The organism is Streptococcus varani (assembly GCF_001375655.1).
In the GTDB taxonomy this organism is placed as follows: domain Bacteria; phylum Bacillota; class Bacilli; order Lactobacillales; family Streptococcaceae; genus Streptococcus; species Streptococcus varani.
This window is the reverse complement of the sequence record NZ_CTEN01000002.1, coordinates 230687-288357: the sequence shown is the minus strand read 5'-3', so window position 1 is coordinate 288357 and position 57671 is coordinate 230687. Positions and strand designations below refer to the sequence as shown.

The 57671-nt window shown below is 39.6% G+C and carries 48 protein-coding genes, 2 pseudogenes and 1 CRISPR repeat array (2 of these 51 running past the window's edge); of the genes and pseudogenes, 42 read left to right on the top strand and 8 right to left on the bottom strand.

The window, feature by feature from the left end:
* Both pheT and ltrA read left to right on the top strand, forming a co-directional pair.
* Positions 1-379, top strand: the final stretch of a protein-coding gene (pheT, locus tag BN1356_RS05020; RefSeq protein ID WP_093650309.1) for a phenylalanine--tRNA ligase subunit beta. 2027 nt of this gene lie to the left of the window's left edge; the window shows 379 of its 2406 coding nt (coding positions 2028-2406); the start codon falls outside the window, past its left edge; it ends in the stop codon at positions 377-379.
* 552 nt (positions 380-931) lie between these two features.
* A pseudogene (ltrA, locus tag BN1356_RS05015) lies at positions 932-2209 on the top strand (group II intron reverse transcriptase/maturase).
* A gap of 274 nt (positions 2210-2483) precedes the next feature.
* On the opposite strand, the gene BN1356_RS05010 reads toward ltrA, so the two are convergent.
* Positions 2484-2780, bottom strand: coding sequence for a hypothetical protein (locus BN1356_RS05010; RefSeq protein ID WP_093650308.1), 297 nt, complete (start codon positions 2778-2780; stop codon positions 2484-2486).
* 127 nt (positions 2781-2907) lie between these two features.
* Positions 2908-4062 carry a cobalamin-independent methionine synthase II family protein gene (locus BN1356_RS05005; RefSeq protein WP_093650307.1) on the bottom strand — a complete coding sequence of 385 codons (1155 nt, stop codon included), beginning with the start codon at positions 4060-4062 and terminating at the stop codon, positions 2908-2910.
* Between the two features lie 190 nt (positions 4063-4252).
* Between BN1356_RS05005 and BN1356_RS05000 the strand changes: the two genes are divergently transcribed.
* From BN1356_RS05000 to BN1356_RS04990, 3 genes are all read left to right on the top strand, one after another.
* Positions 4253-4987, top strand: coding sequence for a PHP domain-containing protein (locus BN1356_RS05000; RefSeq protein ID WP_093650306.1), 735 nt, complete (start codon positions 4253-4255; stop codon positions 4985-4987).
* A 130-nt stretch (positions 4988-5117) separates the two neighbouring features.
* Complete coding sequence (locus BN1356_RS04995) at positions 5118-6299, top strand: MFS transporter (protein WP_093650305.1); 1182 nt, start codon at positions 5118-5120, stop codon at positions 6297-6299.
* A 109-nt stretch (positions 6300-6408) separates the two neighbouring features.
* The gene (locus tag BN1356_RS04990; protein WP_093650304.1) at positions 6409-6753 is read left to right on the top strand and encodes a hypothetical protein; all 345 of its coding nucleotides are present in this window, start codon (positions 6409-6411) and stop codon (positions 6751-6753) included.
* A gap of 66 nt (positions 6754-6819) precedes the next feature.
* On the opposite strand, the gene BN1356_RS04985 is transcribed toward BN1356_RS04990, so the two are convergent.
* Entirely contained in the window at positions 6820-6990 is a 171-nt protein-coding gene (locus BN1356_RS04985) for a DUF3042 family protein (RefSeq protein ID WP_093650303.1), read from the bottom strand.
* A gap of 146 nt (positions 6991-7136) precedes the next feature.
* Here BN1356_RS04985 and miaA point away from each other — a divergent pair, with 146 nt between their 5' ends.
* From miaA to BN1356_RS04935, 10 genes are all read left to right on the top strand, one after another.
* Positions 7137-8021 carry a tRNA (adenosine(37)-N6)-dimethylallyltransferase MiaA gene (gene miaA, locus BN1356_RS04980; RefSeq protein ID WP_093650302.1) on the top strand — a complete coding sequence of 295 codons (885 nt, stop codon included), beginning with the start codon at positions 7137-7139 and terminating at the stop codon, positions 8019-8021.
* Entirely contained in the window at positions 8014-9252 is a 1239-nt protein-coding gene (gene hflX, locus BN1356_RS04975) for a GTPase HflX (RefSeq protein WP_093650301.1), read from the top strand. Before miaA ends, hflX begins: the two co-directional genes overlap by 8 nt.
* Positions 9249-9878: a cystathionine beta-lyase gene (locus BN1356_RS04970; RefSeq protein ID WP_093650300.1), complete on the top strand. Its 630-nt coding sequence runs from the start codon at positions 9249-9251 to the stop codon at positions 9876-9878. The genes hflX and BN1356_RS04970 overlap by 4 nt, the downstream gene beginning before the upstream one ends.
* 20 nt (positions 9879-9898) lie before the next feature.
* Positions 9899-10828, top strand: coding sequence for a ribonuclease Z (gene rnz / locus BN1356_RS04965; protein ID WP_093650299.1), 930 nt, complete (start codon positions 9899-9901; stop codon positions 10826-10828).
* On the top strand, positions 10825-11580 hold the full coding sequence (locus BN1356_RS04960) for an SDR family NAD(P)-dependent oxidoreductase (RefSeq protein ID WP_093650298.1): 756 nt from the start codon (positions 10825-10827) through the stop codon (positions 11578-11580). The genes rnz and BN1356_RS04960 overlap by 4 nt, the downstream gene beginning before the upstream one ends.
* Positions 11581-11686: 106 nt before the next feature.
* On the top strand, positions 11687-12358 hold the full coding sequence (rpiA, locus tag BN1356_RS04955) for a ribose-5-phosphate isomerase RpiA (protein WP_093650297.1): 672 nt from the start codon (positions 11687-11689) through the stop codon (positions 12356-12358).
* 96 nt (positions 12359-12454) lie between these two features.
* Complete coding sequence (locus BN1356_RS04950) at positions 12455-12859, top strand: PaaI family thioesterase (RefSeq protein WP_093650296.1); 405 nt, start codon at positions 12455-12457, stop codon at positions 12857-12859.
* 59 nt (positions 12860-12918) lie between these two features.
* Positions 12919-13359, top strand: coding sequence for a VOC family protein (locus BN1356_RS04945; RefSeq protein WP_093650295.1), 441 nt, complete (start codon positions 12919-12921; stop codon positions 13357-13359).
* Between the two features lie 9 nt (positions 13360-13368).
* Entirely contained in the window at positions 13369-13737 is a 369-nt protein-coding gene (locus BN1356_RS04940) for a VOC family protein (RefSeq protein WP_093650294.1), read from the top strand.
* The gene (locus BN1356_RS04935) at positions 13718-14386 is read left to right on the top strand and encodes a DNA alkylation repair protein (RefSeq protein WP_093650293.1); all 669 of its coding nucleotides are present in this window, start codon (positions 13718-13720) and stop codon (positions 14384-14386) included. Before BN1356_RS04940 ends, BN1356_RS04935 begins: the two co-directional genes overlap by 20 nt.
* A 189-nt stretch (positions 14387-14575) precedes the next feature.
* On the opposite strand, the gene BN1356_RS04930 is transcribed toward BN1356_RS04935, so the two are convergent.
* The 3 genes from BN1356_RS04930 to BN1356_RS04920 form a co-directional block, all read right to left on the bottom strand.
* Entirely contained in the window at positions 14576-16060 is a 1485-nt protein-coding gene (locus BN1356_RS04930) for a DUF1846 domain-containing protein (RefSeq protein WP_093650292.1), read from the bottom strand.
* A gap of 129 nt (positions 16061-16189) precedes the next feature.
* Complete coding sequence (locus tag BN1356_RS04925; protein ID WP_093650291.1) at positions 16190-17053, bottom strand: IS982 family transposase; 864 nt, start codon at positions 17051-17053, stop codon at positions 16190-16192.
* A 276-nt stretch (positions 17054-17329) separates the two neighbouring features.
* Positions 17330-17875 (bottom strand): Gx transporter family protein, encoded by a 546-nt coding sequence (locus BN1356_RS04920; RefSeq protein ID WP_093650290.1) that lies wholly within the window; start codon positions 17873-17875, stop codon positions 17330-17332.
* Between the two features lie 158 nt (positions 17876-18033).
* Here BN1356_RS04920 and BN1356_RS04915 point away from each other — a divergent pair, with 158 nt between their 5' ends.
* The 6 genes from BN1356_RS04915 to BN1356_RS04890 all read left to right on the top strand — a co-directional run bounded on the left by BN1356_RS04915 (position 18034) and on the right by BN1356_RS04890 (position 24553).
* Positions 18034-19881, top strand: coding sequence for an NAD(P)/FAD-dependent oxidoreductase (locus BN1356_RS04915; RefSeq protein WP_093650289.1), 1848 nt, complete (start codon positions 18034-18036; stop codon positions 19879-19881).
* Positions 19882-20026: 145 nt separating this feature from the next.
* Positions 20027-21022, top strand: a complete 996-nt coding sequence (locus BN1356_RS04910; RefSeq protein WP_093650288.1) for a polyprenyl synthetase family protein — start codon at positions 20027-20029, stop codon at positions 21020-21022.
* A gap of 96 nt (positions 21023-21118) precedes the next feature.
* Positions 21119-21643, top strand: a complete 525-nt coding sequence (locus tag BN1356_RS04905; RefSeq protein WP_093650287.1) for an FMN-binding protein — start codon at positions 21119-21121, stop codon at positions 21641-21643.
* 282 nt (positions 21644-21925) lie between these two features.
* On the top strand, positions 21926-22426 hold the full coding sequence (locus BN1356_RS04900) for an FMN-binding protein (protein ID WP_093650286.1): 501 nt from the start codon (positions 21926-21928) through the stop codon (positions 22424-22426).
* A gap of 128 nt (positions 22427-22554) precedes the next feature.
* Entirely contained in the window at positions 22555-23604 is a 1050-nt protein-coding gene (locus BN1356_RS04895) for an FAD:protein FMN transferase (protein ID WP_093650285.1), read from the top strand.
* Entirely contained in the window at positions 23594-24553 is a 960-nt protein-coding gene (locus BN1356_RS04890; protein WP_093650284.1) for a 1,4-dihydroxy-2-naphthoate polyprenyltransferase, read from the top strand. The genes BN1356_RS04895 and BN1356_RS04890 overlap by 11 nt, the downstream gene beginning before the upstream one ends.
* Positions 24554-24806: 253 nt before the next feature.
* On the opposite strand, the gene BN1356_RS04885 is transcribed toward BN1356_RS04890, so the two are convergent.
* Positions 24807-25232 carry a NusG domain II-containing protein gene (locus BN1356_RS04885; protein WP_093650283.1) on the bottom strand — a complete coding sequence of 142 codons (426 nt, stop codon included), beginning with the start codon at positions 25230-25232 and terminating at the stop codon, positions 24807-24809.
* A 210-nt stretch (positions 25233-25442) separates the two neighbouring features.
* On the opposite strand from BN1356_RS04885, the gene nox reads away from it, so the two are divergent.
* The 6 genes from nox to BN1356_RS04855 all read left to right on the top strand — a co-directional run bounded on the left by nox (position 25443) and on the right by BN1356_RS04855 (position 33082).
* Complete coding sequence (nox, locus tag BN1356_RS04880; RefSeq protein WP_093650282.1) at positions 25443-26813, top strand: H2O-forming NADH oxidase; 1371 nt, start codon at positions 25443-25445, stop codon at positions 26811-26813.
* A 647-nt stretch (positions 26814-27460) separates the two neighbouring features.
* Positions 27461-28423, top strand: a complete 963-nt coding sequence (locus BN1356_RS04875) for a LacI family DNA-binding transcriptional regulator (protein ID WP_245620303.1) — start codon at positions 27461-27463, stop codon at positions 28421-28423.
* Positions 28424-28604: 181 nt separating this feature from the next.
* Positions 28605-29924 carry an ABC transporter substrate-binding protein gene (locus BN1356_RS04870; RefSeq protein WP_093650512.1) on the top strand — a complete coding sequence of 440 codons (1320 nt, stop codon included), beginning with the start codon at positions 28605-28607 and terminating at the stop codon, positions 29922-29924.
* Positions 29925-29991: 67 nt separating this feature from the next.
* The gene (locus BN1356_RS04865) at positions 29992-30870 is read left to right on the top strand and encodes a carbohydrate ABC transporter permease (RefSeq protein ID WP_093650280.1); all 879 of its coding nucleotides are present in this window, start codon (positions 29992-29994) and stop codon (positions 30868-30870) included.
* A gap of 1 nt (position 30871) precedes the next feature.
* Entirely contained in the window at positions 30872-31717 is an 846-nt protein-coding gene (locus tag BN1356_RS04860; protein ID WP_176694231.1) for a carbohydrate ABC transporter permease, read from the top strand.
* Between the two features lie 9 nt (positions 31718-31726).
* Positions 31727-33082 carry a glycoside hydrolase family 32 protein gene (locus BN1356_RS04855; RefSeq protein ID WP_093650278.1) on the top strand — a complete coding sequence of 452 codons (1356 nt, stop codon included), beginning with the start codon at positions 31727-31729 and terminating at the stop codon, positions 33080-33082.
* Positions 33083-33238: 156 nt separating this feature from the next.
* Here the strand turns inward: BN1356_RS04855 and BN1356_RS04850 are convergent, their stop codons facing one another.
* Positions 33239-34042, bottom strand: a complete 804-nt coding sequence (locus BN1356_RS04850; protein WP_245620302.1) for a MerR family DNA-binding transcriptional regulator — start codon at positions 34040-34042, stop codon at positions 33239-33241.
* Positions 34043-34124: 82 nt separating this feature from the next.
* Here BN1356_RS04850 and BN1356_RS04845 point away from each other — a divergent pair, with 82 nt between their 5' ends.
* The 15 genes and pseudogenes from BN1356_RS04845 to BN1356_RS04775 all read left to right on the top strand — a co-directional run.
* The gene (locus tag BN1356_RS04845; RefSeq protein WP_093650276.1) at positions 34125-36257 is read left to right on the top strand and encodes a heavy metal translocating P-type ATPase; all 2133 of its coding nucleotides are present in this window, start codon (positions 34125-34127) and stop codon (positions 36255-36257) included.
* A gap of 206 nt (positions 36258-36463) precedes the next feature.
* The gene (gene pcrA / locus BN1356_RS04840; protein WP_093650275.1) at positions 36464-38740 is read left to right on the top strand and encodes a DNA helicase PcrA; all 2277 of its coding nucleotides are present in this window, start codon (positions 36464-36466) and stop codon (positions 38738-38740) included.
* A gap of 210 nt (positions 38741-38950) precedes the next feature.
* Positions 38951-39175, top strand: a pseudogene (locus BN1356_RS04835) (transposase); the annotation flags it as partial.
* 185 nt (positions 39176-39360) lie between these two features.
* The gene (gene rexB, locus BN1356_RS04830) at positions 39361-42585 is read left to right on the top strand and encodes an ATP-dependent nuclease subunit B (protein WP_093650274.1); all 3225 of its coding nucleotides are present in this window, start codon (positions 39361-39363) and stop codon (positions 42583-42585) included.
* 16 nt (positions 42586-42601) lie between these two features.
* Positions 42602-46252: a helicase-exonuclease AddAB subunit AddA gene (addA, locus tag BN1356_RS04825; protein ID WP_093650273.1), complete on the top strand. Its 3651-nt coding sequence runs from the start codon at positions 42602-42604 to the stop codon at positions 46250-46252.
* A gap of 270 nt (positions 46253-46522) precedes the next feature.
* Positions 46523-50608: a type II CRISPR RNA-guided endonuclease Cas9 gene (cas9, locus tag BN1356_RS04820; RefSeq protein ID WP_093650272.1), complete on the top strand. Its 4086-nt coding sequence runs from the start codon at positions 46523-46525 to the stop codon at positions 50606-50608.
* A complete protein-coding gene (gene cas1, locus BN1356_RS04815; protein WP_093650271.1) occupies positions 50608-51474 on the top strand; it encodes a type II CRISPR-associated endonuclease Cas1 in 867 nt (288 codons plus the stop codon). Before cas9 ends, cas1 begins: the two co-directional genes overlap by 1 nt.
* Positions 51471-51815, top strand: a complete 345-nt coding sequence (gene cas2 / locus BN1356_RS04810; protein ID WP_093650270.1) for a CRISPR-associated endonuclease Cas2 — start codon at positions 51471-51473, stop codon at positions 51813-51815. The genes cas1 and cas2 overlap by 4 nt, the downstream gene beginning before the upstream one ends.
* Complete coding sequence (gene csn2 / locus BN1356_RS04805) at positions 51802-52467, top strand: type II-A CRISPR-associated protein Csn2 (RefSeq protein ID WP_176694238.1); 666 nt, start codon at positions 51802-51804, stop codon at positions 52465-52467. The genes cas2 and csn2 overlap by 14 nt, the downstream gene beginning before the upstream one ends.
* Positions 52468-52558: 91 nt before the next feature.
* Complete coding sequence (locus tag BN1356_RS04800) at positions 52559-52747, top strand: type II toxin-antitoxin system HicA family toxin (protein ID WP_093650269.1); 189 nt, start codon at positions 52559-52561, stop codon at positions 52745-52747.
* A gap of 11 nt (positions 52748-52758) precedes the next feature.
* Positions 52759-53139 carry a type II toxin-antitoxin system HicB family antitoxin gene (locus BN1356_RS04795; RefSeq protein WP_093650268.1) on the top strand — a complete coding sequence of 127 codons (381 nt, stop codon included), beginning with the start codon at positions 52759-52761 and terminating at the stop codon, positions 53137-53139.
* A 152-nt stretch (positions 53140-53291) separates the two neighbouring features.
* A CRISPR array of direct repeats spans positions 53292-54053; the repeat unit is 36 nt; unit sequence GTTTTAGAGCTGTGTTGTTTCGAATGGTTCCAAAAC.
* A gap of 129 nt (positions 54054-54182) precedes the next feature.
* A complete protein-coding gene (gene ndk / locus BN1356_RS04790) occupies positions 54183-54608 on the top strand; it encodes a nucleoside-diphosphate kinase (protein ID WP_093650267.1) in 426 nt (141 codons plus the stop codon).
* Between the two features lie 191 nt (positions 54609-54799).
* Positions 54800-56632, top strand: coding sequence for a translation elongation factor 4 (gene lepA / locus BN1356_RS04785; protein ID WP_093650266.1), 1833 nt, complete (start codon positions 54800-54802; stop codon positions 56630-56632).
* A gap of 18 nt (positions 56633-56650) precedes the next feature.
* The gene (locus tag BN1356_RS04780) at positions 56651-57022 is read left to right on the top strand and encodes a DUF6054 family protein (RefSeq protein ID WP_093650265.1); all 372 of its coding nucleotides are present in this window, start codon (positions 56651-56653) and stop codon (positions 57020-57022) included.
* A gap of 168 nt (positions 57023-57190) precedes the next feature.
* Positions 57191-57671: the 5' portion of a GNAT family N-acetyltransferase gene (locus BN1356_RS04775; RefSeq protein ID WP_093650264.1), read on the top strand. Its footprint extends 173 nt past the window's final position; only the first 481 of its 654 coding nucleotides appear in the window; the start codon lies at positions 57191-57193; the stop codon falls past the right edge of the window.

Below are 57671 nucleotides of genomic sequence, written 5' to 3'. Positions count from 1 at the left end.
TAAGAATTATGGCATTCCAGAAACCTATGTGGCAGAAATTAATCTCCAAGCTCTGGCATCTGGCCTCAAAGCAGATCAAACCTTCCGAGAAATCAACAAGTTCCCAGCTGTTTCTCGTGATATGGCTCTCCTTTTACCAGCCGACACCACTCATAATCAAGTAGTGACTGCCATCGAGTCGGCTAAGGTTAAACGCCTGACCGCCATCAAACTTTTTGATGTCTATGCCGGTGCCAATATCGAATCTGGCAAGAAATCCATGGCCTACAGCCTAACTTTCCAAAATCCAGAAGCCAGTCTGACGGATGAAGAAGTAGCCAAATTCATGGAAAAAATCACCAAAGCTTTGGTAGAGCAAGTGTCTGCTGAAGTTAGATAATACGAAAATCCACCGAGTTTAACTGGGTGGATTTTTAGTACGACGGGCATGTCGTACATCTGAGGTGCAAGTCCTCCGTGGGCACCCGCTACCGGTGAACCCAATAGCGACTCCCAAGCCTGACTATCGCGAGGTAGCGGGGAGAGGAAGGGATAGCGAAATCGTGGCTCTACGAACAGAAACGTGATATTAAGGCGTATATAGCGGATGAGGGGGCTGAAAACTCTAAAGTCCAAATAGGTAGTCGTAACCTATATGCGTAAATCACGAGAGTAAACGAGGAAAGATGTACGACTTATCCCGTGAGGTCTCATGAGCGTCCTAGACGTAGTAACAACGAATCATGAGAAGTCAGCCGAAGCCATAGTAGTCACGAAGCTTCTGTAATGGAAGTGGAGCGAAGGGCTTAACAATTAACCGAAGTAATCCTACTTCACTTGTGTCTGTAAAACTAGCGGTCTGATAGAACTGGATGCGGTCATGTATTGACTAGAGGAAGGTTCACCAATATAAGATGTCCCTCAGACACCGAAACAAGAAAGGAATACGCACATGTCACAGTTACTAGATACTATTCTATCTCGCTCCAACATGGTGGAAGCCTACAATCAAGTGAAAGTCAACAAGGGTTCAGCTGGAATTGATGGCATTACCATTGACCAAATGGATGAATATCTCCGCCAATATTGGCGACCAACCAAAGAGTTGATAAAACAGAGAAAATACAAACCTCAACCAGTCCTACGCGTTGAAATCCCAAAGCCCAATGGAGGAGTCCGCCAGCTTGGCATCCCAACAGTAATGGACAGAATGATTCAACAGGCCATCGTCCAAGTTATCAGCCCTCTGTGTGAACCTCATTTCTCCGAAACGAGCTATGGGTTTAGACCGAAACGGTCATGCGAAAAAGCCATCATCAAGTTACTAGAATACCTTAATGATGGCTATGAGTGGATTGTGGACATTGACCTTGAGAAATTCTTCGACACAGTTCCCCAAGATAGATTGATGTCTCTTGTCCATAACATTATCCAAGATGGAGATACAGAGTCTCTGATTCGTAGGTATCTTCATTCGGGTGTAGTTATCAATGGACAGCGCCATAAAACGCTGGTGGGAACACCACAAGGTGGGAATCTATCTCCCCTCCTGTCCAATATCACGCTCAATGAGCTGGACAAGGAATTGGAAAATCGAGGGCTTCGTTTCGTCCGGTACGCAGATGACTGTGTCATCACAGTTGGGAGCGAAGCATCTGCCAAACGTATCATGTATTAAGTTAGCCGATTCATTAAGAAGCGACTGGGATTGAAAGTCAATATGACCAAGACTAAGATTACCAGACCGAGTCAACTGAAGTACCTTGGATTCGGATTCTGGAAATCAGCTGAAGGGTGGAAAAGTCGTCCACATCAAGAGAGTATCCAGAGTTTCAAGAGGAAACTTAGGAAGCTCACAACACGCAAATGGAGCACTGACTTGGGTAGCCGTATTGAGAAACTCAACTGGCTTATTCGCGGATGGATAAACTACTTCGCATTGACTAACATGAAGTCAGTCATGGGAGAAATTGATAAACGATTGAGGACACGAATTAGAGTTATTATTTGGAAACAATGGAAGAAGAAGTCAAGGCGACTTTGGGGACTACTTAAACTAGGGACTCCCAAATGGATAGCTGATAAGGTATCTGGCTGGGGTGACCACTATCAATTAGTGGCACAAAAGTCAATTCTAAAACGAGCTATATCAAAACCAGTCCTCGCTAAACGTGGACTAGTTTCATGCCTAGATTATTATCTTGAACGACATGCGTTAAAAGTTAGTTGAACCGCCGTGTGCCGAACGGCACGCACGGTGGTGTGAGAGGGGCTAGGAATTAGTCTCTACTCGATTATAGGGAAAATACAGCTGCTTGGATAAAATGTATGAGCTAGCTAACGTCCATTACCAGCATAAATAAGTTTCTACCATGGTTGATATCAACCATGTCAGGCTACAAAGTCATTCTTTAGGAGAGCTATTGGCTTTTTGGTGTATAGCAGAGAGAAGCAAATCGTAAAATCATCTGAAAATACTTGCCAGTTTGCAAGCATTTTTTACACTATTCTAAATAAAAAGATTCAATTCGTACATGGTCATATTTATCTTTAAAAGTTAAAGCTACTTCATCAAAGAGACTACGTAAGGACTCAATCTTTTCAGGGCTTTCGCGGCCGATATAATCTAAGTTTCCTTCAATTTCAATAAATAGGCTGTGGAAGAGCTTATTCATTTTATGTAGTTTATTGATTAATTCGGTTTCTCCGATCAGAAATTCCGGAATAGCCTGTAAATCTGTCGCATCATCTGAAGTCAGGCTTACTGGAAAAGTCCCATATTCTAAACACAATTCATACATATCTTGTACCCGCTTTCATTTTTTCTTTATTATAGCAGATTTCCTAAAATATTGAAAGAAAAGTTTTAGTAGATTAAAGTACATATTTAAAAAGAGGAGTCGATTAATTTCAACTTCTCTTTCTGTATTATTTTTTAAAGAAGGTTTCTGCAATCTCTCGACCTTGCTTGATTTTTGCCCATTGTTGTGATGTTGCCAATTCATTTCCTGAGTCACAAGATGCAAAACCACACTGGTGCGAGAGAAAGAGACGGTCTTTAGGTAAGATTTTACTGGCTTGCTCGAGGAGTTCAAGGGCGCGATTCTCATCATCTAAGTCTGTTGTTTTTGATGAGAGTAGCCCCAAAACAACTTCAGCATTTTTGTCCTTAAGAGCTTCTAGTGCTTTGATATCGCCTGCTATATCGCTATCCCACTCCAAGAAGAAACGATCATAGTGTTGGTCCGCCAAGAATTTAGTGGCGATAGCTTCATAAGTTCCGCCTGTCGCTGAGCGACTTTCGTAATTCCCACGACAGTTGTGAGTCCATACAGTTAAGCCAATTTCATGAGCATAATCCGTAACTTGGTTATTAATGGCGATAAATTCATCTGCTAAGCCAGACAAATCTGTACTGCTTAAATTGCTAAATGGGGTCAGTGGATTGCTCTCGTCAAAAAGTTCCCAAAGGCAGTCGTCAAACTGAATGATTTTACCTCCAGCTTCCTTGTACTCTAAGAGAAATTCTTTGTAAGCATTAATAAGGCCTGCTTTAAGTTCTTCATTTGTCTTGTATACTTGATCTGGTCCAGCTAGGCCATCAAAGATTGCCAATTCAGTATAGGCATGGGCAGGTCCCCAAATCGTTTGTTTCGTATCTTCATTACCAGCCTCAGCCTGAACCAACTTGAAAATTTCCAAGAAGTGATGGTTTTTTCCTGAAAGAGGCTCAGTAATACGAATGCCAATATCTTTACGAGTTTCAAAAGCACCTGCACCTTCATGATCTTGGAAAATATAGCCGTGTTCTGCGATATAGCGCTCGATACCTTTCAGGCCCCAAACGAAGTCAAGGTGCCACATAGAACGACCAAATTCACCATCCGTCAAGATGTCAATGCCATTTTCTTTCTGATCCGCTACAATTTGCTTGATATCCGCAGTCTCAGTTTCCTGGTAACCTGGAAGAGCATCGTAAAAAGGATAGTGAATATCATCTCGGCCTTCAATTTCTTCTTTGTATTTGCGAAGATCCGCTGGACGAAGAAGGGAGCCTACTAATTGGAATTTAGATTTTGTCATGTGTCATACCTCGCTTTTCTTGATATACCCATTGTAGCCCAATCTTTTACATTTGGAAAATAGTTATTTTTAAGCAAGAGGTATAGTTTAAAACTATATGATTTGCTTCTGAGGATGATGTGCAAGCACTTTCCTTTTATGAGTGGTTTTGATAGAATAATAGAAAATATAGAAAGAGACTGGTAAAACCATGCGTGACAATCATTTACACACTCATTTTTCTTATGATTCAGATGCAGATTTTCAAGAATACTTAGATTCTTTTGATGGGGAAATTGTAACAACAGAACATTACGACGTGTCTAATCCCTACAGTCAACAGGATGATGTGCCAGATTATGAAGCTTATTCTGCTGAAATAGCCAAGTTAAATGAAAAATATGGCAACCGCGTCAAAAAAGGTATTGAAATAGGCTATTACCAACCGCGAGAAGCAGATATCATCAGCTACTTGGCAGATAAAGATTATGACCTCAAACTCTTGTCTGTGCACCACAACGGCATCAATGATTATTTAGATGAAGAAGTAGCGGATATGGATAAGCAGGCTATTATGCAGGAATACTTGGACAAGTTGGAATATGCGATTGGCCGTGTAGATGCAGATGTTTTAGCTCATTTTGATTATGGTTTCAGACTTTTTGAGGTGTCGGTTGAGGAACTGAAGACCTACGAAGACCAATTACGTCGTATTTTCCAAAAAATGATTGACCATGATTTAGCCTTTGAACTCAATAGCAAGTCCATGTACCTCTATCATCATGAACATCTCTACCTCTATGCCATTGATTTGGTCAAAGAATTGGGTTGCCACAAGTATTCCATTGGCTCGGATGGTCACAAACTGGAACACTTTCGCCTTAAATTTGACCGCATCCAGGAGATTTTGGAGGAAAAGGGAATAAGGGAAGAGGAGATAATATAGGAGAAATGAAAAGTAACTACCAGACGATAACTTTAGGATATTAATTAAGAAATAAGAGGAAATGAAAAGATAGCCTAACTAATTCGTAAAATCTCTATCTGATTCTCAAACTTTGTGCTATACTATTCCTATGCAAAACAAGAAAAATAAGAAAAAATCACTCATTTTATTGATTGGAATTATGATGATGGGAGCCGTTATGCGGGTCCCTTTTACGGCTATTCCGGCTGTTTTGACGGATGTTGCAGCAGGTTTGGATGTTCCGGTTAGTGACTTAGGTATTCTAACATCTTTACCACTCATTATGTTTGCCATTTTTTCTAATCTAGCTCCGCGATGGGCAGCTCGATTTGGATTAGAAAGGTTCCTTGGCTTAGCTTTGATTATCATGGCCCTTGGTTCTTTTATACGGATTACCAATCTGGCCGGACTATATCTAGGGACCTTATTGATAGGAGTGGCTATTGCAGCTATCAATGTCCTCCTACCCAGTCTAGTTTCTGTTCATTTTCCCTTGAAAGTTGGAACTTATACGACTATCTATATCACTATGATGGGGATTGCAAGTACAGTCGGTTCCATGATTGCTGTTCCTATTGTGGTAGCAACTTCTTGGCAGAGTCTCATCATTTTCTTGAGTATATTGGTGACAGTGACAGCCCTTGTGTGGTTGCCAAATTGGTCTTATCATCATCCTATCCAAGAAAAGGTAAAAGAGAATCAGCAAACGTCACTTTGGAAAAATAAAGCAGCCCTTGCCTTTCTACTTTTTAGTGGTTTGCAATCCACTCTTTTTTATACGGTTATGACTTGGTTACCAACGATTGCTCAGACTGCTGGACTCTCAAAAGCAGAAGGGGGGCTGATAGCCGGAACCTTTAGTATGCTTAGTATTCCCATTTCTCTGTTTATACCGACTATTATATCTCGTCTGAATAATAAACAGAGAGCTTCCTTTATGTCTGCCCTCTCCTTGCTTCTTATTACTGGCTTTATCTGGATGCTTTTTCAACCCTCTTCTTTTGTAACTTGGGTGCTTATCAGTGCCATGCTTGGCTTACCAATCAGCGCCCTCTTCCCTTATATGATGCTTAGTTTTACCCTCAAAACCAGCGATGGTCAAGCTACAGCTCGCCTTTCTGGAATGGTGCAGTCCGGTGGTTATCTTCTTGCCTCAGTAGGTCCAGTTTTACTGGGCTATAGTTTCTCCCTTACTGGCAGTTGGGAGCTCTTCATCTTTTCTTTGATCGCTGTCACTCTACTTATGATTCTAACAATTTTTGCTATTGAAAAAGAAGATATTATTATTTAGGACCAAGAAAAAAATCTTGGTTTTTCTTTTTGTATAAAGGAGAAAAAGTAGTAAAATATAGGTAAAAGAAGTCCTGCTTGCACATTTTTCTAAAGAAGGGAGAAATACTATGCAATTTTCTAGGTTTGAGAAATGGGTCATTGCTAGTCCAATTGCGATTCATTTCATTCTGCCACTTGCTCTTATTCAAGTGGATGTTTTTTTAGATACTACTACAAAATCCATTCTCTTTGCCTTGTTTGCCCTGGTATTCTATCCTATTTTCCAAGGAAGTAGTCTCAAATCGAGAAGCAGTCTAATTTCTTATCTAATCGTTCATCTGGTCACTGCATTGATTGCTATCTATGTCATCTATAACGATAGCGCCCTTATTTATCTTTATGCTTCGTTGATAGTCTTTGCACTAACCGTGTCTTTTTCCATGATTTTTAGGAAAATTAGCTCTAGAAGATGAAGGAGCTTATGAAATTCGATACAAAAACTCCCTGAAGCAGTTTAGCCTCAGGGAGTTTTTATGGGATTAGCGTGTTACACGACGACGTGCAGCTTTCTTGCGATTTTCTTCGATGAAAGCTTCTTTCTTTTCTTCTGGTTCAATGATAACTTTTTTTACTGCAAAGAGTGCACCTGCAGTAGCAGCTACTGTTGAAACAACGCCAGCCAAGAAACCTTTTCCAAATTGTTTAGCCATAGTAATATCCTTTCTTTCAAATAGGGGCATATGCCAAGTATACGGTCAATGAATCAAATCTCCAATAACTAGTCTAAAGGTCCAATTCATTTTTCTTATGTTATAATAATACTATCGAAAAAATGAGAAATTTTCAAGGAAAAAAGATGAAAAGAAAAATTATTGTAGTGCTTGGTCCAACTGCAGTGGGAAAATCTGCATTGGGTATTGAACTAGTCCAGAGATTTCAAGGGGAAATTATTTCAGGTGACAGCCAACAAGTTTACCAAGAACTCAATATTGGAACCGCAAAAGTCAATCAGGAAGAACAAGAACAAGCAGTTCATCATCTGATTGATGTTTGTTCTGTCCAAGACGGGTATTCAGCCTTTGATTTTGTTCAGGAAGCTAGAAAAAAAATAGAAGACATTACTGAACGGGGGTATCTTCCTATCATTGTGGGAGGGACAGGACTCTATCTGCAAAGTTTGCTTGAGGGTTATCATCTTGGTGGTAATGTAGATCAGGAAGCTCTCTTAGCCTATCGTAGCCAATTGGAAACGTGGTCTCAAGAAAAACTCTATCAAGCGGTAGAAGAAAATGGAATTGCTATTCCACAAATCAATCGTAGACGAGCCATTCGTGCCTTGGAGTTGCACCAGTTTGGACAAGACTTAACCAATCAGGATCAGGATTACGATGTCTTTATCATTGGCTTAACGGATGAGCGGGAGCAGCTCTATGACCGCATCAACAAGCGGGTCGATTTGATGATGGAGGCAGGTCTCTTGGTTGAAGTGGAATGGCTTTACCAAACCTATCCCCAATCGCAGGCTAGTATGGGCATTGGCTACAAGGAGTTTTACCCCTACTTCGCTGGAGAAATCAGCTTGGACGAGGCTGTCGACAAGGTCAAACAAAATTCACGGCGTTTTGCTAAGCGGCAATTGACCTGGTTCCGAAACCGCATGAATGTTGAATTTTACACAGTTTCTGAGTCAGATTTCAAAGAGAAAATTTTCGCACAAGTGGAAGGATTTTTACATGATTGAAACAAAAAAAACAGAAGAAAAAGTTCTCTTGGTTGGTGTGGAATTGCAAAATATGGACAATTTTGATATGTCCATGGAGGAGCTAGCTAGCCTTGCAAAAACCGCCGGTGCTTTGGTCAAGGGAATCTACACACAGAAAAGGGAAAAATATGATTCCAAGACCTTTATCGGGTCTGGCAAGCTGGATGAAATTGCCCTTATGGTAGAAGCCGATGAAATTGATTCGGTTATCGTTAACAATCGCTTAACAGCTCGTCAAAATGCCAACTTGGAATCTATTTTGGGCGTTAAGGTCATCGACCGTATGCAGTTGATTTTGGATATCTTTGCCATGCGAGCTCGCAGTCATGAAGGGAAACTCCAGGTTCATCTTGCCCAGCTCAAATACATGTTGCCCCGCTTGGTAGGGCAAGGAATCATGCTCAGCCGTCAGGCAGGTGGTATCGGTTCTCGTGGTCCGGGTGAAAGTCAGTTGGAGTTGAATCGACGGGCGGTCCGCAATCAAATTCATGAAATCGAGCGTCAGTTGAAAATCGTTGAGAAAAATCGGGCGACGGTCCGCGAACGTCGTATCCAATCAGGCGTCTTTAAGATTGGCTTGATTGGTTATACCAATGCGGGCAAATCGACCATCATGAACGCCATGACCGACAAAGAACAGTATGAAGCAGATGAACTCTTTGCAACACTTGATGCCACGACCAAGCAGATTCATTTGGCGGATAAGTTTCAAGTGACCTTAACGGATACAGTCGGTTTTATTCAAGACCTACCTACTGAGCTCATTTCAGCCTTTAAATCAACCTTAGAAGAATCGATGAATGTGGATCTCTTGCTCCATGTTATCGATGCATCGGATCCCAATCACGCTGAGCAAGAAGAGGTTGTCTTGGACATTTTATCAGACCTCAAGATGCTGGACATTCCCCGTCTGGCTATCTACAATAAACTGGACATGGTTGGAGAAGATTTCCACCCGACGCAATTTCCTCATGTCATGATTTCAGCCAAAGATGAAAAGGCGCGTGCCCATATTCAGATGATGGTCTTAGCCAAAATCAAAACCATGTTTAAACCTTTTGAAATCAAAGTCCCTATCTCTCAATCCTATAAGCTACATGATTTGGCTAGCATTTGCCTAGTTGAAAAAAGAGAATATGAGGAGGACATGGAAATTTTATCTGGTTATATCGCTGAAAATAACAAGTGGAAGTTGGAAGAATTTTTATGATGGACTTCTTGGACTTAGCTCTTAAATATGGTGGTTTTACAAGTTTGGATAAGGTTTATTTAGAGAATATCCTATCGCCGATGACAGCGCAACAACAATTTGATTTTATTACGCCACCACCATCCGTTATCAATGCGTATTTTGCAGAAATCTATCAAAAACAAGGCCCTCAAGCTGCGACGGATTATTATTTTCAACTCTCAAAGGAATTGCACCTCTTTAAAGAAGAACCTTCCTTCGTGGAAGAAAAACCTTTCGTTCGTCTCAATCTCTCTGGCAAGTCCTTTGGTTTTGCCTATCTGGATGAGACTGGTTTGGCACAAGTCTTTTCACAGTATCCTGAGCAAATGACAGCCAGTTTGTTCTTTGAAATTGCCCAAGTCTTTCCCCATTATATGGTATTTCTGGATAAGGGAAAGATCTTTATGAAGGAAATAGCCTTGTCTCAGCAAGTCTGGCAAGAGCAAGAGTCGGATTATCTCTTGACGCAAGTCGCTCAATCCAAAGAGTGGATGAAAATTTCTGGTCTAAATCAGGAGGAAGTGCTGGAAGCTGCTGCAAACTACTCAGATCAAACCTATTATAGTTGGTCTGGTAGAGAAGCTGTAATCTATATTTCTATGTAAGAGAATAGGATAGGAGAATTATGTTTATTCAATTTTTAGGGACTGGGGCAGGTCAGCCATCCAAGTCCCGCAATGTTTCTTCATTGGCGCTCAAGTTGCTAGATGAACTCAATGAAATCTGGCTTTTTGATTGTGGAGAAGGGACGCAAAATCAAATTTTAGAGACGGCCATCCGCCCTCGTAAGATTTCTAAAATCTTCATTACCCATCTGCATGGTGACCACATTTTTGGCTTGCCTGGTTTTCTTTCTAGTCGTTCTTTTCAGTCTAGCGAGGAACAAACGGATATTGATATATATGGGCCAGTTGGGATTAAGGCTTTTGTCTTGACCAGCCTCAAGGTTTCTGGAACGCGTCTGCCCTATCGCATCCATTTTTATGAGTTTGATGAAAAATCCTTGGGCACTATCTTTGAAAATGACAAGTTTACGGTCTACGCAGAGAAACTAGACCATACCACTTTCTGTGTGGGTTTCCGGGTGATGCAAAAAGATTTGGAAGGCAGCTTGGATGCTGACAAGTTGAAGGCGGCAGGTTTGCCTTTTGGACCTCTCTTTGGAAAAATCAAAAACGGAGAAAATGTAACCCTGGATGATGGGACAGAAATCATTGCCGATGATTACCTGTCACCACCTCGTCCAGGGAAGGTAGTGACGATTTTAGGGGACACCCGAAAATGCCACGCTAGTGTGCGCTTGGCAGTTAATGCAGATGTTCTCATTCACGAATCGACCTATGGAAAAGGTGACGAAGCAATGGCCCGCAAACACGGGCATTCTACCAATATGGAGGCAGCTCAAGTGGCCAAAGATGCCGGAGCTAAACGCTTGCTTTTGAATCATATTAGCCCTCGCTTCCTAGCGAAAGATGTCAGTCAGCTACGCCGTGATGCAGCGAATCTTTTTGAAATGGTCTATCTCGTTAACGATTTAGAAGAGGTAGAGGTATGAGAAATATCCTAATTACTGGTGCATCAGGTGGTATCGCTCAAGCCATGCTTCCTTTGCTTAAGGATGATTTCTTGATTTTGCTCGGAAGAAATGCTTCCAAGATGGAAGCTCTCTATGTACATCATTCTAATAAGGCTATTTTTGAAGTGGATATGACTGATGAAAAAGAGCTTGCTACTCTGATTGCCAAGATCTATCAAGAACTGGGCAAGATTGATGTATTGGTCAACAATGCTGGCTATGCCATTTATGATGATTTTGAGAATTTCTCAGACCAACAAGTGCGAGATATGTTTGACATTAATCTCTTTGCTCTTATGACTCTTTGTCGCTTGGTTGGGAAAGAGATGAAAAAAGTCAAGTCAGGTCACATCATCAACATCGTCAGCATGTCCGGTAAAATCGCGTCAGCTAAATCGTCCGTATATTCAGCCACTAAGTTTGCGGCCCTAGGCTTCTCTGATACCATTCGTTTGGAACTGATGCCCTACAATATTGGAGTGACTACGGTCAATCCAGGTCCGGTAGCGACTGGTTTCTTTGAATTGGCTGATCCAGATGGCAGCTACCAGAAGAGTGTCAAGGCCTTCATGATTTCGCCTGATAAAGTGGCTAGGAAGATAGTGGCTGCCATGGGAACTAAGAAACGGGAAATCAATCTACCCTTTGCTCTACAGGTGGCTAGTAAGTGTTATATCCTATTTCCCCATATTGCTGATTTTTTAGCAGGAAAAGTCTTTAATTTTAAATAGGTCAAGTCTAGATTTTCTAGGCTTTTTTGGCTTTTTCTGGGAAGATGATGAAATTTTTGATATAATCAAACTTGTAACTATGTTAGCATCTTGTGGAGGGAAAATCATGACAAATTTGAAGCAACAAGTTGGGATTAAGGCTGCTGAATTCGTAAAAGATGGGATGATTGTTGGTCTAGGAACGGGCTCAACAGCCTATTATTTTGTCCAAGAAATCGGTCGTCGTATCCAGGAAGAAGGCTTAAACATCACTGGAGTGACGACTTCTAGCGGAACAACTGCTCAGGCTCGGGAACTTGGTATTCCTCTTAAGTCCATCGATGAAGTAGACTATGTTGATGTGACGGTCGATGGTGCCGATGAAGTGGATCCTAGCTTCAATGGGATCAAGGGTGGTGGCGGTGCCCTCCTCATGGAAAAAGTCGTTGCTTCAAATAGTAAAGACTGCATTTGGATTGTGGATGAGTCCAAACTTGTAGACTGTTTAGGCTCCTTCAAATTACCAGTTGAAGTAGTGCAGTATGGTGCCCAAAATCTCTTCCGTAAGTTTCAGACCAAAGGGTACAATCCAAGTTTTCGTATGAAAGATGGAGAAATCTTTGTCACTGACCAGGTCAACTACATTATTGATTTGGACTTGAAAAAGATTCAAGATGCAGAAAAACTAGCTGATGAGCTAGACCGTACGGTTGGCGTGGTTGAGCACGGACTCTTTATTGGACTCATTTCCAAGGTTATTGTCGGTCGTCCAGAAGGACCAGAAATCATTGAAAAATAAGCAAAATGGACACGACTCTCTGTGAGTGGTGTTTTTTTCATACTTTAACCTCTTAAAAGTGCTATAATCATACTTGTTTAAAAAAAGGAGAAGAGTATGTCAGAAGAGTATTTGCATGAAATAAGGGTCTTTGAAAACTATGAGACCAAAGTTTTTGAAAAAGGTCATGTGGTGGTGACCTCTAAAGTGGTGGCTTCCTCCCTGAATTATTACGGAAACGCCCACGGTGGTTATCTCTTTACCATGTGTGATCAGATTGCTGGAGTAACCTCCATTTCAACTGGTTACGATGCGGTTACCATGCAATCCAGTATCAATTACATGCGGGCTGGTCGCTTGGATGATTGTTTGACCATCGAAGGAGTCTGTGTCCATGATGGTCGGACCACTAAAATTATTGAAGTAACCATTACCAATCAGCATGATGAAGCGGTAGCAAAGGCTATTTTTACCATGTTTGTAACAGGTCAGCATAAGGAAACTGAAAATAATATGTCATAATTGACGAATGAGTCACTATATAGTACTATATAGAAATCAAAAGAAAAGAGGATTGATATATGGTCAAAGCAATTGAGCTTTATTTAGTAACAGACAACAATGGACTGGAAGCAGTAAACTTTTATAAGAATGTATTTCAAGCAGAGGTACTGGCTTGTACAACTTATGGTCAAGCTATCCCAAATACACCAGAAGAAAAGAAGGATTTACTTTTAAATGCTTGTCTCTCTATTGACGGCATTCGCCTGCAAATCTCTGACAATGGACCTGATTTTCCATATGTAGCTGGGACTAATATGACGGCTTGTCTACAGTTGGATTCTGCCCAAGAAGCAAAAGAACTTTATGAAAAATTGACAGTTGATGCTGAAAATATTGGTTTGGAACTGCAAGAAACACCTTGGAGCCCAGCCTATGCCAACTTTACGGATAAATTTGGCATGAACTGGCAAATCAATGCGGACATTCCAGGATTTGTTTCTGAATCAGTGAACTTCTAAGGAGAAAGTATGTTTTCAAAAAATATGAACATCATGCTCTATGTGGAGGATGTTGCAGCTGAGAAGAGATTTTGGCAGGCTATTGGTTTTGTCATTACGGCTGAATCAGAAATGATGGGCTTTGAGACTTTTGACATGAAGTCACATGCAGATAGCACAACGACAATTACAGTTTTTACTAAAGAATTCATCCGTCAAGTGTCCCCAGAAGTGATGGATAACCAGCCAAGTATCCTCTTTGAAACGGATGATATTGAGGCACTCCATGCTAAGGTTGTAGAACAGACGAAGACAGCTAGTGCTATCAATGACGTGCCTTTCAAGAACTTTAATTTTGCATCTCCGAGTGGGAACTATTATGCTGTCAAGGGAACTTAAAGACCGGACATTAGCTGGGTTTTATGAAGCAAGGAATCCTGAGCAAGCTGTTCAAATGGAAGCCTATATGCGCCATCAATTTCCATTCTTAGGCATTCAAACTAGCAAACGGCGCCAACTGTCCAAGGATTTTATCAGCTTGTCTAAGGCGGATAAAGCGATTGACTGGGAGTTTGTTTCTGAACTTTGGAATTTAGAGGAGCGAGAATTTCAGTATTTTGCTACGGATTATTTGCGTGACTTGCAGCAATTCTTAACGGTAGATGATATTCCCAATCTCCGTCAACTGGTCATTAGTAAATCTTGGTGGGATACGGTGGATAGTTTGGATCGCACCATTGGTAATATCAACTTCCCCAGTTCTGAAATTGACCAAATCATGCTGGACTGGTCAACAGATGATAATTTCTGGCTTCGTCGCATTGCAATCGACCATCAACTCCTGCGTAAAGATAGGATGAAAACGGCATTGCTGGAAAAAATTCTAGTCAATAATCTCGATCAATCTGAATTTTTTATCAATAAGGCCATGGGATGGATATTAAGGGATTACTCCAAGACGAATCCAGAATGGGTTGAAGATTTTCTCAATCGAAATCGAAATGGCTTGTCGAATCTGACAATCCGTGAGGCCTCAAAATATATTTAAACACGAGTAGACTACTTGTGTTTTTTTGTTCACGGAAAAAAAGGTTGCAGAAAATTATCCAAAACGGACTTTTTCTGCAACCTGAAACTCCCCAGTAGCTTCATCTTATACTCAAGGGAAATTAAGCTAAAAATACAACTAGAACTTCCCATCATGATGAGAAGTTCTAGTTGTGCGATTTACAGACGATTATTTATGATAGAGTTTTTTGTGTTGGTAAATGGGGTCAACAGTTACATTAATCCCCAACTTACGGAAGACGTTCTTATCCTCTTCAGGCAAAATCACCGTTGAATGAACTTCGCTGCCCTTGAGATTACCCAATTGTTTCATGGCGATATCTGCTTGTTGATTATTCATGGCAGTGATGGCTAAAGCAATCAAAAGTTCATTGGAATGAAGTCGCGGATTGCGGTTGCCCAGATGATTGATTTTCAAACTTTGAATAGGTTTGACATACTCTGGTTCAATCAAGAGTGTTTCCTTATCAATACCAGCCAGCGCTTTAATGGCATTGACAATCACGGCAGCAGATGGACCAAAGAGTTCAGAAGTCTTACCCGTAACGATTTGACCAGTGGGCAATTCTAAAGCTAAGGCAGGATCTCCTGTGCTTTCTGCCTTTTGGCGAGCAGCTACTGTGACCTGACGATCTAACGGGGAAATCCCCAGATCATTCATGAGGAAGTCAATTTTTTTAATAGCAGATTGGCCGACCCGCTCCGCTTTGAATTCAACTAAAGTTTGATAGTAGCGGCGAATAATTTCTTGCTTAGAAGCCTCCACCGCAGCATCGTTATCTACGATGGCAAAACCAACCATATTGACTCCCATATCCGTTGGCGATTCATAAGGTGATTGACCTAGGATACGCTCCAGCATGCGTTTGAGAACAGGGAAAATCTCGATGTCTCGGTTGTAGTTGACGGTTGTCTTTCCGTATGCTTCTAGGTGGAAAGGATCAATCATATTAACATCATCCAAATCAGCAGTAGCTGCTTCATAAGCCAGGTTTACAGGATGATGAAGGGGAAGATTCCATACTGGGAAAGTTTCAAATTTGGCATAACCAGATGTGACCCCATTGACTTGGTCATGATAGAGGTTAGACATGCAAGTAGCTAGTTTTCCAGAACCCGGTCCAGGTGCAGTAACAACCACTAAATTTCGACTTGTCTTAATGTAGTCATTTTTGCCCATCCCTTCAGGGGAGATGATATGGTCGATAGCAGTAGGGTATCCCTCGATGGGATAGTGGAGATAAGATTCTATCCCCTTTTTGGTTAATTCCTTACGGAAAGCATTGGCAGCAGGTTGGCCAGCATACTGTGTAATGACAACGGATCCGACGAAGAGATCCAAATCATTGAATTTATCCATAAGACGGAAAACTTCTTGGTCATAGGAAATGCCTAAATCGCCACGAGCTTTAGAATGTTCAATGTTATTAGCATTGATAGCGATAACGATTTCCACTTGTTCTCGCAATTCATGTAGGAGTTTAATTTTATTGTCCGGCTCATAACCCGGTAAGACACGAGCTGCATGAAAATCTTCCAGCATCTTGCCACCAAACTCCATATAGAGCTTCCCATCAAACTGACTGATGCGCTCCAAAATATGATCACGCTGCAAGTTTAAGTATTTTTCAGAATCAAAAGCAATGTTATTCATTTTTTCACCTCTGTTTAAAGATTATATCAGAAAATTGGACAGATGTAAAAGGTTTATTAAATTGTCAGAAAATTATTTTGTATATCAAAAAAGAAGCAGATGTCATAAAATAAATTAGTACCCGTGGTGCTAGTTAAATTTAAAATAACTTAAATTATAGGCAAGCACGATTTGTTCCAGTCTTAACTGTAATCCAGTTAGCCCTCTTGCCAATGTGTGTTCTATATCGAATAGTCTGGCCAGCTCAGAAAATCGTGTTTCAATGGTTCGTCTCATCGCCATCAATTTCCAATGATTATGTCGCCTAGCTCCAACCATGTTTTGACGTAAGGGCGTCCATAAGACATACCCTTCTTGCGCCAAATTGGCTTTAAGCTCATGGCTTAAGTAGCCTAAGTCAGCTAGAATAACAGACTGTTGGCACCCTGATATCAAGTCACGAACAGCTCTGATATCATGAACAGAGGCAGCTGTCACAACATAGTTTAGAATGTAGCCGGATAAGGTTACTAACATATGGACCTTAAAGCCATAAAACCATAGATGTTTAGAGGCATTGTAGCCGATATCTGCCTTACCTTTAAAAATACTTGCTCTCTGATTGCGGACAGGTTGGCAAAGTGGCAATGGGAAGCTATCTATGATAGCAATGTCATCGGGATTAATCCTATCATTCATGGCTTTTCGGACAAGTTGAACTAACCAAACTAACTGTCTCGACCGTCTATTAAATCGACTTCTTTCTAGTAATCTACCACAAGGAAAGAGGCGACAAATTTTGTAAAAATGTCTTTGCGAGGTGATACCTAGCTCAGCTTGCAGTAAGAGCAAAACTAAGAGCGATACATCTGAAATCTTGGCCAATCCAACATTGCGCCGATGTTTAAAGGAGTCTGGACAATAGTTTTGATAAAAGTGATGGCAAATTTGTGATAATTGGTGTAAACTCCATTGCAAATGATGAGATTTAGCGGTATACTTTAAGTGGCTCATTTGGATTACCTCCTGTATGTTTCGTCACTTACAGTTTAGACCAAATGAGCTTTTTTGCATACTATAAAATTAACTAGCACCACGGGTATTAGTATATCTTGCAGAGATCTTTAAATATAACAATAATGTCATAAGCAGAAAAAATAGTTATTTCCAGAGGCTTGCAAATAGGATTTCAAATCAAAGATTATTTTCATTGCTAAAGTGAGGTATAGTGAGCTCAATGTTGGAAAAATAAAAACTAGAGGATAAATAACTATCTTCTAGTTTTCAAACTTATTCCATCCCCCAATCGGTTAAGACTTCTTCGTGATAGATGTGGAGAACACGAATTTTTTTCAAAAGGAAGTTTCCTGTTAATCCCACTAAGAATCCTGATAAGATACCACTAAAGGCAAGGATGGGAAGGTAGTTGAGAACGCCCCATGAACGAGCAATCAGAGAAAAGACTATGAGTTGTCCGATGTTGTGGCAGATTCCTCCCAAGGTGGAAATGCCAATAATACTAACCCTCTGTGGCCCTAATTGTTTAGCAGAAATCATAACAAGGTAAGAAATGACGGTCCCTGCGAAACTATAGAGGAAAGTTGAGAAAGTACCGCTGAGAAAGGTCGATACTAGTAATCGGAGTCCGATAACCTTAAGATTATCCTTGGGCGCTAAGGTAAAGATTGCAATGATGGTAATGAGATTTCCTAGTCCTAACTTGGCACCTGGTGCAAAGGTAAAAGGTGAGGGTATCCAGCGTTCCATGACGGATATTACGATGGCCTGAGCAGCCAACATGGTAATATAAGTCATCTTTTGGTAGCGTGTGTTCATGAATTGTCCTTGATATGCTTGTTTTTTCTATTCAGACTTCTATACTAGCGGTTTTTCTCAATTAATGCAAATTTTTATTAAATGAGAAGAAAAATTCTTGATATTCTTTTCACAATAAGATATACTAGTAACTAGTGACATTAAAAAGGAGATTAATTGTGACAAAAGAAATTGTTATCGTTGGTGCTGGTTATGCTGGTGTATCAGCTGCTAGAACCTTAGCCAAAAAATTTAAGAAAGATCAAGATATCAATATTACCTTGATTGACAAAAATTCTTTCCATACCTACATGACGGAATTGCATGAAGTTGCGGGTGGTCGTATTGAAGCGGATGCCATCAAATATGATTTGCAGCGTATCTTCAAGAAATATCCAAAAGTTCAATTGGTAACGGACAAGGTACTTGAAGTTGACTACGATAAGAAAGAAGTGATTGCTGAGCATCAAACCCTCAAATTTGACTACTTGCTCTTGGCCATGGGTGGTGAAGCCAATGACTTTGGAACACCAGGTGTTAAAGAGCACGGATTCACTCTCTGGTCTATCGAAGCAGCAGAAGCCCTCCATGCTCATATTTTAGATGCATGTAAACGTGCCATGGTCGAGCATGATGAAGAAAAACGTCGGGCCCTCCTAACTTTCACTGTTATCGGTGCTGGCTTTACAGGTATCGAGATGATTGGTGAGCTCATTGATTGGGTTCCAATCTTGGCAAAAGAGCACAAATTGGATGAGAATGAATTCTCACTTAAGGTTGTTGAAGCAATGCCAACTATTCTCAACATGGTAACAGAAAAAGAGCAGACAAAAGCCCTTCGTTACTTGGAGAAAAAAGGTGTTGAATTAGTACTTGGCGATGGCGTAGCTAGCGTTGAAGAAAATAGATTGAATCTTTCTTCTGGCAAGTCAATCCCGACCTATACATCTGTATGGACAGCTGGTGTTAAAGCTAACACAGATACAGCTGATTTTGAAATTGAACAAGCGCGTGCCGGTCGTCTGGTTGCCAACGAATACATGGAAGCTAAAGGCAAGGAAAATGTCTATGTTGCTGGTGACTTGGTTTATTATGAAGAAGACGGCAAACCAACTCCACAAATCGTTCAGGCTGCTGAGCAAACAGGACACACTGCTGCTCATAATATTATTGCTGCCATCACGGGCGGTCAAAAAGAAGCCTTTAAAGGGAAATATGATGGCTTCATGGTTTCTATCGGTTCTAAATATGGCGTAGCCTTCTTGAACGATAAATTCCATATGTCTGGCTTTGTAGCTATGGCTGTTAAGCACCTCATTAACCTTGTTTACTTCTTCTCTATCAGTAGCTTCTACAATGTTGGCGCTTATGTTAAACATGAGTTCTTTGATATTAAGAATAAACGAAATATCTTTGGTGGCATGACCTCAAGCAAAGGGAATAACCTTTGGATGATTCCGCTTCGTGTTTACTTTGGTTCGATGTGGCTCTTTGAAGGCTTGAAAAAAGCTTTCGGTTGGTTTGGTACAACTTCATGGCTTGGAAATGAGATTGTTTTCCCATTTGAATGGTTGAAAGATCCAGTTTCAGGTGCCTCTGAAGCGACTCAAGAAGTGGTTCATCAAGTCTTCTCCCTCAACTTTACTTACGGAGAAGAACCGATGCAAGTCCTCGGCCATATGCCAGGTTGGTTTGAAGCAATCATGAAAATTATGATGCCGAACCAAGAAGTTGCCCTCTTTATGCAAAAAATGATGACTTTCCTTGAGATTGCTATCGGTCTTGCTTTGATTGCTGGTCTCTTCGTGTGGTTGGTATCTGCCTTGACAGTTGCTCTTGTAGCTATGTTTAGTCTTTCAGGTATGTTCTACTGGGTCAACATGTGGTTCGTTCCAGTTGCCATCGCCCTCATGAATGGTGCGGGTCGTGCATTTGGTTTGGATTACTTTGTAATGCCTTGGATTGGAAACAAACTAGACAGATGGATATATGGGAAACCACGACATATCTACCGTAAGAAGAACTAATTCTTCTAAAAAAGATTGAAAATGTAAGTTAGGTTCATCCTTTATGGTAAAATAGAGGGTGAACCTAGCTTTTATTCTTGTTCAAAGAAATAAAGCTTTTAATCAGCTAATAAAAATTAGTAAGATAAGAAATGAGGAAGTAAGATTGGTTCATCCAATTTGGAATGATTATCCAGTAATTCAATCCGCCTTGTCGGATGTTAAAAAGATTATAAAAGAGGATTTACGCATCAGTCATCCTCAAGTAAAAGAAAAGATCAATGAATATTTGGATGCTCCTGGTAAGTATGTCAGAGCTGGATTGACTCTCTTGTTTGCTCAGGCAGTGGATGGCCAGATTAAAGAAGCCAAACTTTACTTTGCTGCGGGAGTGGAAGTTCTTCATCTAGCCACCCTTATTCATGATGATGTCATTGATGAGGCAGATAGTCGACGTGGAATTGCATCTATCCATAAAAGTTTCTCCAATCGTATCGCCATTTACGCAGGTGATTATCTTTTAGCTTATTCCAATCGTTTGATGGCTAAGGGCTTGGAAGCTATGGGAGCCTTGAGAGAAGAGAAAGACAGACCTTTTGATGAACGGATTATTGAGCGTATTTTAGCTGGTGAATTGGCACAACTTCTTAATCAATATGAATATTCCATGACAATGAAATCCTATCTTAAGCAAATTAAGGGAAAGACAGCCTTTTTATTTGCCCTTGCCTGTCAACTTGGTGCAGCAAATCTGCCGGCTAATCAGAAAAATATACGTTATGCTTTTAATATTGGTCAAGCTATCGGAATGGCTTTCCAGTTATCGGATGACCTCCTGGACTATCAGGTCTCAAAAGAAGCTATGGGGAAACCCAGCCTTCAGGATGTACAGAATGGTATCTATACAGCTCCGCTTTTATTGGCCATGAGAGAAGATGCAAGTTTATTAAGTTTATTGAAATCACAAGAAAAAGAATCCTGGACTGAAAGCAAGCTTCAAGAATTACAAAGCAAAGTAGAGGCTTCTAAGGCTTATCGCCGAACACAGGAACTCATTTTAAATTATTTGAAAAAAAGTCAAAAGTTCTTAATTAAAATGGAATTAGTAAAACCAATGGATTTGGACGATTTTTTACACGATTTGATGGAACGAAAATTCTGACTGTAATAAAAATATAAAAATTTATATGGACAAATATCTAAATTGATAGTATAATATTTTACGAGCGGAAAACGCTTTAAAAAAAGGAGGGTTCTTATGAAAATGAAAAAAATGTTTACAGGTCTTGTTTTGTTTGGAGCTACACTTGCCTTGGTAGCATGTGGCAAAGCTGAAGATAAAAAATCAACGGAAGAAGCACCAGCTACAACTGTTGAAACAACTGTTGAAACAACTGTTGAAGCAACCGCAGCTACATGGAAAGATGGCATTTACACAGGTAAAGAGTCTGATTTTGATGACAAGGGTTGGAAAGTAGTACACAGCATCACAATTGAAGGTGGAAAGATTACAGCATCCAAATTTGACTATGAAGACAAAGATGGTAAACTAAAATCTGCTGATGAAAAACTCAACGAGACTATGAAAGAGAAAACAGGTGTTTCTGCTAAAGAAGCAATGGAAAAGCTAAATGCAGACATTCTTACAAGTCAAAGTGCTGATGCAGAAGTTGTATCAGGTGCTACCAGTGCTTCAAGTAAATTTGTAGAATCTACAAAAGCTCTTCTTGCAGCCGCAGAAAAAGGAGATACGAAAGAAGTTACCTTTACTTTTTCTAAATAAATAAGATAAAAATGAGATATGGTTTCAAATAAGGGAATCGTATCTCATTTTATTATAGTCTAACCTGATGAGATAAGTAGAAAGACAAGAAGAGCTCTCTAGAAAAAAATGGTCAATTTAACAGACTTTTTGTAGGTTAAGGCGAATACTTTTAAAATCCCAGATCTTAAATTCCACTAAAATATAGTGAAAAAAATAACAATTTGTATGGACAAGTTTGATAAATCATAGTATAATATTGTTAAAGGCGGAAAACGCTTTACAAAGAAAAGGAGAAATTTCATGAAAATGAAAAAAATGTTTACAGGTCTTGTTTTATTCGGAGCTACACTTGCTTTGGTAGCATGTGGTAAAGCTGAGGACAAAAAAGCGACTGAAGAAACTCCAGCTACTACTGTAGAAGCAACAGCTTCTGCATGGAAAGATGGTACTTACACTGGTCAGTCAGATTTCGATGAGCGTGGTTGGAAAGTAGTTCATACCATCACTATCAAAGATGGCAAAATTGCAGAATCAGACTTCGGTTACGAAGACAAAGATGGCAAGAAAAAATCTGACAACGAAGAGTACAACAAATCAATGAAAGAAAAATCAGGTATTTCTTCTAAAGAAGCAACTGAAAAATTGAACGCAGAATTGCTTGCAACTCAAAATGTTGACGAAGTTGAAGTTGTAACTGGTGCGACTCATTCTTCAGAAAACTTCACTGCAGCAACAAAAGCACTTCTTGCTGCTGCTGAAGAAGGAAAAACTGACCCAGTAACAATTGAACTTGGCAAATAAGAAGCTAAGCTAATCAGCTACCAGTAGAGGAATTGTTTCACTACTGGAAAGTATTTAAGATGGGATAAATTTCCGAACTATCGGAGCTTTGTCTCATCTTTTTCATTAATTTTAGAGGGAATAATCTGATGAAAAAAATAATCGCTGGCTTGCTTTTTACATTTTCCATCTTGTTTTTGGTGGCATGTGGTGGACAGAGTAGGACTAGTGAGTTAGCGGTGGTGAAAACTCCGTTGACTCGAACGGAATCTCTCCTTCATACAGTTGTCCAGCTCAGTATTTATCATGAAAATCAGGAAAAGGTGATGGATCAGGCTGTGGACTATATCAAAGAGATGGAAGGGCTTCTGTCAACAACATTGGAAGGTTCAGACATTGATCGCATCAATAAATCCGCCGGTGAAAAAGCAGTCAAGGTTGATGATCGCACCTTTGAACTGATTGAAACGGCCCTTGAGACTTCAAAAAATAGTCATGGTCGCTTTGATATTACCATTGGTGTTGTCAACAAACTGTGGAATATTGGAGAAGAAAATGCTCGAAAACCAGAACAGTCTGAGATTGAGGCAGCCTTGCCTTTTGTAGATTATCACAAGGTAAAACTAGATAAAAAAGAAAAGACAGTTTACATTGATAAAGGGATGAGTTTGGAATTGGGAGCTATTTCGAAGGGCTATATCGCTGACCAAGTTGAAAAAATCTTTGAGAAGGCAGGCATCACTGCAGCCATCATTAATCTCGGTGGAAATGTAGTCGTAATGGGAACCTCTCCAAATCATGACAATGGGTGGAAGGTTGGTGTACAAGATCCGGATAAGACTAGAGGAGCAACGGTAGGAAATGTTTTCCAGACCAATCGTTCTATTGTCACTTCAGGCATCTATGAACGCTATATTGAAGTGGATGGTAAAATCTATCATCATATTCTAGACCCTAGGACTGGCTACCCAGTCGACAATAACATTTCAGGTGTAACGGTCTTTACGGACACTTCTACACAGGGAGATGCACTTTCGACAACACTTTTTGTCTTGGGTATCCAAGAAGGTATGGATTATATCAACAAACTAGAAGGGGTGGAGGCAGTCTTTATTGATAAGGAACACGGTGTCCACCTATCCAAAGGTCTAAAGAAATCATTTGAATTAACCAACGAGGAGTATCATCTTGTCGATTAAAAATTTATCCCTAGCCGTTTTTTTAGAGTTTGTCGAATTAAAAACCAAGGTAGCTAGTGTTTTTCCAATGATGATTGGTCTTCTCTGGTCACTTTATTACTATGGACAACTGAATTGGCTCAATACTTTTTTGTTTGTAGTTGCTGTTGTCGCTTTTGATATGTGTACAACTGCTATTAATAATACGATGGATTACCATAAAGCAGTGGATAAGGACTATAAGTCTCAAGAAAACGTTTTGGGCAAGCATGAACTAGACTTCAAGGAGATGGTTGGTATCATTTTGGCTCTACTGACCATTTCCATCTTATTTTCTTTGATTTTGGTTTGGCGGACGGATTTTATCTTGTTGCCTCTAGGGACTTTATGCTTCCTTATTGGAATTTTTTATACTTTCGGTCCCATGCCTCTATCCCGCTTACCGCTCGGTGAATTGTTCTCGGGAGTTACCATGGGTTTTGCTATCTTTTTCTTAGCAGTGTATATCCAAGCACCAGCAGGTTTTTTAGCTTCGACCTGGTCACTGAGTTCGGGTCTTGTAAAAATTGATTGGTATTTCTGGGAGACCTTAAAGATTTTCTTTATGTCTATTCCCCTCATTTGCCTTATTGCCAATATCATGTTAGCCAATAATCTCTGTGATTATGAGCAAGATTTACGTAACAATCGTTTTACAATTGTTCACTACATTGGTCCAAAGGGTGGGATTTTTCTCTATACTATTTTGAGCATAGTGCCATGGATAATGTGGATCCTATATGCAGTATTTGGCTTTTTGCCACTTTGGATCCTGCTTGGTTTGATTTTAGTTCTTCCATTTGGCAAAAATTTAGTGCGATTTCGTAAGATTCAAATAAAATCGCAAACCTTTGTGAATTCAATAAAGAATTTTGTTCTCTTCTCAGGAATGTATGTTTTAGCATTATTGATTGCTTTGTTCCTGAAGTAATCTGTAGGAAGACTGACTTGACACTTTATTGTGACTACTATTTTAAAAAATATAATAAAAAGCATAGAACCGATACTCTAAGAAAAAAGGTTCTATGCTTTTATTATTTTATGCTTTTTTTGAATAGTCATTCAATTTGTAAGTACAAGATTTGGAATATCTCTTTTTATTCAGATCAAAACTTGATCTATATCTTATCTTGAAAATTTTGAAGTAAATTGCTATCTATTTGCGTCCTATTTGTTAGTTTCTTTTACAATGGCAAAATCAATTCATCCTCATTTTGTTCAGAGGGATCTCCTCTTTCAACAATCTCAATCAGTAATTGATGGGGGAGACAAACTAAGATTTGACCTCGCTTATTTATCCAACCGGTATTAACTGCAATCTGGTCAGGACTATTATCCTCACGAACTCGGATAGAAGTACCATCAACTTCGACAATATTGTACTGTCCAGGATTTGGACAATAGGTTTTTTCTGTGTGGTCGCCTTCTTGAAGAGGCAACTCATCAACGATTTCACCATTGATAGAAACGATTGCGACTAACTTACTTTCCTCATTTGCAGCCTGATTGTAGACATAAGTGCTTACAATAGCTGGTGTAAAAGAGAGGAGGAGGGCTAGGCCAATCAAAATAAAATCAAATGGTCGAAATTGCTTTAAAATTTCTTTCATTTCGGACTCAATTCTATAATGTCATTAACTTGACTATTATACCATAAAAACTCTGCTATCTGAACTTGATAAAATTGTAATTATTTAGAAATCAATAAAGTGTTTGTGATATATATAATTGTGATTGACTGAGCATATTCATTGAAATCGGTAACATAATCAATTATAATGTAGGAGTAAAAATATATTTTTTGAAAGTGAGATTTTACTATGTCTAAAATCGTTGTTGTTGGTGCAAACCATGCAGGTACTGCATGTATCAAAACTATGTTGTCAACTTATGGAGATGCAAACGAGATTGTTGTTTTCGACCAAAACTCAAACATTTCTTTCTTAGGCTGTGGCATGGCTCTTTGGATCGGTGAACAAATTGCTGGGCCAGAAGGACTTTTCTATTCAGATAAAGAGCAATTGGAATCAATGGGTGCGAAAGTATACATGGAATCTCCAGTTCAACATATCGACTACGATGCAAAAACTGTTACAGCGCTTGTAGATGGGAAAGAGCATGTAGAAAGCTATGACAAATTGATCTTCGCAACTGGTTCCCAACCAATCTTGCCACCAATCAAAGGTGCTGAATTCAAACCAGGTTCATACGAATTTGAATCAACTCTTGAAAACCTTCAATTTGTTAAATTGTACCAAAACTCTGCTGATGTTATTGAGCGTCTTGAAAACAAAGACATCAAACGTGTAGCCGTTGTTGGTGCTGGTTACATTGGTGTTGAGCTTGCTGAAGCCTTCCAACGTAAAGGTAAAGAAGTTGTTTTGATTGATGTTGTTGACACATGTCTTGCAGGATACTATGATAAAGACTTGACAGATATGATGGCTAAAAATATGGAAGATAACGGCATCCAATTGGCATTCGGTCAAACAGTTAAAGAAGTTGCTGGTAATGGAAAAGTTGAAAAAATTATTACTGATAAGGCTGAATATGATGTGGATATGGTTATCTTGGCTGTAGGTTTCCGTCCAAATACTGCTTTTGCAGGTGACAATATCGAGCGTTTCCGTAATGGTGCCTTCCTTGTCAACAAACACCAAGAAACTTCCATCCCAGGTGTTTACGCAATCGGTGACTGTGCGACAATCTACGATAATGCAACTCGCGAAACAGGCTACATCGCCCTTGCATCAAACGCTGTGCGTACTGGTATCGTAGCGGCTCATAATGCTTGTGGAACTGACCTTGAAGGTATCGGTGTGCAAGGTTCAAACGGTATCTCAATCTATGGTCTTCACATGGTATCAACTGGTTTGACACTTGAAAAAGCTACTCGTAACGGTTTCAACGCAGCAGTAACTGAGTACACTGACAACCAAAAACCAGAATTTATCGAACATGGTAACTTCCCAGTAACCATCAAGATCGTTTATGATAAAGACTCACGTCGCATTCTCGGGGCACAAATGGTTGCACGCGAAGATATCTCAATGGGTATCCATATGTTCTCATTGGCTATCCAAGAAGGCGTAACCATTGAGAAATTGGCCTTGACAGATATCTTCTTCTTGCCACACTTTAACAAGCCATACAACTACATCACAATGGCAGCACTTGGTGCGAAGGACTAAAACAATCCAGTGGATTGTTTTAGCTCACTGCCTGGAACTATAAATGCAGTGATAGCTAAGACCTTTTAACCCTCGCCTAGAAATTTGAAAGCGAGGAAGGTCTTTACCTTTTTAGCCACTGCATAGAAACATGAGAGAAGTGAGAATAAGAGCATTTCCAGAGGTGGAAATGCTCTTTTTCAAAAATAAGTCAAATAGGCTTTAATTTTGCAGTTTCAGCTATGGCTTATTAATACGATGCACAAGAATTCTTTCACAGAAACTTGAAAAATGGAAATAGTTTGTTGAAGAAACAGTCCACGTCCGGACTATTTTTTCTTTATATAAAAACTAAAACTAAAACTTAATCATTAGTTGAAGATTTAAAAAATTCCACGTAAAATAATGAGAACATTCTATTCTTTAGTGTCTTGGATGCTTTAAAAATATAAGATGATCTTGAAAGAGAGAAATGGATAATGGATTTTATTAGGTTACCAAGTTCTTGCTAAAGCCATAGAATAAAATGGTGAGGAATGAAGTTTTTATGTTTCTATATGGTTATTTAAAATGCTGTAAAAAAATGTAAGAAACTTGAAAACGATTGCATTTCGTGCTAGAATGGTTAAAAACGAAGGAGTGAGAACATGAAAGACCTAAAAAAATCTATGACAATGAAAGATGTTGCTCACTTGGCAGGGGTGGGGCTAGGCACTGTTTCAAGAGTTGTGAATGGCTACAATGTAAAAGAATCAACTTTAAAAAAAGTTCAAGATGCCATTGAAGAGCTTAATTACCAACCGGATGAATACGCTCGTGGTTTGAAAACGAATCGTAGCAATACCATTGCGATTATTCTACCAACCATCTGGCATCCATTCTTTTCTGAATTTGCTTACCATGTGGAGAAAAACTTAAGCAAAAAAAATTACAAACTCTTTATTTGTAATGTAGAATCTGATGCATCCACTGAGATTGAATATATTGAAATGTTGAAGAACAATAAGGTGGATGGCATCATTGGGATTACCTACTCTGACATTGATAACTATATCTCCTCTAACCTGCCTTTTGTCAGTATTGACCGTCATTTCTCAGAAAAAGTACCTTATGTCACTTCGGATAACTTTGCTGGTGGACAGTTAGCAGCACAAGAATTGATTAAAAGAGGCTGTAAAAATCTTGCTTATATTGGTGGGGAAAATATTTATCGAAATGAAACAGATTTTCGTAAAGATGGATTTTTTCAAGTAGCTGAAGAAAGGGGATGTTCACTTTCTAAACTAATTTTACCGGAACCAATTGATGATTTGGAAGTCAAGATTAAAAATTTCTTGATAGAAAATCCTAGTATTGATGGAATTTTTGCTGTTAATGACTTTATGGCTTTGAGAATTATGAAGATCATGGGAGAACTTAGCAAAGTAGCACCAAAAGATTATCAGATTATTGGTTTTGATGGTCTAAAAACAGCGGTAGATCAAGATTATTTATTATCTTCAATAAAACAACCGACCGACTTGTTAGCCAAAGAAGCGGTTAAGTCATTACTAGACTTGATAAATGGATTAGAACCAAAATCCAGACAGGTTCTACCAGTGGAATTTGTCGAGGGTGGAACGACTCGATAATTTTCTCGATAATTTTTTAAAAAAATTTATAGAAATACTTGACAAGATATTTGAAAGCGCTTATAATGATATCAAACAAATGAAACGTTTCCAAAAAAACAAAAGCCAAATGGCTTTCTGTTTTGAAATAAAATTGAAACGTTTCCAAAAAAAAGAAAAAACTAGGAGGTCCGACATGAAAATGCGGAAAAGTTTGATTCAATTTGCCACCCTTGCAACTATGGGAGCAACGGTTCTTGCGGGATGTGCTGGTTCGGGTTCAGGAGGTTCTTCAGCTTCTGACAAGAATGAAGTCAAAGTTTGGGTTCAATTCTCAGATGAAACTGCAGAAGGGAAAGCTTGGCAAGAAATCGTAGACGGCTTTAACAAAGAGCACGATGGTGACTACAAAGTTGTTACCGAGTATATTCCTCGTAGCGGAAGTGGTGGTGGATATGAAGACAAGGTTAATGCCGCAGTGTCAACCAATAGCCTTCCTGATATCATCACTCTTGACGGACCAAATACAGCTGCTTATGCTCATTCTAAAGTAATTATTCCATTGGATGAATACCTAAAAGATGCGGACATGGATGATGTGTTGGACTCTATCAAGCAACAAGGAACTTATGATGGCAAGATGTATGCTTTTGGTTATTCAGAATCAAATGTCGGAATCTACTATAATAAGAAAATGTTCAAAGATGCTGGTATCGATTTAGCAAGTCTACCAACTATTGAGAAGCCATGGACATGGACAGAATTTAATGCCATTGCTGAAAAATTGAAAAACTTCCACAAGGTAGAAGCGATCGGTTTCAAATTAAATTCTATTGATGAAATGCTTCCGTACGGATATATGCCACTGATCTGGTCCAATGGTGGTTCAGTAGTTAATGATGAGGGAACAAAAGCTGAGGGCTATTTTAACAGTAAAGAATCAGTAGAAGCTGTCGAATTTATCCAAAATATGGTTAAAAAAGGATACACTACTGTCAGTCCGGTTGAAAAAGGTTTTGAAACGGGTATTTACCCAATGCTTCTCAGTGGTTCCTGGACAATCAACGATATGGAAACAAACTATAAAGATGTCGAATACGGTATCCTTCCATATCCAGTATCGGACACAACTAAAAAATTGGTATCTCCTTCAGGAAGTTGGGAATTGGCAGTTACTACAAAATCAGAAAAACCAGAAATTGCTGCTGAATTCGTGAAATATGCTACCAATACGGAATCAAGCAAAATTATGAGCCTTGGAAATTCTGTCTTACCAATCCGTAAATCAACTATTGAATTGATTAAGGATCAAGTATCACCTGAAATGGCTTTCTTGATGGAGCAAAATGCCAAGACTGCTCATGCTCGTCCAGTCGTTGTAGCTTACCCTCAAGTATCTCGTGCCTTCCAACAGGCTATGCAAGATATCAGTTATTATGATCAAAATCCTGATGTACAAAAAGTTCTCGATGCTCGTGCAAAAGAAATGCAAGCGGCCATTGATGAATCTTTAGCTAAATAAGAATAGTGGCAGGTAGTTGGAGAGATCACTCAAGACTATCTGCCATCTCTTTTATAGGAGAATAATGATGAAAAAAAAGAAGAAGTTACAAGAAAATTTAGTAGGACTTGCTTTTTTATCGCCGGCCTTAATCCTGCTAACCATCTTTTTGATTATACCTGTTGGTATGGTTTTCTATTATGCCTTTACAGATTATTACATGCTAACACCAGATGCTCGTAAATTTACTGGTTTAGCAAACTTCTTGAGATTGGCACAAGATCCAACATTCATAAAAAGTATTTGGAATACAGCTCAGTTTGTCTTATGGATTATTCCTGTCCAACTAGGTTTGGCATTGGGGATGGCCTTAATTGTCAATAAACCCCGCAAAGGCAATATGTTCTATAAGATCGCTTTTTTTGCACCAGTTGTGATGTCTTTGGCTGTTATTTCTATCCTTTGGCTTTATTTGCTTAATCCCAACAGTGGTTTGTTAAATGCAATGTTAAACAAGATTGGCATTACTTCTCAACCATTCTTGACCAGTCCAAAACAAGCTATGTATGCCATTATCATGGTTTCAGCCTGGCAGGGAGCTGGTTATCAGATGTTACTCTTCTTAGGTGGTCTACAAAATATCCCGCGCGATGTCTATGAAGCTGCTGAGTTAGATGGTTTCACCAAGTTCCAGCAATTTCGTTATATCACTATGCCACTTTTAAAACCAACTGCCCTCTTTATCTTGTTAACAACTTTGATTTCAGCTTTCAAGTTGATTGTTCAACCGATGGTTATGACACAGGGTGGTCCGATGAATTCGACCATGACTATGGTTTATTATATTTACCAAAAAGGTTTTACAGATCGGATGGTTGGGTATTCAAGTTCCATTGCCTTGGTCTTCACAACCTTTATAGGATTGATTACTCTGGTTCAACGTCGTGTACTTAAGGAGGATGAATAGGATGAAGAAGATAAAACCAATTAAGATTTTAGAGTATATCTTACTGACTTTGCTGGCCTTTCTCTTTCTTTTTCCCATGGTCTGGATGATTGTTTCAGCTATGAAGCCTGAAGCAGAAGTTTACGGAAATCTAACTTCCTGGCAGGCCTTTCTTCCTAGTTTAAATCCAGTAAACTGGTTTAAGCCCTATCAAGAAGTTCTAGCTAGGTTTAGTGTTTTCACTTATCTTGGAAATAGTATTTTCTATTCAACGACCTTTGCTATTGGTTCAATTTTGATCAATTCGTTTGCTGGTTACGCCTTTGCTCGGGTTGATTTTACAGGGAAAAAATTTCTCTTTGGTTTTCTGTTAGCCTTGCTAATTATCCCGGTGGAAACAGTTTTAATTCCACAATTTACTATCGTCAATGCACTTGGATTGGTTAACAACCGCTTAGCTGTTATCATTCCAGGTTTGGCCAGTATTTTTAATATCTATCTTTTTAGAAATTTCTTTATTGCCATTCCAGAAGAGATTGTTGAGTCGGCTCGAATGGACGGGGCTAATATCATTCAAACTTTCTTTAAAATCATGTTGCCTATGTCTAAACCAGCGGTAGCGACTGTCGGGGTATTATCCTTTATCAGTAGTTGGAATGACTACATCTGGCCTCTCATGGTGTTAACGGATAGAAGTAAATTTTCCATGCAGGTTGCCATCACCACAATCAATACCACACAGCCAGTTTATATTAATCAGGTTATGGCTGTCTTAACCATTTCGACCATTCCCCTCATTCTAGTCTATGTAGTAGCACAGAAGTTTATTGTGCAAGGTTTGGGTGGATCTGGAACGGGAATTAAATAGGAGGAATAGATGCGTAAAAAAATTGAAGAAGTACATCAATATATTCAAGAAAATAAAGCAATAGTCAATCAAACATTTAAACCTGAAAAGCATTTTTCGGCAGAGATTGGATGGATTAACGATCCAAATGGCTGTGTCTTTTTCCGGGGCGAATACCATCTCTTTTATCAATTCTATCCTTATGATTCTGTCTGGGGACCGATGCACTGGGGTCATGCTAAAACAAAGGATTTTGTGAACTGGGACCATTTGCCGGTTGCTTTAGCGCCAGACATGCCCTATGATAAGGATGGTTGTTTCTCTGGTAGTGCCATCGTTAAAGATGATACTCTTTGGCTCATGTATACAGGAAATGTTGTCAATGAAGATGGAACAGTGGTACAGATTCAGAATATGGCCTATTCAAAAGACGGCATTCACTTTGAAAAGATTGCAGAAAATCCAGTCGCAACGGGAAGAATCTTACCAAAAGAGTTAGTTGCAGCAGATTTTCGCGATCCAAAGCTCTTTGAAAAAAATGGTCGTTATTATGCAGTGGTGGCCGCCAAGCACCAAGATGAAATTGGAACAGTTGTTCTTCTTGGTTCCGATAACTTGATTGATTGGAATTTTGAGTCGATTTTCCTCAAAGGAGAGGCACACCAAGGTTTTATGTGGGAATGTCCAGATTTCTTTGAACTAGATGGTCAGGCCTTCATCACCGTTTCGCCTATGCGCTACCAGCGGACAGATGAGGATTTTATCAACCTCAATTCGACCGTGACGATTGCTGGTCAAGTTGACTGGGATAAGAAAGTCTTTGTCCAGACAAGTGTTTCTGAACTGGACCACGGTCATGACTTCTATGCGCCCCAAAGTCTCCTAGATGACAAAGGGCAACGGATTACCATCGCCTGGATGCACAACTGGGGACGAACGGTTGTTCCCCATGAGTTAAAACATGGCTGGGCCTGCAATATGACCCTGCCACGGATTCTCCATAAGTCCGGTGAGAAATTGCGCCAGCAGGTTCCAGATGCAGTTCTAGCATCCTTTCCTGAGCTTCATGTTGGAGATGAGTTAGATGCTATCGGTCGCTTGGATTTGGACATCGACCAAGATATTGTTCTCCGCTTGGGCGATGATTCTGATTACATCGAATTTGGTTATCAAGCAGGATCTGTCTTCATTGACCGCAGTCATCAAAAACTAGAAATTACGGGTGAAGAAGAGTGGCCTATCAACCGCCGTTCAGTGACAGTAGATGCTCAGCATTTACAGATTTTCTTTGATAAGAATTCAGTAGAAATCTTCGTCAATCATGGACAAGAAAGCCTAACATCCGCTATTTATCTGCAAGGAAAGAAAATCTTACAGCAAGTGTAATGTAAAAGAGGCTGGGAAAAAAGGATAAAAAATAGGAAATGGCTTAGAATAACGTCGTCAGAAACGTTAATTCTAAGCCATTTTTGGTTATTATAATTTTAATAGAAAGTCTAAATTTTGAATTTTTTCCTAGCTCTTTTAGTTTTATTACTCTGGCTATTCACTTAAACTTGACAAGAAGTATCTCAATTCCAAGTGTGGTTTTGTAAAATTATAGGGTGATTCTAAAGTCTCGAGGATTAAAATTTCTTTTATGCCTAATTCCTTATCCAGTTGCTCTATGCGTAGTGAAACTTTTTCTTCTGCTACATGTTCTGCATGGACATGACTACCTTTCAAGCAAATGGTCTCAAAATGAGAATCTTCCAAATTATGACTCACTTTACATGCCAAGTATTGTCTCCAACGACCATCTATTTTTTTGAAGTAGCAACCAACCCGTTGATTAAAGGAAACTTTTGATAATGATAGGGAGGCTAACAATTTATACATTTGCTTATGATAGGAGTCAGAGAGCATGTGGCCTGAAAATGGCTGAAGTAGGTAGTCTTCATCACCTGTTTCGATATGATGGTGTGAAGTCTGATCTAATTGTTTCGCCAAACCAATTTGAAATTTAAACTCTTCTATGTGAGCTTTGTCATTTTGCAAAGCTTTTTCTTTTTCTTCAATAATATCTTGAGCTATTTGGAGAATCTCATTCATCATAATTTCGCTTTTAGGATTAATAAAGGTATTAAATGTTTTCAGAGGGATGTCATAGTCTGCACAAATTTTGATGACTTTAACATAGGGAATTGTTGAGTGAGTATAGTAACGATAAGAGTTATTGGGATCAACATAAGCTGGTTTTAGTATATGAATACTCTCATAGTAACGAAGAGCTTTGACATGAATACCGGATAGTTTACTAAGTTGACCGATGGTTAAGAATTTCTTCATCATAATTTTTCTTGACATTACTGTGACGGTATAGTTTATGATCTAAGTATATCAAATGTTTCAAATAATTTCAAATCATTTAGTCAAAGGAGAAAACAAGATGGCAATAAAAACATTGGTAGATACGAAGAACAAAAAAATATTTTCCCTTTCAAAGTTAGATTGTGAGAGTTGTGCTGCAAAAATTGAAAAAGCAATCAGTAAGATAGAAAATGTGGAGTCAGTTTCTATCAGTTTTGCTACAAAGAAAGTCTCAATTGAGATTGGAGGAGAAAAATGGGAAGATGTGATTAAAGAAGCTCAAAACACGATTGACCACATTGAACCATCTATCAGTCTTCTTGAAAACTCAAAAGAAAATGTTCATTCAAATCTTGAAGAAGAACTTTCAAGTAGAAATAAATGGATAAGGCTTGGTCTTGGTGCGCTATTATTTCTTATAGGAATAATTTTTCACTTTTCAATCGGGCTAGAATTATTAATCTATCTTATCAGCTATTTTTTAGTGGGAGGAGAAGTCCTTTTAAAGGCTTTTAGAAATGGAATAAGAGGCCAGGTATTTGACGAGAATTTTTTAATGACGATTGCAACAATTGGCGCATTTCTCATCAGTGAATTTCCTGAAGCTGTTGCAGTCATGCTCTTTTACCAAATAGGAGAATTTTTCCAGGAGCTTGCAGTAAACCATTCTAGAAAATCTATCTCTGCTCTAATGGACCTAAAGCCAGATTTTGCAAATAGAATAGTTGGAAATAGCGAGGTAAAAGTTGCTCCAGATCAAATAAAAATTGGTGACATGATTATTGTAAAACCGGGGGAAAAAATTCCACTGGATGGTAGGATAATCGAAGGTAAATCGATGGTCAGTACCTCTGCACTGACAGGTGAGTCTCTACCAAGACAACTTGGACCAGGTAAAGAAGCCTTGGCAGGATTTATAAATACAAGTGGTGTTTTAAGAATTAAAGTAAGCAAAGAATTCGGAGAATCAACTGTCGCAAAGGTTTTAGAACTAGTAGAAAATGCAAGCAGTAGAAAAGCACCGACAGAAAATTTTATCAGTAAATTTGCTCGATATTATACACCTCTAGTTGTTCTTACTGCCTTGATTATTGCCTTTTTCCCGCCTTTATTGATGACTGGGGAAGAGTTTTCTGTTTGGATATATAGAGCGCTTGTATTTTTGGTTATTTCGTGTCCATGTGCTCTAGTTGTATCCATACCACTTGGATTTTTTGGCGGAATAGGTTGTGCCTCAAAAAACGGTATTTTGGTTAAAGGCGGTAACTATTTAGAAGCATTGAACAAGCTGGATACTCTTGTGTTTGATAAAACAGGAACGTTAACAAAAGGTGTCTTTAAGGTTACCAAGATAATCCCCAAAAATGGCTTTGATAAAAATGAACTGCTCAAGTATGCAGCATATGCAGAAACGTATTCAAATCATCCAATAGCCCGTTCGATTTTGTCCGAATTTAATGGAGAAGTCAATAAGGATAAAATCTCTAACTATAAGGAATTACTAGGTTGTGGCATAAGAGTAATAGTAGAAGATAAGCAAGTCCTAATTGGAAATGATCAGTTAATGAATAGCGAAAGGATTCTCTATTCTAGTGTGGAAGAAATTGGCACGATTCTTCATGTGGCAATTGATAAACAGTATGCAGGTTTTATTCTGATATCTGATGAGGAAAAAGAAGATGCAAAGAGAGCTATTTCAGAACTTAAAACATTAGGGATTAGAAAGTTAGTGATGCTCACTGGTGATGGCAAAAAAATCGGTCAAAAGATTGCAGAGGACTTAGGAATTGATGAGGTCTATACAGAACTTCTACCTGATCAAAAAGTAGAAAAATTAGAAATCTTGGAAAAAGGGAAATGGCCTAATGGTAAAATAGCCTTTGTAGGTGATGGAATTAATGATGCCCCAGTCATTGGAAGAGCGGATATTGGTATTGCCATGGGTGGACTCGGATCTGATGTGGCCATCGAAGCTGCAGATATTGTTATTATGACCGATCAGCCGTCAAAAATTGTAAATGCCATAAAAATCGCAAAAAGAACAAGAAAGATTGTGTGGCAGAATATTGGCATTGCATTAATCGTTAAAGGAATGGTACTATTACTGGGAGTTTATGGTATCGCTACAATGTGGGAAGCTGTATTTGCAGATGTCGGTGTCTCTATCATAGCAATTATGAATGCAATGAGACTGATGGGAAACAAAGAGTAAAGGGTATTCCATTCTATACTTGAAAGAAGATTTTTTGTTAAAACCCTACTTTATCAAAAAAATCTAGATGAGCCTGCAGGAAAAGAATATAAGTAAGTAGAGGCAATTTTGTCTCTGCTTTTTATAAAACTATTACTCCACTCAGTCAGCATTTTTCCACAAAAAATGGTAAGATAGAAAGATAGTATTTTACAACGGAGAAGAAAATGAATCCCTTATTAAATGGAATGAATGATAGACAGGCTCAAGCGGTGCGAACAACGGAAGGCCCGCTCTTAATCATGGCCGGAGCTGGGTCGGGTAAGACGCGTGTTTTGACCCACCGCATTGCTTACTTGATTGATGAAAAGATGGTTAATCCTTGGAATATCCTGGCCATTACCTTTACCAATAAGGCAGCGCGTGAGATGAGAGAACGGGCTATGTTGCTCAATCCAGCCACTCAGGACAGCCTCATCGCGACTTTTCACTCCATGTGTGTGCGAATCTTGCGTCGGGATGCCGACCATATCGGCTACAATCGCAATTTTACCATCGTAGATCCAGGTGAGCAACGGACACTGATGAAACGTATCCTGAAAAATCTCAACTTGGACCCGAAAAAATGGAATGAACGCAGTATTTTAGGTACCATTTCCAATGCCAAAAATGATCTCATTGATGATGTGGCATATGAGATGCAGGCAGGGGACCTTTATACGGAAATTGTAGCCAAATGCTACAAACTTTACCAGAAGGAACTGCGTCAGTCGGAAGCCATGGACTTTGATGATTTGATCATGATGACCCTGCGGCTTTTTGACCAAAATCCTGATGTCTTAACCTATTACCAACAGCGTTACCAGTACATCCATGTGGATGAGTACCAGGATACCAACCATGCCCAATATCAGTTGGTGAAGCTCTTAGCATCTCGCTTTAAAAACATCTGTGTAGTCGGGGATGCGGACCAGTCCATCTATGGCTGGCGTGGGGCTGACATGCAGAATATCTTGGATTTTGAAAAAGATTATCCAGATGCCAAGGTTGTTCTGCTGGAAGAAAATTATCGCTCTACTAAGACCATTTTACAAGCAGCTAATGATGTCATTGAACGAAATAAAAACCGCCGTCCGAAAAAGCTTTGGACACAAAATGAAGATGGCGCTAACATCATCTATTATCGTGCCAACGATGAGCAGGATGAGTCTGTTTTCGTAGCGGGTAAGATTGATGAATTGGCGCGTGAGGGTCGCAACTACAAGGATATGGCCGTTCTTTACCGGACCAATGCCCAGTCCCGTACTATTGAGGAAGCCTTGCTCAAGTCTAACATTCCTTATACTATAGTCGGCGGCACCAAGTTCTACAGCCGTAAGGAAATCCGAGATGTCATCTCCTACCTCAATGTCATCGCCAATCCAGCTGACAATATCTCTTTTGAACGCATCGTCAATGAGCCCAAGCGTGGTGTCGGTCCGGGGAGTTTAGAGAAAATCCGAGCTTTTGCCAACCTGCAGGAAATGTCTTTGCTAGAAGCTTCTGATAATATCATGCTGTCTGGTGTCAAAGGAAAGGCTGCCCAGGCCGTTTGGGAGCTGGCACAGGTTCTCTACCGATTGCGCAATTCTTTGGATGACTTGACCGTGACAGAAATGGTGGAGGCTGTATTGGCTGAGACGGGGTATCTGTCAGCCCTAACTCTTCAGGCGACCTTGGAAGCCAATGCCCGTATCGAAAATATTCAGGAATTTCTCTCTGTTACCAAGAGTTTTGATGAAAAGGAAGCAGAAGAAGAGGAAACAGGTCTAGATAGACTGTCTCGTTTCCTCAATGATTTGGCTCTGGTTGCTGATACGGATGACGGGGATAGAGAGTCTTCTGAAGTGACCCTCATGACCCTGCATGCGGCAAAAGGTCTGGAGTTTCCAGTAGTTTTCCTGATTGGGATGGAAGAAAATGTCTTCCCACTCAGCCGAGCTTCTGAGGATGAGAGTGAGTTGGAAGAAGAGCGTCGTTTGGCCTATGTGGGCATTACACGTGCTGAGAAAGACCTTTATCTAACCAATGCCAATTCTCGCCTCCTCTATGGTCGCACCAACTACAATCAACCAAGCCGTTTCATTCGTGAAATTTCTTCTGATTTGCTGGATTACCAAGGTTCGGCAAGACCGGCAAATACCAGCTTCAAAGCCTCTTTTGTCAATGGACAAACCAGCCAGTTCGGCCAAGGGATGAGTCTCAGCCAAGCCCTGCAAAGTCGAAAAGCAGCTGCCCAACCCGTTCGCCACTTAGGTGGTGACTTACCATTTGGAAAATCAGCCGATTCAGCTTCAACAGGTGCAGACTGGTCTATCGGAGACATTGCCATCCATAAAAAATGGGGCCAAGGAACCGTTCTGGAAGTATCCGGTTCCGGCCAGCAGCAAGAACTAAAAATCAACTTTCCAGGAATGGGACTCAAGAAGGTCTTGGCGGCTATCGCACCGATCACGAAAAAATAAAATAATTGCTTACCACTCGGTATGCTTACTTCAAATAGTCAGGAATTGAAGATAATTTGGAGAGCAATTTAAGATTCACTATTTACCGAGGCTGGGCAAAAACCAGCTTCAGAATATAAAAAACGAGCATTTCCGCAGTTGGAGATGCCCGTTTTTATATGCCATGGTTTATAATTATAATAACCACAAAACAACTAGAAAGCCATGACTATGTATAAAGAGTATAACACAAATCAGTTGAGTTTGGAACTAAATCTTGCCTACAATATTCCTATGAATCACGAGGTTAGATTGATCAGTCTTTTTGTGGACAGTATCCCTAATCATGTTTTATTGGAAGATAAATCACACACTGGCCGTCCTGCCTTCCATCCGGCTATGCTCATGAAGATGACGCTCTTCGCCTACGCTCGTCAGGTCTTTTCTGGTCGCAAAAATTGGCTAAGAATCTCGACCCTAAAAATTCAAATACTCAAAAACCACACAGTGATTTTTTCATCTTGATTGTTTTCAAGACTGAAATCTCTGTGTGGTTTTATTTGAAGCTACTTTTTGCCCAGCCTCTTTTTACACCCTCATATATGGTATAATAGTAGCAATAAGGCGTATAAGGAAATGATATGAAATTACTCTACACAGATGTGTCTCAGGACATGACTGATATTTTGGTTCAAGAGGCACAAAATTTTGCGCAGGCTGGTAAGCGGGTTTTTTATATTGCACCCAACTCTCTATCTTTTGAGAAGGAGCGAAAGGTCTTGGAGAAACTGCCCAACCAAGCTTCCTTCCGCATCACAGTCACGCGTTTTGCCCAGATGGCTCGCTATTTTATCCTCAATACTATTCAGAACAAGGAAAGTATCGATGATGTCGGTTTATCCATGCTTCTTTTTCGCGTTTTGTCCAATCTTTCAGACACAGATTTGCGGGTTTATGGTCGCTTGCGCAAGGATCCAGCTTTCATCAAGCAGCTGGTGGACCTCTATAAGGAGCTCAAGACGGCCAATTTAACAGCCCTTGATTTGCAGTATTTGGACGATGAAAAAGCAGCGGATTTGGTCAAGATTTTTGCTGGACTTGCGGATCTACTTAACCAGCACCAGTTTGAAAATCAGTCCAAACTAGCCTTTTTTGCTCATCAAGTGGAGGCGGGCTATTTGGATAAGGACTTGGCAGATACAGTTCTAGTTATCGATGGCTTTACTCGTTTTTCAGCTGAGGAAGACTACCTGATTCATCTTTTGGCGGAAAAATGCCAGGATATTGTCGTTGGGACCTACGCTAGTCAAAATGCTTACCATGCGAATTTTATCCAGGGGAATGTCTACCAGGCCTCTGTTGATGTTCTGCGGTCATTGGCAACGACTTACGGGGTAAAACCTATTTACATCGAAAACCGTGCTGAGGAATCAGATTTTGCCAGTCTCAGTCGCTTCTGGGAAGGCAAGCATAACTTTAAAACATCAGATGGAAAGTGGCAGGCCCGTCAGTCAGACAGTTTAGAAATCTGGCAAACCAATAATCAAAAAGAAGAAGTGGAGCAGGTTGCTAGAAAGATACGGCAATTGTTAGCGGATGGTGTTCGTTATAAGGATATTTTGGTCTTGCTGGGTGATGTAGAGGCTTACACATTACAGATTGGTAAACTCTTTGATAAGTTCGATATTCCCTACTATTTCGGGAAAGCCCAATCGATGGCGGATCACCCTCTGGTTCATTTTGTAGATTCTTTAGAGCGGATAAAACGTTACAATTACCGAGCAGAAGATGTGCTCAATTTGCTCAAATCAGGTCTCTTTGGTGAATTTAAGGAGATGGAAATCGACCGCTTTGCCCATTATGTGGCCTATGCGGATGTGAAGGGTCGTGCTCGCTTCAATCGTGAGTTTACTGCGGATAATGCTGGGAAATATGATCTGAAACAACTCAATGCCATCCGTCTATCTATCATGAATCCGTTAGAAGGCTTACTTTCTGCTCGTCCGCAATCTGGCTCTAGTCTATTGGGAAAACTTTCTCAATTCTTGAAAGCTATCCATTTGCCAGAAAATATGGAAAAGTTGGCTAGTGGAGCAAGCGAAGAAGAAGTCGACCAACATGAACAGGTTTGGACAGTCTTCTCAGAGTTACTGGTTCAGATGGTAACGATTTTTGGTCAGGAAACAGTAGCTGTAGATGATTTTCTAGCCTTGCTACGTTCAGGGATGTTGGCAGCAGAATATCGGACTGTACCAGCAACGGTGGATGTGGTTAATATCAAGTCTTATGATTTGGTAGAACCACATACCAAACCTTATATTTTTGCACTGGGAATGAACAAGTCCAATTTCCCAAAAATCGCTCAAAACAAGAGTCTCTTAACAGATGAGGAACGATTGTGTATCAATGATGCATCTGGTGATTTTTCATCCTTTGAAATTTCTTCTCAGGAGAATATCAAAAAGAATCACTTTGCAGCACTTTCTCTGCTTAATGCAGCTAGTCAGCAACTGATTTTATCCTACCCCAAAATTGCAAATGAGGGAGAAGACGATGTATCCGTCTACCTGAAAGAATGGATGGATTTAGGTGTCAAGCAGGTAGATAAGACGAGAGAAGGTTATGCTGCTTCAGGAGATGGTATCGGAAATTATAAGGATTTGCTATCGACGGTGATTGCGGTCCATCATGGAGAGGTGGACAAGGAATTGACCAAGGAAGAACAGACTTTCTGGTCGGTTGCTGTCCGTTATTTGCGGAAAAAAATGGCTCAAGATGGCATTTCCCTTCCTCACTTGCTAGATGATGTATCAACCAGCAGGGTTTCAGATGAAGTTATGGCCATTCGTTTCCCAGAAGAGGAGCCAATCAACTTATCTGCATCTGCTTTGACTAGTTTTTACAACAACCAATATCTCTATTTCATCAACTACATTCTGCAATTGCAGGAATTAGATAGCATCCATCCTGATCATCGCCATCATGGCATGTACTTGCACAGGATTTTTGAATTGGTCATGCAGGAGGATGGACAGGATTTTGATGCTCGCTTGAAAAAAGCCATTGCCAAAACCAGTCAAGAACAAACTTTTCAGACTCTTTATCAGGCAGATGACGATGGTCGTTTTTCACAGTCTATTTTAGATGATATTGCTCGGTCAACAGCCAGTCTGATCCGTCATAGTCAGGGGATTGAAGTGGCTTCGCAGGAAGAGAGATTTCAGTTGATTTTGGAAAACACTGTGAAAATTGGTGGGATTATTGACCGGGTGGATCGGCTAAGCGATGGTAGTCTGGGCCTTGTGGACTATAAGTCTGGACCAAATCAGTTTGATATGGCTAAATTCTATAATGGCCTTAATTCGCAATTGGTAACTTATCTGGAAGCTCTGCGCAATCAATACGGTGTTGGTGTGGACCAGCTCTTTGGCGCTATGTATTTGCACATGCAAGAACCAAAGGTGGATTTGAAGAACGTCAAAAGTTTTGAAGAATTAGGTGAGAAAGCCAGTGGAGAACTGGTTTACAAGGGAATTTTTGCCGACCAAGAAAAACAATTTTTGGCAGATGGGAACTACCAACTCAATAACGCCACCTATGGTCCAGAAGAAATCCAAACCTTGCTTGATTACAATGCAAAATTATATCTGGATGCTGCGGCAAGCATTCGTAAGGGAGTTTTCCACATTAATCCCTATACGGTTGATGGCAAGAGTGTTCAGGCGGAACAACTGAAAAATATTACGCATTTTGAAGCGGATCGTCATATGGGGGCCGCCCGACGCCTCTTCAAACTGCCAAGCAGAAGTAAGAAATCTGCCTATTTAGACTTGATGAAGGGAGGAGAGGCTGAGTCTAAAGACTAATCAGCTCAGAAATGGTATGAAAAAAATTAATTTTTTAAGAGAAGAAGAGATTCAAGACCGCATTCTAGCAGAAGCTACTTCTGATAAAGCTCAGAAAATGACACCGGAACAGTTGACAGCTATTTATAGCAATGGGACCAACATCCTTGTTTCAGCATCAGCTGGCTCTGGGAAGACCTTTGTCATGGTGCAGCGGATTCTGGATATGATAAGTCGGGGAATCGCCATCGACCAGCTGTTTATCTCCACCTTTACGGTTAAGGCTGCTGGTGAACTCAAGGAACGTTTGGAAAAGGGCTTGATCGAAAAGCTGGGAGCGGCGACGAATGATGAGGAGCGGCAACACTATGCTGCTCAAATTGCAGCCATTCCAACTGCGGATATTGGCACCATGGATGCCTTTACTCAAAAACTGGTCAATCAGTATGGTTATTTATTGGGGATTTCACCAATTTTCCGCATCATGACCGACCAGTCTGAACAGGATATTCTCAAAAAGCAAGTCTATACGGAGCTCTTTTCGGAGTATCTGAATGGCCCGCAGGCAGAAAGTTTTAAAAAACTAGTCCGCAATTTTACGGGCAATCGTAAGGACAATCAAGCCTTCCGCTCAGTTGTTTACCAAATTCACCATTTTAGCCAGTCAACGGCAGCACCGGAGCAATGGCTGCGAGAAGTGTTTCTCATGTCCTATGAAAATCAGGGAGATATTGAGGCTCCGGATCTTGTCAAGACGGTTTTGGCTGGACAGGATTTGACGGATATCATTATCAAGGCGGAAAACTATTTCAAGGACCACTACGAAACAGTAACCAAGGAATTCCAAAAATCGTACAAGTACCTCACTAATGTGGTCGAGTTACTGGAAGAATTAAAGGAATTTGATGTCAAAGCTGATCTCGAAACCTTGCAAGTGGCTTGTGGAAAAATTGACCGCTTGTCATCCGGTCGCAACCTAGTCATGGCTATCGGGTCATCTAAGGATGAAGAGCTAAAAAGCTATGCGGCAGCCTATAATGCCAATCGGAACGCTTATTTAGAGCCTTTCCGAAATTTAGCTCAAGCCAGTTTTACTATCCTAGCCTTACAACCGCATCAGGCAGATATTTTGCCCATGCTGACCTTGCTGCAATCCTTTGTCTTGGATTTTTCAGCCAAGTACTTGCAGGCTAAAATTCAAGAAAATGCCTTTGAATTCAATGATATTGCCCATTTTGCCATCCAGATTTTGGAAGAAAATCCCAGCGTGACTCACATTTTCAAAGACAAGTACCATGAAGTCATGGTGGATGAGTACCAGGATAACAACCACATGCAGGAACGCATGTTGGAGCTTTTGGCTAACGGCCACAATCGCTTTATGGTAGGGGATATCAAGCAATCCATCTACCGTTTCCGTCAGGCAGATCCCCTGATTTTCAATGGTAAGTTCAAGCTCTATCAGAAAAATCCTGATGCTGGAAAACTCATTGTCCTCAAAGAAAATTTCCGTAGTCAGACCGAAGTTTTGGATGCGACAAATGGCGTTTTCAGCCACCTTATGGACGAGCAAGTTGGGGATATCTTTTATGACAAGACCCACCTCCTAGTCGCTGGAAGTGACAAGCAAAAAGAGCGCGTGGCCCAGCATGAAACGGAAGTCCTCATTTACAACACGGAAGAAGTAGAAACATCATCTGATGAGGAAGAATCCAGCTTTAGCCAAGGAGAGATTGACCTAGTAGCCAAGGAAATCATCCGTCTCCACAATGAAGAACAAGTCAAGTTCTCAGACATTACGCTGCTGGTTTCCTCCCGCACTCGCAATGAGCGTTTGATTGCAGCCTTTGAAAACTATGGCATCCCAGTCGAGTCTGATGGTGGCGAGAAGAACTATCTCACGTCTTTGGAAGTCATGATTATGCTGGACACCCTGCGTGTCATTGACAATCCTCTCAATGACTTTGCCCTGACTGCCCTCCTACGTTCGCCTATGTTTGGCTTTGATGAGGATCAGCTGGCCCGTTTGGCAGTTCAAGTAGATAAGATCGAACTGTACGAGAAGCTTCTTTTGGCAAAAGCTGGCCAAGGCCAGCACCAGCAGTTGATTTTGCCTGAATTAGCAGATAAGGTCAAGTTATTCTTGGATTTCCTGTCCAACTGGAGACGTTTTTCCAAGAAAAATAGCCTCTATGATCTCATTTGGAAAATTTATAACGACCGTTTCTACTATGATTATGTGGGTGCACTGCCTCATGCTCAGAGGAGACAAACCAATCTCTACGCCCTAGCCCTTCGGGCAAACAACTTTGAAAAGACGGGATTTAAGGGACTTTCGCGCTTTATTGGCATGATTGATAAGGTCTTAGAGAGTGACAATGATCTCATGGAAGTAGAAGTAGCGGCCCCTAAAAATGCAGTTAGTCTCATGACCATCCACCATTCCAAGGGCTTGGAGTTCAAGTATGTCTTTATCCTCAATATTGACAAACGCTTCAGCATGAAAGATTCTCAGTCGCCCCTGATTCTTAGTCGGGACAATGGTCTGGGTATCAAGTATCTGGCGGACATGAAAAAACAGGTGGATACACCGATGCCTACCCTCAAAGCCTCCATCGAGACCCTGCCCTATCAAGCTAACCGAAGAGAGCTGACTATCGCGACTCTATCGGAGCAAATGCGTCTTCTCTATGTGGCGATGACCCGGGCAGAGAAGAAACTCTACCTTGTTGGTAAAGGACGTAAGGACAAGCTGACTGAGAAGTTTGATGGTGCCAGTGAGAATGGCTTCTTGCCTGCTCGTCAGAGGGAAAATCTCCTGTCCTTCCAAGACTGGCTCCTAGCCATTGAAGCAGCTTTTCCACATCAGGAACTTTTCTACACCATTCGTTATGTGGAAAAAGAAGAATTGACTCCAGCTAGTATCGGTCAACTGCACTATTCTACCCAAGCAGATAACCTGACAGACAATCGCCAGTCAGCAGATATCCAACGTGCTCTTCAAGTGCTTGACAGTGTAGACAAGCTCAATCAGGCCTATGACCCAGCTATTCACCTACCAAGCCTACGAACACCTAGCCAAGTCAAGGCCTTCTATGAGCCAGTTATGGATATGGATGGCATGGAAATTATGGATAAGATTGAGGTTAAAAAGGAAATCAAGCAGACCTTCAAGTTGCCTGATTTTTCAAACCAAACCAAGATTTCAGCTGTAGCCCTCGGTTCAGCCACCCATGAACTCATGCAAAGATTGCAGTTAAGTCAAAAAATCTCTATGGCAGATCTTGAAAAGGCTTTGGACCAGGTTCAGGCTTCAGAACAAGTGAAGCAAAGTATAGATTTGACCAAAATCCTATCCTTCTTTGACAGTGACCTAGGTCAGCTGATTCTAGATAATCTAGATAAACTTTATCGTGAAGCACCGTTTGCCATGCTAGAAGAAGATCCAGAAAGCAAAGAGTCCTATATCATCCGTGGAATTATCGATGGTTACCTACTTTTTGAAGACCGGATCGTCCTCTTTGACTACAAGACCGACAAGTACCAGCATCCTAACCAAATTCGTGACCGATATGCCTTCCAGATGCAGCTCTATGCCAAAGCCCTCCGAAAATCCTATCAAATAAAACAAGTGGATACCTACCTGATTCTGTTAGGGGGAGGACAAGTTGAAGTGGTGGAAGTATAAAAATTAAAAAATTGGAAATTTTTATGAAAAAGATAAAGCAAGTACTTGGAAGCGCTTGCTTTTTTGTGTAAAAATAGTAAAATAGTAAATATAAATTTGTAAACTGAAATGATATGGTAAACTAAAAAGCACCCGAATCGGGTGCCACTTTTTCAAGTTGGTTACGGACTAAGCCTTATTTTAACTTGCTGTGTTGTTTCGAATAGTTCCAACGAATTTATTATACAATTTTTATTTCAGATTTGCAAGATTTTTTTGAAGGAGAATAAAATGAAAAAACCTTATTCCATCGGCCTCGATATCGGAACGAATTCCGTCGGTTGGTCAGTAGTCACAGATGATTATAAAGTACCAGCAAAAAAAATGAAAGTTTTAGGTAATACTGATAAAGAGTATATCAAAAAAAATTTAATCGGTGCTTTGCTATTTGACAGTGGTGAAACAGCAGAAGCTACAAGAATGAAGCGTACTGCTCGACGCCGTTATACACGACGGAGAAACCGAATCCTTTATCTACAGGATATTTTTTCGCCAGAACTAAACCAAGTAGATGAGAGTTTTCTCCATCGACTAGATGATTCTTTTCTAGTAGCTGAAGATAAAAGAGGGGAAAGACATGTCATTTTTGGAAATATTGCAGATGAAGTGAAATATCATAAGGAATTTCCAACTATATATCATTTGAGAAAACACTTGGCAGATAGTTCAGAAAAAGCTGATCTGCGCCTTGTTTATTTGGCTTTAGCTCATATTATTAAATACAGAGGACATTTCTTAATTGATGAACCAATTGATATTCGCAATATGAACTCTCAAAACTTGTTTAAGGAGTTTTTACTAGCCTTTGATGGAATTCAAGTAGATTGTTATTTAGCGAGCAAACATACGGATATTTCAGGGATTATTACTGCTAAAATCAGTAAGTCTCGTAAAGTTGAAGCGGTGTTGGAGCAATTCCCTGATCAAAAGAAAAATTCATTTTTCGGTAACATGGTTTCGCTAGTCTTTGGTTTAATGCCCAATTTTAAATCGAATTTTGAATTAGACGAAGACGCGAAACTACAATTTTCGAGAGACTCTTATGATGAGGATTTAGAAAATCTGCTTGGGATAATTGGTGATGAATATGCAGATGTTTTTGTTGCTGCAAAAAAAGTTTACGACAGTATCCTTCTGTCAGGAATATTAACAACAAATAATCATAGTACGAAAGCGCCGCTATCTGCATCAATGATAGACCGTTATGATGAACATAATAGTGATAAAAAACTATTAAGGGATTTTATTCGAACAAATATTGGTAAGGAAGTTTTTAAGGAAGTTTTTTATGATACAAGTAAAAATGGTTATGCAGGTTATATTGATGGAAAAACAAATCAAGAAGACTTTTACAAGTATCTCAAAAACTTACTTCAAAAAGTAGATGGTGGTGACTATTTCATTGAAAAAATTGAGCGAGAAGATTTTCTTAGAAAGCAACGCACTTTTGATAATGGTTCGATTCCACACCAAGTACATCTGGACGAGATGAAAGCTATTTTAAGACGTCAAGGGGAATTTTATCCGTTTTTAAAAGAAAATGCGGAGAAAATCCAACAGATTTTGACATTTAAAATTCCTTATTATGTTGGACCATTAGCCCGTGGGAATAGCCGATTCGCTTGGGCATCCTATAATTCAAATGAAAAAATGACACCTTGGAATTTTGATAATGTAATTGATAAAACTTCATCAGCGCAAGCTTTTATAGAACGAATGACAAATAATGATTTGTATTTACCAGATCAAAAAGTTCTACCAAAACATAGTTTACTCTATCAGAAATTTGCAGTTTATAATGAGCTAACTAAAATAAAATATGTAACGGAAACTGGCGAGGCCAGATTATTTGATGTTTTTCTGAAAAAAGAAATTTTCGATGGACTATTCAAAAAAGAACGCAAAGTAACTAAGAAAAAGATACTAAATTTCTTAGATAAAAACTTTGATGAATTTAGAATTACTGATATTCAAGGATTAGATAATGAAACTGGTAACTTTAATGCATCCTATGGCACCTATCATGATTTACTGAAGATTATTGGTGATAAAGAATTCATGGATTCTTCAGATAATGTGGATGTGCTTGAAGATATTGTGTTATCTTTAACTCTATTTGAAGATAGGGAAATGATTAAGCAGCGTCTGCTAAAATATGAAGACATATTTTCCAAAAAAGTAATTGCTAACCTAACTCGTCGTCATTATACTGGTTGGGGTCGTTTGTCGGCTAAATTAATCAATGGTATAAAGGACAAGCATTCAAGAAAGACAATCTTGGACTATCTTATTGATGATGGTCATTCTAATCGTAATTTTATGCAACTTATTAATGATGATAATTTAAGCTTTAAGGATGAAATTGCCAATTCTCAAGTAATTGGTGATGGCGATGATTTACATCAAGTTGTTCAAGAATTAGCAGGTAGCCCTGCCATCAAAAAAGGAATTCTACAAAGCTTGAAGATTGTTGACGAGTTGGTTAAGGTCATGGGTTATAATCCTGAACAAATTGTTGTGGAGATGGCACGTGAAAATCAGACTACGGCAAGAGGACGTAACAACTCACAACAGCGTTTAGGAAGTTTGACAAAGGCAATTCAAGATTTTGGCAGTGACATCCTCAAAAGATATCCAGTTGAAAACAACCAGTTACAAAATGACCAACTTTATCTTTATTATCTTCAGAATGGAAAGGATATGTACACTGGAGATACTTTAGACATTCACAATCTTAGTCAATATGATATTGATCATATTATTCCACAATCATTTATCAAAGATAATTCACTTGATAACCGAGTGTTGACAAATTCCAAATCAAATCGTGGGAAGTCTGATAATGTCCCGAGTAACGAGGTTGTGAAACGGATGAAAGGTTTTTGGCTCAAACAATTAGATGCAAAGCTTATTTCTCAACGAAAATTTGATAACTTGACAAAGGCGGAGCGTGGTGGGTTATCTGCTGAAGATAAAGCTGGTTTTATAAAACGCCAATTAGTTGAAACAAGACAGATTACTAAGCATGTGGCTCGAATACTTGATGAGCGATTTAATCGGGATTTTGACAAGAATGATAAGCGCATTCGTAATGTAAAAATTGTGACCTTAAAGTCAAATTTAGTTTCTAATTTTCGTAAGGAGTTTGGGTTCTACAAAGTACGAGAAATCAATAATTTCCATCACGCACATGATGCATACCTCAATGCTGTTGTTGCCAAAGCTTTGTTAATAAGATATCCAAAATTAGAACCAGAATTTGTTTATGGGGAATATCCAAAATACAATAGCTATCGCGAGCGCAAGTCGGCAACAGAGAAGATGTTCTTTTATTCCAATATTATGAATATGTTCAAAACTACAATCAAATTGGCTGATGGTAGAGTAGTAGAAAAACCTGTAATTGAAGCAAATGAAGAAACTGGGGAGATAGCTTGGGATAAAACAAAGCATTTTGCGAATGTAAAGAAAGTACTCTCTTATCCACAAGTTAGTATTGTGAAGAAAGTAGAAGAACAGACGGGTGGATTTTCTAAAGAATCCATCTTACCAAAAGGAGGTTCAGATAAACTTATTGCTCGAAAGACAAAAAATAATTATTTGAGCACTCAAAAATACGGTGGTTTTGACAGTCCTACAGTTGCATATTCTATTATGTTTGTGGCTGATATTGAAAAAGGAAAATCTAAGAGGTTAAAGACTGTTAAGGAAATGATTGGCATAACAATTATGGAGCGGTCTCGATTTGAATCAAATTCAGTAACTTTCCTAGAAGAAAAAGGGTATAGAAATATACGAGAAAATACAATTATAAAATTTCCTAAGTACAGTTTGTTTGAACTGGAAAATGGTAGAAGACGACTATTGGCAAGTGCTATTGAATTGCAAAAAGGTAATGAGATGTTTTTGCCTCAACAATTTGTGAATCTTTTATATCATGCTCAACATGCAAATAAGGAAGACAGTGTAATCTATCTTGAAAAACATAGACATGAGTTGTCTGAATTGTTTCACCATATCATTGGAGTTTCTGAAAAGACTATTTTGAAACCTAAAGTTGAGATGACTCTAAATGAAGCTTTTGAAAAACACTTTGAATTTGATGAAGTTTCTGAACTTGCACAATCCTTTATTTCATTGCTCAAATTCACAGCATTTGGTGCTCCAGGAGGTTTCAAGTTTTTGGATGCAGATATTAAACAATCTAATTTACGATATCAAACAGTTACTGAGGTTCTTTCTTCTACCCTTATCCACCAATCTGTCACAGGTCTATATGAGACCCGAATTGATTTAAGCAAATTAGGAGGAGAATAATGGGCTGGAGGACAGTAGTTGTTAATACACATTCCAAGTTATCATATAAAAATAACCATTTAATCTTTAAGGATGCGTCTCAGACAGAGTTAATTCATCTGTCTGAGATTGACATTCTTCTGCTTGAGACAACCGATATTGTACTGTCTACTATGCTAATGAAACGACTGGTTGATGAAAATGTTTTGGTTATTTTTTGTGATGATAAGCTTCTGCCGACTTCGATGTTGATGCCGTATTATGCACGTCATGACTCCAGTCTCCAATTGAGTAACCAAATTTCCTGGGCGGAAGATGTTAAATCAGAAGTATGGACAAGCATCATTGCTCAGAAGATTTTGAATCAGTCTAGTTATTTAGCAGAATGTTCCTATTTTGAGAAATCACAAGCTATCATGGATTTATACCATGGCCTGGAACCCTTTGACCCTAGTAATCGAGAAGGGCACTCAGCACGTATTTATTTCAATACCTTATTCGGAAATGATTTTTCACGTGATTTAGATAACGATATAAATGCAGCGCTGGATTATGGTTATACTTTACTATTGAGCATGTTTGCGCGTGAAGTTGTGGTTTGTGGTTGTATGACTCAGTTTGGACTTAAACATGCTAATCAGTTTAATCAATTTAATTTTGCTAGTGATATTATGGAACCATTTCGTCCAATTGTTGATCGAATTGTGTATGAAAATAGTAGTAGTTCTTTTATTAGAATTAAAAGAGAATTGTTCAATATGTTTTCAGATACCTATCTTTATAATAACAAGGAAATGTATTTAAACAATATTGTCAGCGACTATACAAAAAAGGTCATAAAAGCTTTGAACAATGAAGGGAAAGGAGTTCCTGAATTTAGGATATGAGTTATCGATTTATGCGAATGTTACTAATGTTTGATATGCCCACAGACACTGCTGAGGAGAGGAAAGCATATCGTAAATTTCGAAAGTTTTTATTGGGCGAAGGTTTTATTATGCATCAGTTTTCGGTTTATAGTAAATTACTTTTGAACAACTCTGCCAATACTGCTATGGTTGCTCGTCTCAAAGAGAATAATCCCAAAAAAGGAAATATCACTCTTTTGACTGTGACTGAAAAACAATTTGCGAGAATGTTATATTTAAATGGTGAGCGAAATTCCGGTATTGCGAATTCAGACAGTAGATTGGTATTTCTAGGGGAGGCTTATGATGCTGAAACTTAATTTTCCAATACTTGATGAGCCTATTTCTTTGGATGGCACAAGCATTTTGGTTGTTGAGGATGTAAAACTATTTTCTAGTATAGTAAAACAAGTCTACTCCTATACTGAAGAAGAACAGCTTAAGTTTTTTGATGAAAAAATGAAGTCACTCAAGTCGTCTGAATTTATGCTAGTGACTGACATTCTTGGATTTGATGTCAATTCTGCCTCTATGCTAAAGCTCATTCATGCAGATATAGAAAATCAATTGAATGACAAGCCTGAAGTTAAATCAATGATTGAAAAATTATCTGCCACAATTACTGAACTTATTTCCTACGAATGTTTGGAAAATGAGCTCGATTTGGAGTTTGATGAGATAACGATTTTGGAGTTGATAAAAGCACTTGGTGTTAAAATTGAAACGCAGAGCGACACACTTTTTGAGAAATGTTTTGAAATATTACAGGTTTATAATTATCTTAGCAAGCAACGTCTGTTGATTTTTGTAAATAGTGGAGCCTATTTGACAAAAGATGAGATTGAAAAACTCATTGAGTTTATAGAACTGTCTAATCAAGCTGTCCTATTCCTGGAACCAAGGAGACTCTATGATTTCCCGCAATATGTTTTAGACGAAGATTTCTTCCTATTAGCTGAGTATATGAACTAAATACGAATAAATAGGTATCTAGAGTTTTTCTAGGTGCCTATTTGAATGTTTGACAAACACGCATAATGCGCATATAATACAAGGAGAGAGAATGCCATTATCAGGTAAAGAGTTAGCAAAGCTTGCGATAGAGGCAGGGTGGGAAGAATTAAGAGTCAGAGGGAGTCATCATCATTTCAAAAAAGATGAGATTCCCTACTTAGTAACCATTCCAATCCATGGAAATAAAGATTTAAAACTAGGACTAGAAAAGAAAATTTTGAAAGATTTAGGTTTTTAGAGGTGATTAGTATGTTAAAATCGTATCCAGCAATTTTTCACAAAGAAAATGACGACAGTTATTGGATTGAATTTCCTGATTTTAGTGGAGGAACGCAGGGAGACAACATAGAAGAAGGCATGAAGAATGCACGAGAAATGCTTGAGGGAGTTGTAGCATCATATTTGGATGAGGGACTTTCTCTGCCACATGCTAGTGATATTCAGAAAATAGGAGTTGATGATGGATTTGCAACTTTAATTCAAGTGGATCCTACACCCTACCTTAAAAATAATAAGGCCATTCGAAAAAATGTGACAGTTCCAGAATGGCTGGTTAGATTTGCTGATCGAGAGCATTTGAATTATTCTGAAATATTGACACAGGCACTGGAGAAAAAACTCCAAATTTAATGGGAAACCAATTTTAAAAAACCTCTAAAATGTTGATTTAAAGCGTTTTTTAGGGTATAATAGGTTCAAAGAACGGGAACTTCTCGAAACTGAAGTTAAGCTGAGACAAATGGCGCGATTACAAAATTTCGTGAGAAAAAATAATCTACGAGGTTTTAGAGCTGTGTTGTTTCGAATGGTTCCAAAACTCGCAGAGGAGGTAATTAATGGCAGAAGTAGTTTTAGAGCTGTGTTGTTTCGAATGGTTCCAAAACTATTACTGGATTAGCTTCCTGAAGGATGGTGTTTTAGAGCTGTGTTGTTTCGAATGGTTCCAAAACAAAACTTAGTGATGAACGCAAAGCAAAACTGTTTTAGAGCTGTGTTGTTTCGAATGGTTCCAAAACTTTGAGCAGAATATCAATGAGGTTGTGGCCGTTTTAGAGCTGTGTTGTTTCGAATGGTTCCAAAACTAGTTGGAACTACGGTTGTTAACAACGGTGGTTTTAGAGCTGTGTTGTTTCGAATGGTTCCAAAACCTTTAGTCTTTGGTAGTCTTGTATGATGTAGTTTTAGAGCTGTGTTGTTTCGAATGGTTCCAAAACCGGCACTGCGATACCGCCTAGAAGGGAGGTGTTTTAGAGCTGTGTTGTTTCGAATGGTTCCAAAACGTTACCAAGGATAGTATCTATCGTGGAAATGTTTTAGAGCTGTGTTGTTTCGAATGGTTCCAAAACAATTTGAAGGTGGCGTATTACCGTCGTTGTGTTTTAGAGCTGTGTTGTTTCGAATGGTTCCAAAACTAGAACTCGACGTTGGTCTGTTCGTAGCCCGTTTTAGAGCTGTGTTGTTTCGAATGGTTCCAAAACGAGCTTCTTCGCGCTCGGCTACCACATCCTGTTTTAGAGCTGTGTTGTTTCGAATGATTCCAAAATAATATGTATCTCCCTTAATTTGTTTTATACCTCAAAAACTTACGTTAAAATCACATTTAATAACACGAAATACCATTGCTTGAAATCCTTTTCCATGTTACAATAAAAGAAAAGCAAAGGCGGTTTCATATGGAAAAAACATTTTTTATGATTAAACCGGATGGGGTACAACGTGGTCTGATTGGTCACGTTCTTCATAGAATTGAGCGTCGTGGTTTTACCATCGAACGCTTAGAGATGAGACAGGCGACTCCTGAGCTCTTACGCCAGCATTATGCAGCCTTGGTGGATAAACCATTCTTTCCAGAAATCGAAGAATATATGACTTCGGGTCTAGTATTAGTTGGGGTTATGGTTGGGAATCGTGCCATTTCATCTTGGAGAACCATGATGGGAGCAACCAATCCAAAGGATGCTCTACCGGGAACCATTCGTGGTGACTATGGACAAGCACCTGGTGAATCTGGTGGAATTTTTAACGTCGTCCATGGTTCAGATTCTACTGAATCAGCCAAAAAGGAAATCACTCTTTGGTTTGGTCAAGATTCTTTCTAAGAGAGGACAGGAGAAAGCTTTTATATTAAAAGAAAAGTCGAGCATAAACTCGCCTTTTTTGGTATAATGAAGGGTAATAAAAAATTGTATTGAAATGGAGTTTAGACAGGTTCTTGGCTGACGAGTATAGCTAAATTTAGCATCACATGTTATCGAAAAATGACATATCTAGCCTACCTGAGTATCCTTATATGAATATTGAAGAATTGAAAAAACGCCAGGAGAAGATTCGGAACTTTTCCATTATTGCCCATATTGACCACGGCAAATCAACGCTGGCAGACCGTATTTTAGAAAAAACAGAGACCGTATCGAGCCGCGAGATGCAGGCCCAATTGCTGGATAGCATGGACTTGGAGCGTGAGCGTGGGATTACCATCAAACTCAATGCCGTTCAACTCAACTACAAGGCAAATGATGGGGAAACTTACATTTTTCACCTGATTGACACGCCAGGACATGTGGACTTTACTTATGAAGTATCACGGTCTTTAGCGGCCTGTGAGGGCGCTATCCTTGTGGTGGATGCCGCCCAAGGGATTGAAGCACAGACACTTGCCAATGTTTATTTGGCTTTGGATGGGGATTTAGAAATTCTACCGGTTATCAATAAGATTGACTTGCCGGCAGCAGACCCAGAGAGAGTTCGTCACGAGATAGAAGATGTCATTGGTTTGGATGCTTCAGAAGCCGTTTTAGCATCCGCTAAGGCAGGTATCGGTATTGAAGAAATTTTAGAGCAAATCGTGGAAAAAGTTCCTGCACCAACTGGTGATGTAGAAGCTCCTTTGCAGGCTTTGATTTTTGACTCTGTTTACGATCCTTATCGCGGGGTTATCTTACAGGTCCGTATCGTCAATGGTATGGTCAAGCCGGGTGATACCATTCAGATGATGTCAAACGGCAAGAATTTCGATGTTACAGAAGTGGGAATTTTCACACCAAAAGCCATTGGCCGTGACTTCTTAGCAACTGGTGATGTTGGCTATATTGCAGCCTCTATCAAGACGGTTGCTGATACCCGTGTGGGTGATACCATTACGCTGGCAAGTAATCCAGCTACAGAAGCCCTTCATGGCTATAAGCAGATGAATCCTATGGTCTTTGCGGGTCTCTATCCGATCGAATCAAACAAGTACAACGACTTGCGTGAAGCCTTAGAGAAACTCCAACTCAATGATGCCAGTCTTCAGTTTGAGCCAGAAACTTCCCAAGCCCTAGGCTTTGGTTTCCGTTGTGGTTTCTTGGGACTTCTTCATATGGATGTTATCCAAGAGCGCTTGGAGCGTGAGTTTAACATTGACCTCATCATGACAGCTCCGTCGGTAGTCTACCATGTCAATACGACTGATGGGGAGATGCTGGAAGTATCTAACCCCTCTGAATTCCCTGATCCAACCAAGGTTGAAAGCATTGAAGAACCCTATGTCAAAGCCCAAATCATGGTACCACAAGAGTATGTTGGCGCGGTCATGGATTTGGCCCAACGCAAACGTGGTGATTTTGTGACCATGGACTACATTGATGATAATCGTGTCAACGTCATCTACCAGATTCCCTTGGCTGAAATCGTCTTTGATTTCTTTGACAAACTCAAATCCTCCACTCGTGGTTATGCCTCATTTGACTACGAGTTGTCTGAGTACCGCAAGTCTAAACTGGTTAAAATGGATATTCTCCTTAATGGCGACAAGGTGGATGCCCTCAGCTTCATCGTCCACAAGGAATTTGCCTACGAACGTGGGAAACTCATTGTTGAAAAACTTAAGAAAATCATCCCACGCCAACAGTTCGAAGTGCCGATTCAGGCGGCTATTGGACAAAAAATCGTGGCCCGTTCAGACATCAAAGCCCTCCGTAAAAATGTCTTGGCCAAATGTTATGGTGGGGACGTTTCCCGTAAACGTAAACTCCTTGAAAAACAAAAGGCCGGTAAGAAACGTATGAAGGCTATCGGATCGGTCGAAGTACCACAAGAAGCCTTCCTAAGCGTACTTTCAATGGATGAGGACGAGAAAAAATAGAAAGTGTTTGGCACTGTCATGGGTAAAGAAATCTACAAATTAGGTCTGGGAAAATCGGATTCTTTTGCTGAAGTAGTTAGTGAATTTCCTAAAAAAATAGAAGCGACGGTCATTGAAACTGTCGGATATGAATTCGGTTCTATGCAGACAGTTCTCTATGTTTTTGAGCGTTTTTTTATTCGGACGGAGAGTATGGCGACTTTGACAGTACTTTTCACCAACAGTGGTCAGCAAATTATAGTGGATGTTATCGCTTCTGGAGCTGGGGAAGGTGTCCTCAATATCAGTTGGGGAGCCAATCGTTCTTTTGCAAAGATGGCAGTTGATAGCCTCCAGAACCAGGGCTTTCAGATTATAAGTGGAAGAACTCCTGAGAAACCAGATATGTAAGGAGCGATACGGTAGATATGTCTTTTTCTAGGAGGGAAGAATATGGTGGATAAGGGAAGTAGTACTCAAAGAAAATTAAAGATAGACGAGGCAAAGCGAGGACGATAGAACTGAAGTTCATCTAGGAGCTTTAACGAAGTATATATTTTAATTTTCAATGAGTATGAAATGATTAGTCAAAGAATGAGCTCGTTAGGACGGAACATCTATCTATCAATGATTCCAGACTATATCACTGGCTACGTAGACTATGTTTTTCAGACGGATAAACCAGATATTCAGGCTCGTCGGATTAAGAATCTAGATAAAAATTTTAGGCGCTTATTGACAGAACCATACTTTTGGATTCAACCCATGAGCCAGCATTCAGCGGAAGTGATTGCCAACTGGCACTATCCAGCACCCTGTGATTTTTACGATATGCAGGCTGATCCAGAAGATTTTGAAAAACTTTTGTCTGAAACAGCTCGGGAAAATACTTATTTTGAAGTCATCCGAAATGGTGCCCTCTTTGGATTTGCCTGTTTTTATCCAAAAGGACAGTATTTAGAAATCGGTCTTGGGATGAAGCCAGACCAAACCGGAGTAGGACTAGGACAGGATTTCTACCAAACTATTGAAGACTTTGCATTGTCTAGATTTGAGAGTC

What these genes read in the sequence shown, in the direction of transcription:
- BN1356_RS05010 (WP_093650308.1), bottom strand. Translation starts at nt 2,780, where the DNA reads ATGTATGAATTGTGTTTAGAATATGGGACTTTTCCAGTAAGCCTGACT.
- BN1356_RS05005 (WP_093650307.1), bottom strand. Translation starts at nt 4,062, where the DNA reads ATGACAAAATCTAAATTCCAATTAGTAGGCTCCCTTCTTCGTCCAGCG.
- BN1356_RS05000 (WP_093650306.1), top strand. Translation starts at nt 4,253, where the DNA reads ATGCGTGACAATCATTTACACACTCATTTTTCTTATGATTCAGATGCA.
- BN1356_RS04995 (WP_093650305.1), top strand. Translation starts at nt 5,118, where the DNA reads ATGCAAAACAAGAAAAATAAGAAAAAATCACTCATTTTATTGATTGGA.
- BN1356_RS04990 (WP_093650304.1), top strand. Translation starts at nt 6,409, where the DNA reads ATGCAATTTTCTAGGTTTGAGAAATGGGTCATTGCTAGTCCAATTGCG.
- BN1356_RS04985 (WP_093650303.1), bottom strand. Translation starts at nt 6,990, where the DNA reads ATGGCTAAACAATTTGGAAAAGGTTTCTTGGCTGGCGTTGTTTCAACA.
- miaA (WP_093650302.1), top strand. Translation starts at nt 7,137, where the DNA reads ATGAAAAGAAAAATTATTGTAGTGCTTGGTCCAACTGCAGTGGGAAAA.
- hflX (WP_093650301.1), top strand. Translation starts at nt 8,014, where the DNA reads ATGATTGAAACAAAAAAAACAGAAGAAAAAGTTCTCTTGGTTGGTGTG.
- BN1356_RS04970 (WP_093650300.1), top strand. Translation starts at nt 9,249, where the DNA reads ATGATGGACTTCTTGGACTTAGCTCTTAAATATGGTGGTTTTACAAGT.
- rnz (WP_093650299.1), top strand. Translation starts at nt 9,899, where the DNA reads ATGTTTATTCAATTTTTAGGGACTGGGGCAGGTCAGCCATCCAAGTCC.
- BN1356_RS04960 (WP_093650298.1), top strand. Translation starts at nt 10,825, where the DNA reads ATGAGAAATATCCTAATTACTGGTGCATCAGGTGGTATCGCTCAAGCC.
- rpiA (WP_093650297.1), top strand. Translation starts at nt 11,687, where the DNA reads ATGACAAATTTGAAGCAACAAGTTGGGATTAAGGCTGCTGAATTCGTA.
- BN1356_RS04950 (WP_093650296.1), top strand. Translation starts at nt 12,455, where the DNA reads ATGTCAGAAGAGTATTTGCATGAAATAAGGGTCTTTGAAAACTATGAG.
- BN1356_RS04945 (WP_093650295.1), top strand. Translation starts at nt 12,919, where the DNA reads ATGGTCAAAGCAATTGAGCTTTATTTAGTAACAGACAACAATGGACTG.
- BN1356_RS04940 (WP_093650294.1), top strand. Translation starts at nt 13,369, where the DNA reads ATGTTTTCAAAAAATATGAACATCATGCTCTATGTGGAGGATGTTGCA.
- BN1356_RS04935 (WP_093650293.1), top strand. Translation starts at nt 13,718, where the DNA reads ATGCTGTCAAGGGAACTTAAAGACCGGACATTAGCTGGGTTTTATGAA.
- BN1356_RS04930 (WP_093650292.1), bottom strand. Translation starts at nt 16,060, where the DNA reads ATGAATAACATTGCTTTTGATTCTGAAAAATACTTAAACTTGCAGCGT.
- BN1356_RS04925 (WP_093650291.1), bottom strand. Translation starts at nt 17,053, where the DNA reads ATGAGCCACTTAAAGTATACCGCTAAATCTCATCATTTGCAATGGAGT.
- BN1356_RS04920 (WP_093650290.1), bottom strand. Translation starts at nt 17,875, where the DNA reads ATGAACACACGCTACCAAAAGATGACTTATATTACCATGTTGGCTGCT.
- BN1356_RS04905 (WP_093650287.1), top strand. Translation starts at nt 21,119, where the DNA reads ATGAAAATGAAAAAAATGTTTACAGGTCTTGTTTTGTTTGGAGCTACA.
- BN1356_RS04900 (WP_093650286.1), top strand. Translation starts at nt 21,926, where the DNA reads ATGAAAATGAAAAAAATGTTTACAGGTCTTGTTTTATTCGGAGCTACA.
- BN1356_RS04895 (WP_093650285.1), top strand. Translation starts at nt 22,555, where the DNA reads ATGAAAAAAATAATCGCTGGCTTGCTTTTTACATTTTCCATCTTGTTT.
- BN1356_RS04885 (WP_093650283.1), bottom strand. Translation starts at nt 25,232, where the DNA reads ATGAAAGAAATTTTAAAGCAATTTCGACCATTTGATTTTATTTTGATT.
- nox (WP_093650282.1), top strand. Translation starts at nt 25,443, where the DNA reads ATGTCTAAAATCGTTGTTGTTGGTGCAAACCATGCAGGTACTGCATGT.
- BN1356_RS04875 (WP_245620303.1), top strand. Translation starts at nt 27,461, where the DNA reads ATGACAATGAAAGATGTTGCTCACTTGGCAGGGGTGGGGCTAGGCACT.
- BN1356_RS04870 (WP_093650512.1), top strand. Translation starts at nt 28,605, where the DNA reads ATGCGGAAAAGTTTGATTCAATTTGCCACCCTTGCAACTATGGGAGCA.
- BN1356_RS04865 (WP_093650280.1), top strand. Translation starts at nt 29,992, where the DNA reads ATGAAAAAAAAGAAGAAGTTACAAGAAAATTTAGTAGGACTTGCTTTT.
- BN1356_RS04860 (WP_176694231.1), top strand. Translation starts at nt 30,872, where the DNA reads ATGAAGAAGATAAAACCAATTAAGATTTTAGAGTATATCTTACTGACT.
- BN1356_RS04855 (WP_093650278.1), top strand. Translation starts at nt 31,727, where the DNA reads ATGCGTAAAAAAATTGAAGAAGTACATCAATATATTCAAGAAAATAAA.
- BN1356_RS04850 (WP_245620302.1), bottom strand. Translation starts at nt 34,042, where the DNA reads ATGTCAAGAAAAATTATGATGAAGAAATTCTTAACCATCGGTCAACTT.
- BN1356_RS04845 (WP_093650276.1), top strand. Translation starts at nt 34,125, where the DNA reads ATGGCAATAAAAACATTGGTAGATACGAAGAACAAAAAAATATTTTCC.
- pcrA (WP_093650275.1), top strand. Translation starts at nt 36,464, where the DNA reads ATGAATCCCTTATTAAATGGAATGAATGATAGACAGGCTCAAGCGGTG.
- rexB (WP_093650274.1), top strand. Translation starts at nt 39,361, where the DNA reads ATGAAATTACTCTACACAGATGTGTCTCAGGACATGACTGATATTTTG.
- addA (WP_093650273.1), top strand. Translation starts at nt 42,602, where the DNA reads ATGAAAAAAATTAATTTTTTAAGAGAAGAAGAGATTCAAGACCGCATT.
- cas9 (WP_093650272.1), top strand. Translation starts at nt 46,523, where the DNA reads ATGAAAAAACCTTATTCCATCGGCCTCGATATCGGAACGAATTCCGTC.
- cas1 (WP_093650271.1), top strand. Translation starts at nt 50,608, where the DNA reads ATGGGCTGGAGGACAGTAGTTGTTAATACACATTCCAAGTTATCATAT.
- cas2 (WP_093650270.1), top strand. Translation starts at nt 51,471, where the DNA reads ATGAGTTATCGATTTATGCGAATGTTACTAATGTTTGATATGCCCACA.
- csn2 (WP_176694238.1), top strand. Translation starts at nt 51,802, where the DNA reads ATGCTGAAACTTAATTTTCCAATACTTGATGAGCCTATTTCTTTGGAT.
- BN1356_RS04800 (WP_093650269.1), top strand. Translation starts at nt 52,559, where the DNA reads ATGCCATTATCAGGTAAAGAGTTAGCAAAGCTTGCGATAGAGGCAGGG.
- BN1356_RS04795 (WP_093650268.1), top strand. Translation starts at nt 52,759, where the DNA reads ATGTTAAAATCGTATCCAGCAATTTTTCACAAAGAAAATGACGACAGT.
- ndk (WP_093650267.1), top strand. Translation starts at nt 54,183, where the DNA reads ATGGAAAAAACATTTTTTATGATTAAACCGGATGGGGTACAACGTGGT.
- lepA (WP_093650266.1), top strand. Translation starts at nt 54,800, where the DNA reads ATGAATATTGAAGAATTGAAAAAACGCCAGGAGAAGATTCGGAACTTT.
- BN1356_RS04780 (WP_093650265.1), top strand. Translation starts at nt 56,651, where the DNA reads ATGGGTAAAGAAATCTACAAATTAGGTCTGGGAAAATCGGATTCTTTT.